Raw genomic sequence first — 56,726 nt, 5'->3', positions numbered from 1 at the left:
GGCCGAAGCCGAAGATCTCGCGTCCCTGCAATTCACGAAAGCCGTAGCTCCAGATCTTCATGCGGCTGTTGGTATCGACAGTGATGCCTGCAACGCCGATCTCGTCGGCATCGACCACGAACGTCGTCGAGACGAGATTGATGATCGGTATCGCGAACAGGAGACCGGTGAGCAGTGCTAGTCTCTGGAGGAGCTTTGGCAGTCTGGAAATCACAATCGATGCGACGCCCAGAACTGATATAAGCTGGCCGCCGCGCGATCCTGCCATATAGACCGCGAGCAAGGCGATCCCGACCATTGCGATACGACCGACAAGCGCGCCCCATTGCGCGAGCGGCGTGACGCGTTGGCGCAGGGGAAGACCAACGCCCGCGATCAGCGCGTAGGCCGCATATGCTGCGAGCCCGTTCTTTTGCCCGGCAATGCCGCGCCACTTTCCCGCATGCTCCCAGCTGCTGTCGACACCGATCGAAGGGACCAGCAGCGCGACCAGAACGCAGACGACAACGAAGGTGGAGAGGGCCGCGAACATGACCCGCAGCGACTGTTCGAGCGTAAGCGTGTTGGCGATCGCAAGCGACGTCACCAGCGCGTTGAAGATCAGGATTGCCTTGATGTAGCTGTCGGCACTTTGCACGCCCCACACCGCGGAAAAACTGACATAGAGAAGGAACGCTGCAAGCAGGGTGCATTCTATGCCGGAGGGGATCCTGAGCCCCACCTTGATAAACGCCACCACGACGATCCAGCCGGAGAGCATCAGGAAGACGAGATAACGGGCCTGCTCCGTCCAAGCGGGCAGGTTCAGCTCTTCGGCCGGCACCCACATGGAAAGAAGCAGAAGCAGGAACATGGCCGGTGCGATATAGCGATGCGCCATTTCAAAATCCGCCTCGTATCCGTTAATCCAAATGCCTCAAAGTCCCTACTCCTGAAACCCTTAAACCGGCATTAAGCAGCGGGTCGTCGTCAAGGTTATCCGTTTGATCGGTCAGGCTTGGCTTAAAACAATCTTAAGCACAGGCTGTGATAAATGCGGTGGAATGAGAGAGCCGGTGCTCTGCCATTAGCCGTGAGACGTGAACCGAATGCAGCCTCCATATCCAGCTCGGTCGAACAGCTCCGCACCTGAAGGGCTGACAAACTACCTTCAGATCGATCTGGGGCGGCTGGCCTATTGGCTGCGCCAAAAATTCCGCTGGATCGTCGCAGCGGCCCTCATCGGATTGGTGCTTGCAGTTTCCTACACGGTCATTTCCAAGCCGCGTTATACGGTGACGAGCGAACTCGTCATCGATCCCGCCGGTCTGCAGATCGTGGGCGAAGAGACGGGTTCGCGCAACGACATGCGCGAAACGCTGCTCCTCAATGCCGACAGCAAGCTTCAAACCCTGCTGTCGCGCAACGTGCTTCTCCGGGTGATCGAAAAGCTCGATCTTACCAACGACATCGAATTCGTTCCAGCTGGCGGTTTTAGCCTGTTCAGCTTCGGTGGACCCGCGACGCCGGTCGATCCGAGAATCATCGCGCTGGAATCTCTCAACAAGAGACTCGCAGCCCAGCGGGATGAGAAATCCTTCGTTCTGTTCATGTCGGTCTGGACATGGGATGCCGAGAAATCCATTCGGATTTCGCAAGCGCTGATCGAGGAATTCAAGGCCGAACTCAATGCCGGCGATGTCGACGGCGCGAAGAGAACGACAGACTCGCTTCTTGCACGGCTCACCGAGCTGAAGAAGGGTGTCATCGAGGCCGAAGAGGCCGTCGAAACATTTCGGCGCGAAAGCGGCCTTCGCTCTTCGCAAGGCGAGCTTTCCAGCAGCCGTTCCATGGTCCAGGTCGACACCCAGTTGCGCGAGGCTCGCGAACGTCTGATCGCCGCTGACTCGCGCTACAAGCAGATGCTTGCCGGTGGCAACGATTCCTTGGCGATGCAGTCCGCAACGCTTGCCGCGCTGCGGGCCCAGTATTCGACCCTCAAGCAGGAAGCCGACGAGCAGTTGCTGACGTTCGGTACAAGGCATCCGAGGAGGGCCGCGGTTCAGTCGCGGCTGCAGTCGCTCGACCAGGAAATCGCCCGGGAAATGTCCCGGCTGACGCTTGCTGCCCGCAACGAATACGATCAGGCAAAGGCCGTTGTCGAAAAGCTCGAAGGTGAATCGAAGACCGTTTCTACCAGTGTGTTCTCGGATAACGATGCGCAGGTGCGTCTGAGGGAATTGTCGAGAGAGGCATCTGCGAGAGCCGCAGTCTACGAAGCCTTTCTCGGACGGGCGCGAATGGCAGCCGAACGTCAACAGCTCGATACGACCAATCTTCGTGTGATCTCTGCGCCTATTGCTCCGAGAGAGCGCAGCTGGCCGCCGAGCATCGCGCAGGCGGCCGTTTTCGGCGCCGCAGTTGGACTGACCCTGGGTGCACTCGGCGTGCTCGCTTTCGGGATCGCGATGGATATCAACCATCCGCAGCGGGCGCCGGAACACGCCCGCACCGAGACGCTGGACGAAGACTATCGGAAAGAGATCGAGCGCAAGCCTGCACCGCGCACCGGTTCGTTGTTGTCGATGCTCCCGGACGAGCCATCGCCTGCGCCGCGCTCGTATCGGTGGAACCCGGACGCCTGATGGGGCGCAGTTCTGCCCGAGAGAATAGGGCGGATTTTAATGGTCGGCCTCACTCCATGTTAACCGATTTGGAAAGAACAAAGCCCGCGTTTACTCATCGCTGGCCGGAGTGCTGTATCTGAGAGCACGGTCAGCCCTTCGCTTCATCTGTTCCAGCGAAGATATCCTGAAAGTATCAAGACCGATTGTCGACCCTTGGTGACGAACGGATGTTAGGGAGTGGATTTCAATGAATTCTATGCTCATGAACAAGGACATCATTGCCAACTGGGAAGACCGCCACGCGCGTTTGTTCGGCAATGAGATCGTCAAGCTCAATCATCGCCTCCTTGAAACGGGTCTGTTTTCGAGGGAGGCTGTTGGCAAGTTGATCGAACGCTGCCCGGATAGCGAGTTCGGGCTGGAATCCATGTCCGACGACATCACCAACCCATCGCGACTTTATGGCGTCCGCAACGGCATTTCGGGCGCTGAGGCACTCGCTGCAGTCGAAAAGGGCCGCATGTGGATGAACATTCGCCGCGTGATGGACTGGGCGCCGGAATATGGCCGTTTGCTCGACACGATCTTTTCCGAATTCGCAGGCCGCATGCCCGGGTTCGAGACCTTCAAACGCAATCTCGGAGTGCTCGTCTCGTCTCCCAACGCTAACGTCTTTTACCACGCCGATATCCAGGGCCAGTCGCTTTGGCAGATCGAGGGCAGCAAGCGTGTCTATCTTTACCCGCGCTCGGAAGTGTTTCTGCGCCCGATGCAGGTGGAGAAGATCCTGCTGCGCGAGACCGATGAAAAAATGCCCTACGAGACGTGGTTCGACGAATACGCGACGGCTGTCGATCTGCATCCGGGAGAAATGGTGACATGGCCGCTTTATGCACCGCATCGCGTACAGAACCATGATTGCATGAACATCTCCGTGACGATGGAGCATTGGACGAAGCAGATCTGGAATTCCTACGCGGTCCATTATGGCAACGGCGTGTTTCGCCGCACGCTCGGCGTGAAGGGCCTGTCGACCGAAAATTCGGGCCTGCATGTCTATCCGAAGGCGGTGGCTGCTTTTGCCTGGAAGAAGGCTGGGAAGCAGAAAAAGGGTGATGTCGTCGTCAAGCGCGATTTCAAGCTTGATGCATCGGCCGAAGGCGGTCGGGTCGCATTGACCTGAGAACAGGACAAACTACCGAAGACCAACTCCCCGACAGAATACGATCGAGAAAAGCCCTGAATCCATGAAAGTCACCGTAGAAGAGACGTTCGATTTTTCAGGGCCGGAATATCGCCGCCTCTATTCGGAAGGGAAGGGCACTGCCTTTCAGGCGCCGATGTGGCTCGACATGCTGCACCGGCGCCTCGGTCCTTCCCTGGGCGCGAAGCAGCGGACGGTGACGTTCCGCAACGAAGCCGACGACAGTCTCCTTGCCGTGCTTCCCCTCGTGATGCAGCGCTCATCCGGGGTGATGATAATCCAGCCTGCGGATTTCGGTATCAGCGACTACAACACGATCGTCTGCGACGCGGAGCGTTTCGAGCAGATCGCCGCATCACCGGCCGTTTTAAAGGCGTTGCGCGAAACGCTTCGCGGTGCCGACCTGCTGATGTTCCGCAAGGTTCGTGCCGATGGCTTCGACATCCAGCGTCTGTTCAAGGGGGCTCGCGAAAGCCGGGGAGAGAACTCTGCCTACGCGTTCGATATCGGCGACGATTTCGACCATTGGCGCCTAAAGGTGATGAACCGCAACTTCACCAAGAACCTTGGCAGGTTGCACCGACAGACGGAAGCAGCCTACGGCCCCTACCTGCACAAAGCCATTACGGACGAGCAGGAAATCCGCGCGGTCTTCGACTTCCTTCGGGAGGCGCGACAGGACCGTTATTCGGAGAACCTGCTGGATCGCCATGAATATTTCGATCTCTATCGTGATTATGCCGTCGCAGCGGCGGCTTCAGGAGAAGCTGTGCTTTACGTCAGCTATCTCGCTGGAGAACCTGTCGCTGCCCTGTTCGGGCTGGCAGGCGACGGCGAGTTTCACGCAACGCTGCTTGCATCCGACATCAAGAAGCATCAGAAAATCTCCGCCGGAATGCAGATCCTTTACCGCGTCGCACAGCTGCGCCACCAGGACGGCCACAAAGTAATGGATCTCTGCCTCGGCGATCCCGGGTACAAAACGCATTTTCGCCCGACGGAAACGACGATGCGCAATATCACCGTAGCCCTGTCACTCAAGGGTGCTGCGGTCGCCGCCATTTATCACCATGCGAAGCCGCTCAAGAACTTCCTGAGAAAAGGGGTCGCCAATGTCCGGTGATGCATCCGACCACGTGGCGCCCGCTGCCCACCGCACCTTTGCCGGTCGGATCGGCGCGCTTATCCGCCGGCCGGATATCGGCGGGATGGCTGTCGTCGTCGGCGTCAAGATCGGCATGGTGTTGCTCAACTTCACGCTGATCACGCTTGCTGCTCGGCTTCTCGATCCCGAAGCGTTCGGACATTACTCGATCCTCTACTCCGCAGCGGGGCTGCTCTGCATCGTGGCAGCCGCCGGGCAGGAACCGTTTGTGCTGCGGATGTGGAACGAGATGACGGCCGCGGGCAATGCCGCAAAGCTGAAAGGCGCGCTCTACTTCACGCTGCTTCTGTCGCTCAGCGGCACCGTTATCGTCGCGATCGGTCTGTATTTCTGGGCTTCCGCATTGGTCGATGGCCAGACAGCGATAACCTGCGTCATCTATATGATGATCGTCTCCGTGCTGCAGATCTGTATGCATCTTGTGCGAACCGAGATCGGCGTTGCCTCGGGAGACGGCGCGGGCAACGCCATTGTCGGGAGCGTGCCCGTCCTCTATCTGCTCGCCTGTCTCTTCAGCGGGACACGCCCGGATACGGCCCATCTCTTCCTGGCCTTGGCGGTCGGAGCAGGTCTTGCTCTCCTTCTGCAGCTCTACCTGATCCGCGGACGCATCCTGCACCGGTTTCCAGACTTCCAGCGTATCCGTGCGGTTGCGGACTACCGGCTATGGCTTCCGCGATCGGTCCGCTTCTGGCTCGCGACGTCTCTCGAAGCTACTAATCAGTACATAGACGTGATCATCATCGGCTATCTGATGGACCCTGTAATCGCAGGGGCCTATTTCGTGACGGTTCGCCTCGCCAATCTGTTTGCGGCCGCTGCGGACTCCGTCAATCTGTTCGGAACGCGCCATCTCCCGGGGCTCTACTATCGCGGAGAACAGCGGGCGCTCAACAAGATGCTCGACAGCCTTGCCTGGATAACCCTTGCCTTCAGCGCGATCGGCCTGATCGGCATTCTGGTCGGCGGCTATTTCGCCCTTCTGCTGATCAACGAACCCTATGCTGCGTATTTCCCGGAACTGCTGGTCCTCTGCCTCGGCACTGCGGCGCTCGGAACGACGAGGCCCTCTGTGATCATGCTGCTTCTGGCAGGCCACGAAGGCCGCTATCTACAGATCATGGCCGTGTGCGTCGTGGTGCGGATTGCCGGCTTCTTCCTGTTCGTCCCGCATTTCGGGGTGATGGGCGCCGTTGCGACGACCGCTGCCGCTTTCGCACTTCAGTCGATCGTCTTGCGCATTGCGGACAAAGCCCTGACCGGGTTCGACTCGTCGATGTTCCGGCTTCTCTTGAGGCGGGCATGATAAAAGGGCTGCAACGAATTCTTTCCGCTGTGTCTCGCGGGTGTATTTCGGAGCCGGAGATCCTATCTAGAAGTCTTCCGCATCATGATTTTCCAGGACTTTTCCACAGATGACGAACTCTCCCGTTCCGGTTTTCGACGGTCATAACGACGTGCTCTTGCGTCTGCGCCTCAGCGACGCGAAGGATCCTGTCGGTGACTTTCTGGACGGGCGGAAGGATGGTCATATCGATCTGCCGCGAGCCCGCGAGGGTGGATTGGCCGGGGGTCTCTGCGCCATCTATGTGCCGTCGCCGTCCATGGCAAAGGACCAGAACGGCGATTTTCCGACCCCGGCTCAACCCGAGGCGCTGAACCAGACCATCGCCATGGCTCGGATCCTGTTGGATATCGAGCGCCGTTCCAACGGCGGGGTCACGGTCTGTCGGACTGCGGACGATCTCCGCCGCTCGATTGCAACGGGCAGCTTTGCCGCTGTGATGCATATCGAGGGCGCCGAAGCAATTGCCGGGGATCTCGATGCGCTTTACGTGCTTCACCAAGCGGGCTTGCGAACTCTTGGTCCCGTCTGGAGCCGTCCGAACATCTTTGCCTATGGCGTTCCGTTCAAGTTCCCGTCAACGCCGGATATCGGCCCGGGCCTGAGTGACGCCGGACGAGACCTGATTCGTGCGTGCAACGACCTCAGGATTATGGTCGATCTGTCGCATTTGAACGAGGCCGGTTTCTGGGACGTCGCAAAAATCTCGAAGGCGCCGCTTGTCGCATCCCATTCCAATGCGCACGCGCTCTCTGCGCACAGCCGAAACCTCACGGACCGCCAGCTCGACGCGATCCGCGATACAGGCGGGCTCGTCGGCATCAATTTCGGTGTCCTGTTCTTGCGCGACGACGGGCGCAGAGACGAAAGCACGAGCCTCGATGTGCTTGTGCGGCACATTGACTATATCGCCGAGCGGATCGGAATCAATCACGTCGCGCTAGGCTCGGATTTCGACGGTACGACCGTGCCTTCGGACTTAAAAGATGCAAGCGGCCTTCCGCGCCTGATCGAAGCCCTGCGTAACCAGGGCTTCTCGGACGAGGATATCGCGAAGATCTCATTCGAAAACTGGATCGACGTGCTGGACCGAAGCTGGGCTGCGTGAGCGGCACAAAGCGGCCGCCGGCAAATGTGCGAAACGTTGAAAGCGACCTGACCCGGCGTCAGACGCCAGCGCGAGTTTCTCAAACGCCTGAGAGATGCATTAGCGTGCCATCGCGTATTTGTAGGGTTGGCCGCGTTCCAGGGTGCTGCCCGACGGCAGGACGTAGGAAGCCGCGACGGCTAGGCTCACGACTGCGAACGATGCGGAAAGCAGAGCAATTTTCATGTGATAATCCCTCCCTCACATGTAGGGAGAAAGCTCTTGGCGCGAATTTGGTTCCCGGGGTCAGAAATGGTTTGCGGTGCCGATCGGCAGCCTCAGCATTCTTGCTTCTGTTCGCCGGGACAGATCCCAATTCCATTCTCGGTCACGACGAATGCAAGGCCCGCGCCTTCGAACGCCTGGCGCAGCTGAGCCTCGGTTGATCTGTGAATATCGTGTCGCTGGCCCTCGTAGTCGCGTACGGTGCTGCGCGACACGCCTGAGCGATCGGCAAGGTCCGACTGGGTCCAGTCGAGGAACCCTCGGGCCGCCCGGCAAAGCGCTGGAGACAATATACAAGTTTGCGCGGCTTGACCCATCGCTCTATTCTGCCCATATTGGTCAATACAAATCATATAGGTCAATTTTCGATAGATTGCTAGTGGCGCGTATTGTGCGCTCTCAGGCCATCGAAACGCACGAGGAACAGACACATTGGGATAACGCTGGGCCCATATTTCCTGCTTGTTCTTCTGGTTCTGCCGTTTGTCGGCAGTCTTGCTTCGGCATTTTTTCTGAAGACATCGTCGCGTGTACTCCCCTCCTGGACTGCCGGTGGGGTATCGCTTGCATGCCTTCTAATCGTCATTGCCTCCTACCCTTCGATCACGGAGGGCCAGGTTGTCCGCTTGACGTTCGAGTGGATCCCCCAGCTTGGGCTTGAGTTCAAGTTACGGCTTGATGGCTTTGCGTGGATGTTCGCGCTTCTGATCGCCGGCATCGGACTGCTGGTCGTCATCTATGCGCGATACTACATGTCCGAAGAGGACTCGGTTCCGCGCTTCTTCTCGTTCCTGCTGGCGTTCATGGGGGCCATGATGGGGATCGTGCTTTCCGGCAACGTCATCCTCCTCTCGATCTTCTGGGAACTGACGAGCATCTTCTCGTTCCTGTTGATCAGTTACTGGCACAACAGTTCCGCTGCCCGCGATGGTGCGCGTATGGCCCTGACGGTGACCGGCATCGGTGGGTTCTGCCTTCTCGTCGGCCTCCTGCTTCTCGGCAATATCGTCGGAAGCTACGACCTCGACAAGATCCTGGAGGCAGGCGACGTCATTCGTGCGCATTCCCTCTATGTCCCGGCACTCGTCTTCGTCCTGCTCGGCGCTCTGACAAAAAGCGCGCAGTTTCCGTTCCATTTCTGGCTGCCGAACGCGATGGCAGCGCCGACGCCGGTATCGGCCTATCTCCATTCTGCGACCATGGTAAAGGCCGGGGTCTTTCTCCTGGCGCGCATGTCTCCGGCGCTGTCCGGCAGTTACGAATGGTTCATTCTCGTCGGTGCGGCCGGCATGATCACGCTTCTGCTGGGCGCATACTTCGCGATGTTCCAGCAGGATCTGAAGGGTCTGCTCGCCTATTCCACGATCAGCCATCTCGGCCTGATCACCACGCTGCTCAGCCTCGGGAGCCCGCTGGCAACGGTCGCTGCGATCTTTCACATGCTGAACCATGCGACGTTCAAGGCGTCGCTGTTCATGGCAGCCGGTATCATCGACCACGAGACCGGTACGCGTGATATGCGAAAATTGAGCGGACTGTTCCGGTTCATGCCGATTACCGGCACACTTGCCATGGTCGCCAGTGCGGCGATGGCGGGCGTCCCGCTTCTGAACGGCTTCCTGTCGAAGGAGATGTTCTTCGCAGAAGCGGTCGAGACCCACGCGGACTCGTTCCTGGACCGCATCCTTCCTTACGTCGCCACTCTCGCCGGTGCGTTCAGCGTCGCCTATTCGCTTCGGTTCATCCACACGGTCTTTTTCGGGCCGAAGCCAGTTGGTCTTCCCAAGGAAAAGCCGCACGAGCCGCCGCACTGGATGCTGTTCCCGATCGAACTTCTGGTCGTCGCGTGTCTGGTCGTCGGCGTCATTCCGGCGATCGCCGTTGGACCGATCCTGCAGGCGGCCGCGATGGGCGTACTCGGGCCGGATACGCCTGAATACAGCCTTTCGATCTGGCACGGCTTCAACCTTCCGCTCGTTATGAGCATCGTTGCTCTTGTCGCCGGCGCGCTGATCTACATCCTCCTTCGAAATTATCTTGCGCAGTGCAAAGACGGTGCGCCTGTGTTCAGACGCTTCCGCGGACAGCGCATCTTCGAGCGTATCCTCGTCGAAGTCTCATGGCGCTGGGCAAGGCTCGCGGAGCGGCGGATCGGTACCCGCAAGCTGCAGCCGCAGTTGCGCTGGGTCGTGTTCACCGGCTTTGTCGCAGGTCTCCTGCCGCTCTGGCTCTCCGGGTTCGAGCCGCGGCCGTTCGTGTTCTCCGGGGTCGACAAGGCCTTCGCGGCCATCTGGCTGATTGGTATTTGTCTGGCGCTCGGCACCGCGTTTCTTGCGAAATATCACCGTTTGGCGGCGCTCGTCATGCTTGGCGGCGTCGGGCTGATCGTCTGCGTCACGTTCGTTTGGTTGTCGGCGCCTGATCTCGCGATCACGCAGCTTCTGGTCGAGATCATCACGACGGTACTGATCCTTCTCGGCCTACGCTGGTTGCCGAAGCGGAACGAAATCAATGATGCACCGATTACCGTCCGCGCCCGGCTGAGACGCTTCCGGGATCTTGCGCTCGCCGTTTTCTGCGGTGTCGGCATGACCTTCATATCCTATGCGGTGATGACGATGCCGGTGCCGGACGCTATCGCTACTTACTTCCTGGAAAACGCTTATTCGCAGGGCGGAGGCCGCAACGTCGTCAACGTGATCCTCGTGGACTTCCGCGGCTTCGATACGTTTGGCGAAATCGCAGTTCTCGGCGTGGTGGCGCTCACCGTCTATGCGCTGCTTCGCCGTTTCCGGCCGGCCGACGATACGATGGCGATGCCCGAACAGCAGCGGGCACAGAACCGCTTCGACGAAGAGCGGCCGGATCGGTCTGCGGGCGATACGGCTCGGGACTACATGCTGATCCCGTCGGTCATCATGCAGTGGCTCTTTCCTGTCATCATCATGTTCGCTGTCTATCTGTTCCTGCGTGGTCACGACATGCCGGGCGGCGGGTTCTCGGCAGGCCTGACGCTGTCGCTCGCCTTCCTGCTGCAGTATCTGGCCGGCGGAACACGCTGGGCAGAAGATCGGATCCGAATTCTGCCGCTGCGCTGGATGGGTGCTGGTCTTCTGACTGCCGCCTTAACGGGTATTGGAGCCTGGGCTTTCGGCTACCCGTTCCTCACCTCGCACTTCCAGTATATCGAGCTCCCGCTTGTCGGAAAAATGCCGGCGGCAACGGCATTGCTGTTTGATCTCGGCGTCTTCTCGCTCGTCGTTGGCTCGACGGTTCTGATCATGGTGGCGTTGGCGCACCAGTCGATCCGCATCAATCGCCTGCGGGCAATCGATGCAGCAAAGACGAAGGAAACCTGATGGAAATCATTCTCTCCATCGCCATCGGCGTCATGACCTTTTGCGGCGTGTGGCTCATCCTGCGCCCACGGACCTATCAGGTCATCGTCGGGCTTTCCCTTTTGGCCTATGCCGTCAACCTGTTCATCTTCAGTGTCGGCGGGGTGAAGACGAATGTGCCGCCGGTTCTCGTGGACGGCACGGCCACCGCAAGCCTTGCGGATCCGGTGCCCCAGGCACTTGTGCTGACGGCAATCGTTATCGGCTTTGCCACGACGGCACTGTTTCTGGTCGTGCTTCTCGCCTCCCGCGGCCTGACCGGCTCCGACCATGTTGACGGCAGGAGCGACCCGTCATGAACGGCTGGGCGCATCACCTCATCATAGCACCGATCCTGGTCCCGCTGCTTGCGGCGGCAGTGCTGTTGTTCATCGACGAACGACAGCGCGTTGCCAAGGCGATGGTCAGCCTGACGTCGGTGGTGATCCTCGTCTGCGTTTCGTTCGTGCTGTTTCGTATCGAGAGCGGTCCGAGCGATTTCGAAGGCGTCTATCTGCTGGGCAACTGGGCCGCTCCATTTGGGATCGTGCTGGTGCTCGACGGGCTGTCGGCGATGATGCTGCTTTTGACGGCGCTGGTGGCGCTTGCGTCGCTTGTCTATTCGATGGCCCGCTGGCACATTGTCGGAGCCCATTTCCATACCATGTTCCAGCTGCTGCTGATGGGGGTGGACGGCGCATTCCTCACCGGCGATCTTTTTAACCTCTTTGTTTTCTTCGAAGTGATGCTTGCTGCATCCTACGGTCTACTTCTGCACGGCTCTGGTCCGCTGCGGGTAAAGGCCGGCCTCCATTACATTGCCGTCAACCTTGCCGCAGCACTTCTCTTCCTGATCGGCGTCAGCCTGATTTACGGCACGGCCGGTACGCTGAACATGGCCGACCTTGCCGCGCGCATTCCGCAGATCGAGCCGGACCGACGCATGCTGATGGAAGCCGGCGCCGGCGTGCTCGGGATCGCATTTCTCATCAAGGCCGGCATGTGGCCCCTCTGCTTCTGGCTTCCGACCGCCTATAGCGCCGCTTCGGCACCCGTCGCCGGCGTTTTCGCGATCCTCAGCAAGCTCGGCATCTATGTCATCTTGCGTCTGATCATGCTGCTGTTCGAAACCGGGCCATCGGCCGGGTTCGGATCGACATTCCTGCTCATCGGCGGTATCGCGACAGTGGTGTTTGGAACGATCGGCGTGCTTGCTTCCCAGGCCTTGGGCCGGTTGGCCGGATATTCGGTTCTGGTGTCGTCCGGCACGCTTCTGATGGTGCTCGGCATCAACGATGGTGCGGTCTCGTCCGGCGCACTCCTCTATCTCGTGAGCTCGACCCTGACGATCAGCGCCTTCTTCATGCTGATCGAACTTGTCGAGCGTGGTCAGGATGCGGGCGCTAGCGTCCTCACCGTGACGATGGAAGCCTACGGCGACGCCGACGACGATGAGCCGCAAGAGGGCGACGGGGTCACGATGCCCGGGACGATGGCGATCCTCGGCATATGCTTTGCAGCCTGTGCAATCCTTCTGTCCGGTCTGCCGCCGCTGTCTGGCTTTATCGCCAAATTCGCAATGTTGTCCGCGATGATGGGTACCGGCGCCATTGGCGTGCCGCCGACTGCTGCTGTCTGGACGCTCATCGTTCTCGTCATCCTGTCAGGCGTCGCAGCGCTTATCGCGATGACGCGTGTTGGCATCAGGACGTTCTGGAGCTCGATCGAGGGCACCGTGCCGCGGGTGCTGGTCATCGAGATCGTACCAGTCATGTTCCTTCTGAGCCTTACCCTTGTGCTGACGGTTCAGGCTGGACCTGCGATGCAGTACATGGACACGACGATACGGACCCTTGCCAGCCCGGAAAATTACATCAACGCCGTCAGAAACGCGACAGTCCTGAAGGGCGTCGCCGACAGCAACGGACAGGGAGGCGATTGATGTTTCCCTTCCCGATCCTTGCCGTCTTCCTGGTCCTCATGTGGCTGCTGCTGAACGGGTTCACGCTCGGCCACCTGATTATCGGCACGATGGTCGCAGTCTTTGCATGCTGGGCTATGGCTTCGCTGAGACCGGAGAAGCCGAGACTCGGCAAATGGTACCTTCTGCCGAAGCTTTTGGGGATGGTGCTCTACGACGTTGCAAAGTCGAACGCGCAGGTTGCCGCAGTCATCCTGAGGAGCGGTTCGCGGCGGCATAATCCGGCCTTCCTGACGATCCAGCTGCAGACGCACAACCATTTCTCGCTGGCGGTGCTCGCGATCGTTCTGACGAGCACGCCCGGCTCAGCCTGGCTGGAATACGATTCCAATGACAATACCGTGCTGTTGCATGTCCTCGATCTCGACGACGAGGCGAAGTGGCGCGATATGGTCAAGAACCGCTATGAAAAGCTCTTGATGGAGATCTTCGTATGAGTGCCATCATCGTCTTCACAGCTGTGGCTGTCGCACAATTGATGCTGGCTGCGGCCATGGCTATCGCCTCTGTGCGCATGTTCGGCGGCCCGAGGGCGCAGGACAGGATCATTGCCTTGGACACGCTCTACATCAACGCGATGCTGATGCTCGTCACGTTCGGGATCGGCACGGGTCGGGTCATCTATTTCGAAGCGGCGCTGGTGATCGGCATGCTGGGTTTCGTGGCAACCGTGGCGCTCGCCAAATTTCTGATGCGGGGTGAGGTGATCGAATGAGTGAAGCCACTGATCTGCCGCTCTGGGCCGCGATCGCGGTCGCGGTATTCCTGCTTGTCGGTGCGGCGCTGGCGCTGATCGGCGCCATCGGCTTTCTCCGGCTGCCGACGTTTTACGAGCGCATCCATGCGCCAACCCTCGGCACCAGCTGGGGTGTGGGCGGCGTCATGGTCGCGTCGATGATCTTTTTCTCCGTGACATCAGGTCGACCAATGATGCACGAGATCCTCATCGGGATCTTCGTCACGGTTACGACGCCGGCCACCTTCCTTCTCCTCGCACGCGCCGCGCTGCATCGAGACAGAGTTGAGAAGACGAAAGGCGTGCCGGAGAAACACCGCGCCGATATCGTAAACAACGATTGAGACGGATCTGTCCTGCGGTCCGTTCCGGTTGCGGGACTAGTCCGGCAGAAGGCCGATATGGTCGAGTTTCGCGCTGCGTGCGGCTCGTCCACCCGGAAGTCGTAGCGGCTCTTCCTCAATACCGTACCGAACCGCCATCATCAGGACATGGGTCCCAAGCATGTCCAGTCCTTCGGTGATCCGATTGCTTTCCAGAAGCTCGACGATGGCGATATGTTCAGCACTCGCGTTTTTGCGCGTGGGCAGCGTGGAACGGTGCGATCGAAGTGCCGCGACCTTGCTCGACACGAGCTGGTAGGCGTTGAACAGATACGGATTGCCGCAATTCTCCAGTGATGCATCGTGGAAATGATCATCAGCGCGGGCGGATCGATGGTTGTCGCCCGCCTCGCACGCCGCCATCATGTCTTCGGCAGCTGCCCGCATCGCCTTTAACGTTTCATCGCGACGACGCGACATGGCGAGGCGAACTGCCTCGATCTCGATCGTCTTGCGGAATTCGCACAGGTTTTCCGTATCTTCGCGAGTCGGCAGAAAGACGAAACTTCCCCTTTGCGGACGCACATCGATGAGGCCCTGCTGTTCGAGCGTTGCGAAGGCTTCTTTCACCGGGCTCCGACTGACGCCGAGAGTGGTCGCCAGCTTGTCTTCCGAAAGTGCGTCACCCAACTCGAGCTCGCCATCGATGATGGCTCGTCTCAGCCTCTCGGTCACCCTTGCGCCCAACGAGGATCGTGGTTTTGCATCCATTCCTACGGTCCCTTCCTTCCCGGAGCGGATCATACGCTCCGACGCGGCATAACCGAATTCTGTACGCGCCCTCAGGGAGTGAGGCAACATTCCCTGAGGGTGCTTGTCAGGTGGAGATCTCGTCGAGGAAGCGCCGCGTGGCAGCCATTCCCCCTTCGGCCCGCTGCATGAAGCTGAGCGCCGCGTCTCCTTTATGCGGGGTCTCGACGCTGATTACGACATCTGCGGGCAGGGCGGCCATCAGATCCTTCAACCACAGGCCGCCGTCGCCTGGAAACATCCTGGCAGTGCGTGCCTCGGCAATGCAACCGGCGTTGTCTGCCGGTTGCTCGGCTGGCGCGTCGCAAAGCTGGAGATACAGCGCCTGGCCCTTCGGCAGGCGCACGACATCAGCGGGGCTTCCGCCGGAGCGTGACAGGTGCAGCGCGTCGATCAGAAGGCCGACATTGTTCCGGCCCGTCGCACTCGCCAGGCGGCTTGCATCATGGATGTTGGCAGTGGAACGCCAACGCATGAACTCGATCGACATTTTGATGCCGTATTGCGCCGCCGCGTCGGCAATGCGGCCGAGATTGTCTGCTGCTCGGGAAAGATCCGGGTCCTCGCAGGTGATCTGCATGATCGGCATTGCGAATTCACCGGCAGTCTCGATCACCGGAAGCCAGGTTTTGATGTCCGTCTCCGGCAGGAGGGTGAACACCTCGCCGTCGTAGAACGACATGCCCGTGTCCGACGCCGCGGCGTTGATTTCGCGGATCAGCTTCTGGTTCCCAACGATTGGATGGGCAAGCTCCAGCCCGTGTGGAGCAATCAGCCGCAGGCTGACGAGATCGTAACCGCAGGCGGCTGCGATCCTGACGTTCTCGACCGGAGGACAACCGAACACGGTCAGATAGGCGAGCGAAAGGGGATGTTGCTTATACATTGTGCGACCTCAATACGTCGCGCGGCCGCCGGAGACGTCGAACACGGCGCCGGTCGAGAACGAGCATTCCTCAGACGCCAGCCAGTTGACGAGCGATGCGACTTCCTCCGCTTCGCCGAGGCGACCGACAGGGATCTTCGCTGTTACATAGGCTTTGAATTCCGGTGTCAGCTGGTTCATCATTTCCGTTTCGATCGCAGCCGGCGTCACGCAGTTGACGCGGATCTGCGTCGTTGCCAGTTCCTTGCCGATCGATTTCGTCAGGCCGATAACGCCCGCCTTCGAAGCGGAGTAGGCGACCGCGTTGGGATTGCCTTCCTTGCCGGCGATCGAGGCGATATTGACGATGCGGCCATAGCCGGTCTTCAGCATTTGCCGAACCGCCGATTGGCAGCAGTAGAATACTGCATCGAGATTGAGCGACATGACGAAGCGCCAGCCGTCATGCGGGTAATCAACGAATTTTTCGAGCGGGCCATTGTGACCGGCGCAGGTCACGAGAATGCCGAGCGGCCCGAGATCCGCGACCGCTTGCTCCGTGGCGGCCTCGACCGCGGCGGGGTCCATGACGTTGACCACATAACCCTTGGCGCCCGGAAGCTTGGCAGCAGCCTCTTCGACCCGTTCCTTGTTGATGTCCCATAGCGCGACCTTGTGGCCCTTGGCCGCAAGTCTTGCTGCGATCGGAAATCCGAGCCCGCCGGCCCCCCCTGTGACGATCGCAACGCGAGGTGTTTCCTGGTTCGCCATGTGTATCTCCTCCCTGGCATTACGACCCGTTTCCCAAGAGCCGCTTTCTTTTCGTTCGTTGTCATCACGCATCCGTTTGGTTGGAACCTAGCGCTTGACATTTGTAGCATACTAACATTCTAGTGGCCTACATGAGTCGCAAATGACCGGCTTGTCAAGCGCTGAGGATGCAGGGCGAGTGAATGGGAGGAGAAGACGATGGGAATGAACGGCAACGCCTTTCTGGCGATCTGGCACGACATCGAAGAGGGCGGGCATGCCGAATATATCGAATGGCATACCCGCGAGCATATGCCCGAGCGCCTTTCGATCCCGGGCTTCAGAACCGGCAAGCGGCTGCATGCTCCCTCTGCCTCCCGCTATGTTTTCGGCACCGTCTATTCCGGCGAGACCCTGGAGACCTTCCGTTCTCCCGACTACCTCGAACGTTTGAACAACCCGACACCCTGGACGACGGCTGTTGCGCCGAGTTTCCGTAATTTTCTGCGCGTCGCCTGCGAACGCATTGCTGAGGCAGGCCATGGTGACGGTGGCAGCATGGCGACGATCCGCTTCGATCTTTCGGGCGACGATGGCGAGACCCGGCTGCGGGCAAATGCTCAGGCACTCGCGGACACGATGCTCGCGGTGCGTGGTGTCTCCTGCGTCCACGTCGGTGTTTCCCGCAACGAGGTTTCGAGCGTCCGCACCAAGGAAACCGAGCTGCGGGCTGTAATGAACGAGACTGTCTTCGACGTCGTCGTTCTGGTCGAGGGGTCGTCGAGCGCAGGACTGCGGGCGGCCTTGCCCGAGGTGGAGCGGCTGGCAGTTGAAAGCGGCATCCTTCAAGCGCCGGTCACTGATATCTATGAGACCGCCTTCTCGATTACCTCGGAAGATATGCGGGGCGCGCCATGACCCGGATTCTGATGACCGGCGGCGCCGGCTTTCTGGGCGGCTGGATCCTCAAGGCGTTGAAGGCCGAAGGCCATGACGTGCGGATTTTCGATCGCTCGACCGACCGCCGCATATTGCGGGACATCGCTGGCGACGAAGCGGATCACGTCGAGTGGTTTGAGGGCGATATTACCGATGGCGCCGCCGTCAAATCCGCCGCCAAAGATTGCGCATCCATTATTCATCTCGCCGCTCTGCTGACCCCAGCCTGCAAGAACGACCCGGTCCTAGGCGCGACGGTGAACCTGATCGGCACGCTGAATGCGTTCGAAGCGGCCAAGGCTAACGGCATTGCGCGGATTGCCTATGCCAGCAGCGCTGCCGTCTTTGGCCCCGATGACGGCTCGACGCCACATCCGGTCACGCATTACGGCGCCTTCAAGCTTGCCTGCGAAGGGAGCGCCCGCGCGTATTGGGCGGATGCTGGTATCTCAAGCATTGGCCTTCGCCCGACGGTTGTCTACGGGCCTGGGCGCGAAAGCGGGCTGACGGCGGGCCCAACGCTTGCCTGCCGCGAAGCGGTTCTCGGCAATGCCTACACGATCGGATATTCCGGCCCGCAGGATCTCGTTTTCGTCGCCGATGTTGCAGCGGCCTTCGCGGCGGCGGCAACAAGACCGTTCGAGGGCGCGCATGCGTTTTCGGTTGGCGGTGCCTGCGAGGACGTCCCGGACGTGATCGCAGCGATCAGGGCCGAGATCCCCGGCGCAAACATTGATTTTGGCGGCCCAGCCGTGCCGATGGCGCCGGATATCAAAGCCACCGACAATCAGGCTCTGCTGGGCCCGATCCCCGTTACGCTGCTCCGGCAGGGAATATCACAGACCATCGCCCATTACCGATCGATCGCGGGGAGGGGCTGATGACCGTCCGCAGCGACATATCGCAGGATCATGTCGGTCATGGTTTCCAGGCGTGCCTCGACCGCGTCTGCAGCCATGAGGTCGCGTCCGAACAGGACCTTCAGCGTGTGGCGATTGGAAACATAGGTAAAGCCGAGGGCGGAAATCGAGATGTAGAGATCGAGAGGGTCCACGCGTCGGAAAAGGCCCTTTGCGACCCCGATATCGAGGATCGTCGAGACCTTCGTCACGACCGAGCTGTTAAGCCCCTTCATGTCGCCGGCCGACTGCAGATGCGCTGCGCCGTGCAGGTTTTCGGTGTTGATCATTCGCACGAAGGCGGGGTTGTCGATATAATACCGGAAGGTAAAGCCGATCAGCGCCTTCATCGCACCGACGGGATCTTCCGGATCGAGCACGAGCGCGTCTTCGGCACTGCGGATGCCGGTGTAAAGATGCTCCATCGCGGCAAGGTAGAGATCCTCCTTGCTGCCGAAGTAGTGGTAGACCATGGCCTTGTTGGAATTCGCGCGCTGAGCGATGCGATCGACCCGTGCGCCACCGATACCGTAGGTCGAAAATTCCGTGATTGCCGATTCCAGCAAAAAGCGTCTGCGCCTTTCCGGCGATCTTTGGCCCGGGTCAAGACTCGTATCAGTGGACATGTTTTCGGTGGTCGTCATCTCAATTCCTCGGCCTCGCGGCCCCGTTACCACAGCAGGCAACAGGGAGCAGCGGCTTAAGTGTAAGCAATCAATCCGCGAGCAGGAATAGCACGTCGATTGACATCAACCAACTGGTTGGTTAATTGAAATACGGGTATTTTCGTCTGGGTTGCGAAGAGGAGTCGCGGCCCGGACATTAAAAGGCATCAACCCTGAGGAGGACATTTCATGCCAGGCAAATTTTCATTCCGCACACTCGCACTCACGCTCGTTGCAGGCGTCAGCATGGCGCTCGGCGCGTCAGCCGCCCATGCGCAGGCTCTTGAGAAGATCAAGAGCGCCGGCGTCATCCGGGTCGGCGTCATGGGCGAACAGGCACCATGGGGCTCGATCGACGCCAGCGGCCAGAACATCGGCTATGACGTCGACGTGGCCAAGCTGATCGGCGAGGAAATGGGCGTCAAGGTCGAGTTCGTACCGAACGCTGTCTCGGCCCGCATCCCGAACCTTCTGACCGGCAAGGTCGATCTGCAGATGGCCGTCATGGGCATGTATCCGGATCGCGCCAAGGCCGTGCAGTTCAGCAAGCCTTATGCAGGCCTGAAGATCATTCTTCTGTCGAGCGCCAAGAACAAGATCACCGCGATCGAGGACGCAAAGAGCCTGCGCATCGGCGTGCCGCGCGGCGCGGCACAGGACAAGGCGATCACCACCCTTCTGGGTGACGTTCCCAACATCCGCCGCTTCGACGACGACAGCTCCAACATCCAGGCGCTCGTCTCCGGCCAGGTCGATGCGATCGGTGGCAACACGACCTACAAGATCAATCTCGACCGCGCATCGCCAGGCAACGACTACGAACAGAAGCTGGTCTTCAACGAACAGTGGATGGGCGTTACCACCAAGCTCGGCGACAAGGAAATCAACGACTGGCTGAACAAGTTCATCGACAAGATCAAGGCCGATGGCCGTCTCGAAGCGATCAACAAGAAGTGGCTGGCAGCAGACGCGCTTCCGAACTTCCCGGAAAAGCTCGAGGGCATACCCTTCACCGTACAGTAAATAGTTAGCGTCAATTCCACGACCGCATGACGAAACGGGGCGCGCAGCCGCGACTGGACAAGCGCGCCCCGATCTGCAGCAAAAGGCATGGACATGCGCACGATCTTTATCCTGAACGGACCCAATCTTAATCTTCTCGGTCAGCGCGAGCCGGATATCTATGGCCGCACGACGCTCGACGAAATTCGTGGCTGGCTGGAAACGGACGCTGCCGAACTCGGCGTCGCGATCGATTTCCGTCAGTCGAATTTCGAAGGCGAGATCATCGAATCCATTCATGCGGCCCGCCATGATGCCGCCGGCATCATCATCAATCCGGCGGCCTATACGTTCACGTCGATCGCCATCCTCGACGCGTTGAAGACCTTCGACAAGCCGAAGATAGAGCTGCATATTTCCAACGTGCACCAGCGCGAGGAAATCTATCACAAATCGCTCGTCTCGAAGACGGCGACGGCAGTCATGGCGGGCTTCGGTGCCTACGGCTATCGCCTCGCTCTGCGGGCCATGGCGGAGATGACGCAATGACCCGCATCGGTCTGATGGGTGTCGGTCTGATCGGCCGCGAACATGCCGACCTCCTGGTGTCCAACCGCCGCGCCGAAATTGCTGCGATCTGCGATCCGTCGTCCGCTGCAGCCGAACTCGCCGCGCGCCTCTCCGTCCCGTACTTTGCCGACTACGACACCATGCTCGACGAGGCAAAGCCCGACGGCGCCATCATCGCGCTGCCGAACAATCTCCATACACCGGCCGCTCTCGCCTGCATCGAGCGCGGCGTACCCTGCATGATCGAAAAGCCGATCGCCGAAAGCATCGCCTCGGCTGCCCGCATTGTCGAGGCGTCGGAGCGAGGCGGGGTGCCCGTTCTTGTCGGTCATCAGCGCCGCCACAGCCCCGACATCCGTTCCGCCAAACGCGCCATCGACGCCGGAGAACTCGGACCGCTGGTCGCTGTCAGCGGCATGACCCTGTTCGACAAGCCGGACGACTATTTCAACACCGAATGGCGTCGCAAGCGCGGCGGCGGCGTGTTGTTGATCAACCTCATCCACGATATCGACGTCCTGCGCTATCTGGTCGGCGAGATCGAAAGCATCCGCGCCTTCACATCCTCGGCCCGCCGCGGTTTTGAGGTCGAAGACACCGCAAGCATTTCGATCCGCTTCGTCAACGGCGTGCTCGGCACATTCCTGATCTCGGACGCAGCCGTCAGCCCCTGGGCCTGGGAATATACGTCCGGGCAGGCGCTCTATCATCCGGCACAGCCCGGTCCCTGCCTTTTCCTCGCCGGACGAAAGGCAGCACTGTCTGTTTCCGACATGTACCTTTGGCGGCACGCGGAAGAAAACGATCACTGGCAGCATCCGCTGGTTCGCGAATACCGCCCCGGCGATGGCTCGCTCACCTATGTCAACCAGCTTGACCACTTCGTGGATGTGATCCGTGGCGATGCAACGCCGCTGATCAGCGCGCGCGACGGGATGTCGACGCTTGCCGCGACGCTTGCGGTCGATCTCGCCGGGCGCGAGGATCGCACCGTGACGCTCGCTGAAATGCTCTCACCGGCAAAGGTGGCCGCATGAAGAAGACATGGTCCCTCTCTTTTCTGACCGGGCTCGGCGTCGCACCGGAAGAAGCGGTGCGTGCGGCGGCAGACGCTGGATACGACTATCTCGGCTTACGCCTGATGCCGGCATTTCCCGGCGGCCTTGCCTATCCGCTGATGGATGACCCGGCGCGCGTGAAATCCCTGATAAGCCTGATGGGCGACAGCGGCGTTGCAGTGTTCGATATCGAGATGATCCGGATTTCGCCGGATTTCGATCCGGAGCCGCTGCTGCCGTTTCTCGAATGTGCCGGCCAGCTCGGCGCCCGCGCCATTCTTGTTGCCGGTGACGATGCCGACGAGGGTCGTCTGACAGCCTCCTTTGTCAAACTGTGCGAGGCAGCACGTCCGTTCGGCCTGTCGATGGATCTGGAGTTCATGCCGCAATCGGAGCTGCGGGATCTCAGCGCTGCGATCCGCGTCCTGAGCGCGGCCGACCAGCCGAATCAGGGCGTGATCATCGATACGCTGCATGTCTCGAGGGCCCGCACGACAATCGAAGAGATCACTGCTGTGCCGCGCAAGTGGCTGAACTATGCGCAGATCTGCGATGCTCCAGCCAAGATCCCGGAGACGCGGGAAGAACTGAACTACACGGCCCGCCACGCGCGGCTTCTGCCGGGCGAGGGGGAGCTCGACCTTGCCGGCATGTTTGCGGCGATGCCGGCGGATCTGCCGGTTGCCGTGGAAATCCCCAACGACGAGCAGTCCGCTGGCCTTTCCGCCGCCGAATGGGCGAAGCGAACGCTGATCGCGTCGCGCAGAATTCTCGAACCCGAATCCGAAGAGACCCAATGACCGGCTTGCAAATAAAGACCATCCAGGGCGTGGATATCCCGAGCCTCGGCCTCGGTACATTCGAACTGAAGGGACAGGAAGGCGAGGCGGCGATCCGTACCGCCATCGAACTCGGCTACCGCCAGATCGATACCGCAATACGCTATGGAAACGAAGTCGAAGTCGGCCACGCCATTCGTGAGAGCGGCGTGGCACGGGGAGAGCTCTTCGTCACCACCAAGATCTGGTTCAACGATCTCGACCCGGAAACGGTCGCGGCGCGCGTCGACGAGAGCCTGGAACGGCTGGGTTTCGACTATGTCGATCTGCTCCTCGTCCACTGGCCAACCAAAGACGTGCCCCTTGGCGAAACGCTTGACGCATTCGCTCAAGCCAAATCCAAGGGCAAGACAAGGCTGATGGGTGTCAGCAATTTCACCGTGGCACTGCTCGACGAGGCGCTCGACGTTCACAAGGCCGAGCTGTTCTGCAATCAGGTCGAATACCATCCCTTCCTGTCGCAGGAAAAACTGCTCGAGCGCATGCGCCGGGCCGACATGCTGCTCAATGCCTATCAGCCGATTGCGCGCGGCAAGGTGTTCAGCTCCAAGCTGCTGACCGAGCTCGGCGCGAAATATGGCAAATCGGCGGGCCAGATCACGTTGCGCTGGCATGTGCAGCAAGATCATGTCGGTGCCATTCCGCGCTCTGCAAAGGCTGAAAACATCAAGTCCAATATGGACATCTTCGATTTTGAACTGTCGTCGGAAGACATGGCTGCCATTCATGCGCTGGCGCGTGGCGAGCGCTATTCCCGTTTCGAGTGGGAACCCGATTGGGACTGAGACGCGGCGATGGTGAAGGCAATGAGGGAGGTAGAACATGACACTTGATTTCAGCGTCGTCACCGATGCTTGGCAATCGCTGGTCTATGGCACGTTGGGAACCCTGTTCCTGGCCGTAGCCGGCATGATGATTGCGACTGTTATCGGCGTGCTGGGCGTGGCGATCCTCAGAACGAACATGGTCATCCCGTCCTTTCTCGTCACGGCTTTCGTCGAGGTGATCCGCAACACGCCTTTCCTTGTGCAGATCTACTTCATCTTCTTCGCGCTGCCACTCGCCGGCGTCCGGCTTAATCCGACCATGACCGCGGTTCTGGCACTGGGGTTGAACGGTGGCGCCTATGCGATCGAGATTATTCGCGGTGGTGTAGAAAGCATTCCCAAGGGACAGACCGAAGCCGGGCTGGCGCTGGGTCTCCACAATCACGAAGTCTTCCGGATGATCGTGCTGAAGCCGGCGCTGCGGGCCATCTATCCCTCGCTGTCGAGCCAGTTCATCCTGCTGACGCTGACGACGGCGATCTGCACCTCGATTTCGGCCTACGAACTGACCTCGGTCGGCCAGCGTATCGAGGCTGAAACCTTCCGCAGTTTCGAGACCTATTTCACCCTGACCGGCATCTATCTCGTGATTTCGATGGTGACCATGTGGACGCTTGCCGCCATCGGCCGGCGTGCCTTCAACTATCCGCAGCGCTGAGGAGGACCAGGATATGGGATACCAAGAACTGACCTACCTGCTGCAAGGCCTCGGCTGGACCCTTGTCCTGACCGCGATGGCCTTTGTTGGCGGCATCATCTCGGGCGTCATCGTGGCGCTGATGCGGGTGTCGAGGATCGCCTTGGTCCGTTATATCGCGATCGGCTGGATCGGGCTCTTCCAGGGCACGCCGCTTCTGATGCAGCTCTTCGTCGCCTATTTCGGCCTGCCGCTTCTGGGCTTCGATCTGCCCGGTTGGGCCGCCGTCGGTATCGCGCTGACCGCGCATGCTTCGGCATTTCTCGGCGAAATCTGGCGCGGCGCGATCGAGGCCGTGCCGAAGGGCCAGACCGAAGCTGCCGATGCGCTCGGCCTCCACACCCGCAGCCTGATGTTCGACGTCATCATGCCGCAGGCGTTCAAGCTGTCGCTGCCGGCAACCGTCGGCTTCCTGGTCCAGCTTCTGAAAGGCACGTCGCTTGCTGCCATCGTCGGCTTCATCGAGCTGACGCGTGCCGGTTCGATCGTCTCCAACCAGATCTACCAGCCGCTTCTCGTGTTCGGCGTCGTCGGCGCCATGTATTTCGCAATGTGTTGGCCGCTGTCCCTGTGGGGACGACGCATCGAGCGGCGTATGTCCGCCGGTTTGGCAAGATAGAATAGGGAAAATGACCATGGCAATTGTGACCAACACCAACGCCCAGCCGACCGGCAAAGAGCCGATGATCATGATGCGCGACGTGGAGAAGTGGTACGGCGCATTCTACGCCCTCAAGAAAGTCAACCTGACAGTGGCGAAGGGTGAGAAGATTGTTCTCTGCGGTCCGTCGGGATCGGGCAAGTCGACGCTGATCCGCTGTATCAACCGGCTGGAAGCAAGCCAGGGTGGCAAGATCGTCGTATCGGGCCATACCGTGAAGGATGACCAGAAGGCGATCGATGCGGTGCGCCGCGAAGTCGGGATGGTCTTCCAGCAATTCAACCTGTTTCCGCACAAGACGGTGCTCGAAAATTGCATTCTCGCGCCCATGCGCGTGCGCAAACTGTCGCGTCCCGAGGCGGAGAAGACGGCCCGCAAATATCTGGAGCGGGTCCGCATCGGCGATCAGGCGGACAAATACCCGGCCCAACTTTCCGGTGGCCAGCAGCAGCGCGTCGCGATTGCGCGCGCGCTTTGCATGGAACCCAAGGCGATGCTGTTTGACGAACCAACCTCGGCGCTCGACCCTGAAATGGTCAAGGAAGTGCTCGATACGATGGTGTCGCTCGCCCGCGATGGCATGACGATGATCTGCGTCACGCACGAAATGGGTTTCGCCCGCCAGGTCGCCGACCGCGTCATCTTCATGGCTGATGGCGAGATCGTCGAGGAAAACGATCCCGAGAGTTTCTTCAGCGCTCCGGCTCATCCCCGTACCCGGGCATTCCTGGGCGAGATCCTGTCGCATCATTGAACCCGCGTACAAGGCGCGTATCTGAATGCGTAAGCGCTTAAGGCACATCGCAAACGAGGCTGAGTAAACGAGGGAAAAGTCATGAAGACGTCCATAGCGACCGTATCGATCAGCGGCGAACTCCCGGAAAAACTTGCAGCGATTGCGCAGGCGGGGTTCAGCGGTGTCGAGATCTTCGAAAACGACTTCTTGGCCTTCGACGGTACGCCTGCCGATGTCGGGCGCATGGTGCGCGATCATGGTCTGGAGATTACGCTTTTCCAGCCGTTCCGCGATTTCGAGGGCATGCCTGAACCGCACCGCTCGCGCCTGTTCGACCGGGCGGAGCGCAAGTTCGATATCATGCAGGAACTGGGCACCGATCTGGTTCTCGTCTGCTCGAACGTCTCGCCGCTGGCGCTCGGCGGTATCGACCGGGCGGTGGCAGATTTTCACGAACTGGGCGAACGTGCTGCCAAGCGTGGTCTGAAAGTCGGTTACGAGGCGCTCGCCTGGGGCAAGCACATTTCCGATCACCGCGATGCCTGGGAAGTTGTCCGGCGCACCAACCACCCGAATATCGGCATCATCCTCGACAGTTTCCACACGCTGTCGCGACAGATCGACATCAATTCGATCCGCTCTATCCCGAAGGAAAAGATCTTCATCGTCCAGCTGGCCGATGCGCCATTGATCGACATGGATCTGCTTTACTGGAGCCGACACTTCCGCAACATGCCGGGCGAGGGAGATCTGCCGGTCGAAGCATTTACCAGCGCCGTCGCCGAAACCGGCTATGATGGCTATTTCTCGCTGGAGATATTCAATGACCAGTTCCGCGGCGGCTCGGCAAAGGCTATCGCGGCAGATGGTCACCGATCACTGATCACGCTTGGAGATCGGGTGCGTCGCAATCCGAATGCGTCGGGCCTGACGCTCCCGGTCATGCCGGACCGCAGCGCCGTGCAAGGGGTCGGCTTCGTCGAATTTTCGGCAAGTGAGGCCGACGCCGGAGAACTGGCCGGCATCTTGCGCACGCTCGGTTTTTCCAAGACCGCACAACACCGCAGCAAGAAAGTCAGCGTGTTTTCGCAGGGCAATATCAAACTGCTTCTGAATACGGACGAGATGGGCTTTGCGAGTGCATCCTACGCCGTGCACGGCACCTCGGCCTATGCAATGGCTTTGAAGGTGGACGACGCGCGCGATGCGATGGATCGTGCGGTGGCATTGGGCGCCGAAGTGTTCAATCAACCCGTCGAGACGGGCGAGGTGACGATCCCCTCTATCCGCGGTGTCGGCGGAGGTCTGATCTACCTGCTCGATGACAAGACGGATCTTTCCCGCATCTGGGATATCGATTTCGCCCCAGTCGATGATGAGCATAAGAAGCAGGATGCCCACCTCCTGAGCGTCGATCATATCGCCCAGACGGTAGCGTATGAGGAGATGCTCACCTGGGTGCTTTTCTACACCTCGATCTTCGAGATGCAGAAGACGCCGATGGTCGATATCATCGACCCATCGGGCGTGGTGCGCAGCCAGGTTGTCGAAGCGCCGCAAGGCTACCTTCGCATTACCCTCAATGGTGCGGAAAACCGGCGAACGCTTGCTGGGCATTTTATTGCGGAGACATTCGGGTCCGGCATCCAGCATCTGGCATTCGAAACTGCGGATATCTTTGCGACGGCCGCGGCCCTGAAGGCGAACGGCTTCCGGCCCTTGCCGATCTCGCCAAACTATTATGGCGACGTGGAAACCCGCTTCGGTCTCGATCCGGACCTGACGGAGAGGCTAAAGGCGGAGAACATTCTCTACGACCGCGACGAGAACGGCGAATACTTCCAGCTCTATAGCGGCACGTTTGGGGAAGGCTTCTTCTTCGAGATCGTCCAGCGGCGCGATTATCGCGGTTATGGCGCTGCGAATGCGATCTTCCGTATCGCGGCCCTGAAGAAGCAGATCAGGCCGGAAGGTGTGCCACGGCTCTAGGGGTCGCGGGAGGCTTTGGTGATGAGGGGCCGGCCGGGTGGGCCGGCCCCTCATGCCATTTGTGTTAGCCGAACAGAACCAGGCTGCTTTTCAGCGTGACCCAGATGCCCCAGATCATGGGGATGCCGACGACGGCCCAGGCGAGAGCGGCCTGAGCGGAGAAGCCACCCTTGCCGATGCCGAATGAACCGGTCGGGCCAGCATTTGCAGCGGCAGTCTTTGCCTGCAGCGAGGCAACCTCTGCGTCGGACATAAACCACTTGTCGGCAAGCGGCCGCACCAGCGAGTTGGCGATGAGGCCAAGCACAAGCATGCCCGCAAGAATATACATCGTGCCGGTGTAGAGAGCCGGTCCCGGCGCAACGCCGGCAGCAATCTGCGCTTCACGAATGTAGTTCACCACGACCGGACCGACGATGCCGGCAGTCGCCCAGGCGGTCAGAAGACGACCGTGGATCGCGCCGACGAACTGGGTTCCGAAGATATCGGCAAGATAGGCCGGGATGGTTGCGAAGCCGCCGCCATACATGGACAGGATGATGCCGAATGCCAGAACGAACAGACCCTTGTTGCCGAGATTGGCAAGTGTCGGTGCGGTTGCATAGAGGATGATGCCGAGGATGAAGAACGTATAGTAGGTGTTCTTGCGGCCGAGCTTGTCGGAGAGCGAGGCCCAGACAAAGCGTCCGCCAATGTTGAAGAGCGACAGAAGGCCGGTGAAGCCTGCAGCGATTGCTGCGATCTGTGCCTTCTGTCCAGCGTCGAGCTGCGCGAACGCGACGTCCGGCAGACCGATCAGCGAACCGGCGAAGATTTCCTGCAGCATCGGCGATGCCATGCCGATAACGCCGATACCAGCTGAGACGTTCAGGCAAAGCACGGCCCAGATCAGCCAGAACTGCTTTGTCTTGTGGGCGTCACGCAGGTGAACGTGTTTCGTGGTGATCATCGTCGACTTGGAAGCAGGCGGTGTCCAGCCTTCAGGACGCCATCCTGCCGGCGGGATGCGGTAGCCGAAGGCGCCGCCCATCATGAAGCAGAAATAGATCGCAGCCATGGCGATGAAAGTCTGCCACACACCGACAGACACGTCGGTCTTGAAGAAGTTCATCAGAAGGTTTGCGAGCGGAGCGCCAATCATTGCGCCGCCGCCGAAGCCCATGATCGCCATGCCTGTCGCCATGCCGCGACGGTCCGGGAACCACTTGATCAGCGTTGACACCGGCGAGATATAGCCGAGACCGAGACCGATGCCGCCGATAACGCCGGCGCCGACCCACATCATCCACAGCTGATGGGTCATGACGCCCATGGCTGCGACGAGAATGCCACCGCACCAGCAGCAGGCGGAGACGAAACCAGCCTTGCGTGGACCGACCTTTTCAAGCCAGCCGCCCCAAATGGCAGCCGAGCAGCCCAGCAACACGAAGAACAGCGTGTAGATCCAGCCGAGATCGGCAACGCGCCAGTTGCAGCTTGTTGTAACCAGGGCCGTCAGCAGGCTCATTCCGGTGCATGACGGGTCGGCTGCACCTGGAATGGCGCGCGAAAGCGGCAGCCAGAAGACGCTGAAGCCGTAGGCCATGCCGATGCAAAGGTGGATAGCGAGGGCTGCCGGCGGCACAAGCCAACGGTTGAAGCCCGGTTTTGCGATAATACGTTCCTTCTCCAGGAGACCGGCGCTTTCGGCGCGGCCTCCTGCTGTTCCTGCAATTGCCATAAAAGAAGATCCCTCTCTGAGTAATGGCTTTCAACGTGAGCTCACCACCGCCCTCCAGCTGAAGGCGAGCTTACGCTTTGCTTTCCGGTGTGATCTCCCGGAAAGCGGTTTCATCTGGCCCCGTTCCCTAACGTCCGGAAACACCCCCGGTCGTTCCCTCTTTGGTTCCCATACCCGTCCCGCTCGGTTCTGCCGGTCGGCGGATCAGTGTCGAAGCCTCGACGACAAGCGGCAGCAATCCTGCGCCGCCGGCATCGAGATGCTCGAATAGGTGCCGGCGCATGCGCGGCTCCCAGAATTTGTTGATATGCGTCGCAACGCCATTGGTTCGCACGCTCTCCGGCTGGGATAAGAAAAACGTGGCGATCTGGTTTGCCATCCGGACCAGCTTTTCGTGGCCGTGGGTTTCATGTGGCACTGTGTCGTCCAACTGATCATGCACCATCGGAAAAAGCTCCGATGGCGATCAGGCGACCCGTCATTGCAGCAGCCGGATACGGTCCGGAGATCCGCGCAGTTGAAGCGCGGCTGCCGTGATAGCTGAAACCTATCGTACGATTGGCTTGTACCGAGATTGAGCGAGTTGCACTGTTTCCGTTACGACGGCTAGTTTCAAGAACTGCACTTGCGACGAACAGTGGCGTCATAGGACTCTGCGACAAATTGGCACTCCCCCTTAATCTGGTTCTTGACCTGTTTGCAAGAGCCCTGCGGCCTCACCGATTGCCTATTTGCAATTGATAATTCCGATTACTCCGCAGCCTCCATTCGACCTGCGATGCGTCGCGATCTGCGCGACAGGTCGCCGTAGTCCTGCTGCCACTCCGTCGGGCCATTCGACGGCGAAACCTGCACGGCCGTGACCTTGTATTCCGGGCAGTTGGTGGCCCAGTCCGAGTAATCGGTGGTGATGACGTTCGCCTGTGTATCGGGATGGTGGAAGGTGGTGTAGACGACACCCGGCGCCACGCGGTCGGTGATCAGAGTCCGCAGCGTCGTATCGCCGGCTCGGCTGGCAAGCTTGATCCAGTCGCCGTCCTTGATCCCGCGCTGCTCGGCATCGTGCGGGTGGATCTCGAGACGGTCCTCCGCATGCCAGACGACGTTTTCCGTCCGTCGCGTCTGCGCGCCGACATTATACTGCGACAGGATACGGCCGGTGGTGAGCAGAAGCGGGAACCGCGGCCCGGTGCGTTCGTCGGTCGCGACATATTCGGTGCGAATGAACTTGCCCTTGCCGCGCACGAAGCCGTCGACATGCATGATCGGCGAGCCGAGCGGATGCGCTTCGTTGCAGGGCCACTGCACCGACCCCATCTTTTCCAGATAGTCGTAGGAGACCTTGGCAAAGCTCGGGGTCGTTGCGGCGATCTCGTCCATTACCTGTGACGGATGGGTGTAGTTCCACGGCAGACCCATGGCCTGCGCCAGTTTCTGCGTCACTTCCCAGTCGGCCAAGCCGTTCTTCGGGCTCATCACCTTGCGAACCCGGTTGATGCGCCGCTCCGCATTGGTGAACGTGCCGTCCTTTTCGAGGAAGGTCGAGCCGGGCAGGAAGACATGCGCGTAATTGGCGGTTTCGTTGAGGAACAGGTCGTGCACGACGACGCATTCCATCGCTTCGAGACCGGCGGAGACATGCTTGGTATCCGGGTCGGACTGCAGGATATCCTCGCCCTGGATGTAGATGCCCCTGAATGTGCCCTCGACCGCCGCATCCAGCATGTTGGGAATGCGCAGCCCCGGTTCGTTGTTGAGCGTCACGCCCCACAGTTTCTCGAACGTGTCGCGCGTGGCATCGTCGGAGATATGGCGATAACCCGGCAGCTCGTGCGGGAAGGAGCCCATGTCGCAGGCGCCCTGGACATTGTTCTGGCCCCGCAGCGGATTGACGCCGACGCCGGGCCGGCCGAGATTTCCGGTGACCATGGCAAGGTTGGCGATCGCCATGACCGTCGTCGAACCCTGGCTGTGCTCGGTGACGCCGAGGCCGTAATAGATCGAGCCATTGCCGCCGGTCGCAAACAGCCGGGCTGCACCACGCAGCAGATCCGCCGGCACGCCGGTATAGTCCTCCGTCGCTTCCGGGCTGTGCGCGTCTTCGGAAACGAAGGCCGCCCAATCCTCGAATTCCGACCAGTCGCAGCGCTCGCGGATGAAGGCTTCGGCAAACAGGCCTTCGGTGACGATGACATGCGCCAGCGCGGTCAGAACAGCCACATTGGTGCCTGGCTTTAAGGGGAGGTGGAACGCCGCCTCGACATGGGCCGAGCGAACGATATCGGTTCGACGCGGATCGATGACGATCAGTTTTGCACCCTGCCGCAACCGCTTTTTCAGCCGCGAACCGAACACCGGATGGCCGTCGGTCGGATTGGCACCGATAATCATCACCACGTTGGTATGCTCGACGCTGTCGAAATTCTGCGTTCCGGCCGAGGTGCCGAAAGCCTGGCCGAGCCCGTAACCGGTCGGCGAATGGCAGACGCGGGCGCAGGTATCGACATTGTTGTTGCCGAAACCGGCGCGGATCAGCTTCTGGACGAGGAATGTCTCTTCGTTGGTGCAGCGCGACGAGGTGATGCCGCCGATAGATTCGCGGCCATACTGATACTGGATGCGCCGGAACTCGGAGGCGACATGGCTAAACGCTTCTTCCCAGCTGACTTCGCGCCACGGATCGGAGATCTTCTCGCGGATCATCGGATTGAGGATGCGGTCCTTGTGGCTCGCATACCCATAGGCGAACCGTCCCTTGACGCAGGAATGGCCGCGATTGGCCTGGCCGTCCTTCCACGGCACCATGCGCACCAGTTCCTCGCCGCGCATTTCAGCCTTGAACGAACAGCCGACGCCGCAATAGGCGCAGGTCGTGACCGTCGAATGCTCCGGCTGGCCGATTGCGATCACCGATTTCTCGGTCAGTGTCGCGGTCGGGCATGCCTGCACGCAGGCACCGCAGGAAACGCATTCGGACTCGAGGAAATGTTCGTGCGCGCCGGGAGAGACGCGGCTTTCGAAACCGCGGCCTTCGATTGTCAGCGCGAACGTGCCCTGCACTTCCTCGCAGGCGCGGACGCAGCGCGAACAGACGATGCATTTGGAAGGGTCATAGGTGAAGTAAGGGTTCGACTCGTCCTTCGGCATCCACTTGGCATTGATGGCGCCGTCGGTCCGGGCCCTCACATGGTTGTCGCCCTCGTAGCCATAGCGAACGTCGCGAAGGCCGACGGCACCCGCCATGTCCTGCAGCTCGCAGTCGCCATTGGCGGCGCAGGTGAGGCAATCGAGCGGGTGGTCGGAGATATAGAGCTCCATCACACCCTTGCGGATCTGTTTCAGCCGCTCCGTCTGCGTGTGGACGACGATCCCGGGCGCAACCGGCGTGGTGCAGGAGGCCGGCGTGCCGTTGCGGCCCTCGACCTCGATCAGACAGAGCCGGCAGGACCCGAAGGCATCCACCATGTCGGTCGCGCAGAGCTTGGGCACCTGGATGCCGGCCTCCATCGAGGCGCGCATAATCGAGGTGCCGGCGGGAACGGTGATCTGGCGACCATCGATAGTCAGCGTCACCGTCTCGGTGGATTTAGAAACGGGTGTGCCGTAGTCGATTTCATGAACGAGGGACATGATGCGTCTCCTGTTTGAAAATGGGGGTGTGGACTGGGCGGCGTGGAGAAAGATCCCCTCTGGCCTGCCGGCCATCTCCGCCACAAGGGGGGCGAACAGATGCCGGGGCGACAATGCCCAATAGGGAAGCAAGCCGCGCGGCAGGTTGAGCCCTCCCACCTGTGGGGAGGGCGGCGAGCACAGCGAGCGGGAGGGGTCTTGTTGCCCGCCCTTCGCTATAGCTGCGGGCATTCGTCATTCGAAAAGCCAAATCGTTGGCTTTTCGTCTGCTACGCAGAGCACTCCTCATCATTCCGCCGCCTCCACCATCGGTGCCGGCGCAAAATCCTCCGGAAAATGGTTCATCGCGCTCATCACAGGATAGGGCGTGAAGCCGCCGAGCGCGCAGAGCGAGCCGAACTTCATCGTGTTGCAGAGATCCTCCAGCAGCACCTTGTTCTTGTCAGGCTCGATGCCGGCCCGTATCTTGTCGACGGTTTCGACGCCGCGGGTAGAGCCGATCCGGCAGGGGGTGCACTTGCCGCAGCTTTCGATGGCGCAGAACTCCATCGCAAAACGTGCCTGCTTCAGCATGTCGGCGCTATCGTCGAATACGCTGATGCCAGCGTGGCCGATCAGCCCGCCCTTGGCGGTAAAAGCCTCGTAGTCGAAGGGCGTATCGAACAGCTCGCGCGGGAAGTAAGCGCCGAGCGGACCGCCCACCTGTACCGCCTTGACCGGACGCCCGGTCGCCGTGCCGCCACCGATATCATCGATGATCTGGCCGAGGGTCAGCCCGAAAGCCGTCTCGAACAGGCCGCCATGCTTGACGTTGCCGGCGATCTGGATCGGGATCGTGCCGCGCGAGCGGCCCATGCCGAAATCCCGGTAGAATTCTGCGCCGCGCTCCATGATCACAGGCACAGAGGCGAGAGAGATGACGTTGTTGACCACCGTCGGCCGGCCGAGAAATCCCTGCAAAGCCGGTAGCGGCGGTTTTGCCCGCACGGTACCGCGCTTGCCTTCCAGCGAGTTCAAGAGCGACGTCTCCTCGCCGCAGACGTAGGCGCCGGCACCGGAGCGGATCTCGATGTCGAAGGCATAGGCCGAGCCCATTACAGAAGGCCCGAGGATGCCAGCAGCGCGGGCGATCTCGACGGCCTCGGTCATCGCAGCAATGGCATGCGGATATTCGGAACGGGTATAGACATAACCCTTCGTGGCGCCGGTCGCGATGCCTGCGATCGCCATGCCCTCGATCAGCACGAAGGGATCACCCTCCATGATCATCCGGTCGGCAAACGTGCCGCTGTCGCCCTCGTCGGCATTGCAGACGATGTATTTCTGAGGGCCCGGCGCGCCCATCACCGTCTTCCACTTGATGCCGGTCGGAAAACCGGCACCGCCGCGGCCGCGAAGACCGCTGTCGGTAACCTTTGCGACGATCTCCGCCTGCGACATCGCGATGGCGTTCCGAAGACCCACAAGTCCGTTGTGCCGCTGGTAATCCTCGAGCGACAGGGGATCGGTGATGCCGCAGCGGGCAAAGGTCAGCCGGGTCTGCTGACGAAGGAAAGGAATTTCCTCCGTCAGCCCGAGACAGAGGTCGTGGCCTCCGCCATCCATCAACCCGGCATCGAACAGACCCGCCACGTCGCCGGTCTTGACCGGACCGTAGGCAACGCGCCCTCTGTCCGTCTCGACCTCGACCAGCGGCTCCAGCCAGACCATGCCGCGCGAGCCGTTGCGCACCAGTCTTGCATCCAGCCCGCGGCTGTCGATTTCCTGCGCGATGGCCTTTGCCACCCTGCCTGCGCCGAGCGCCAGAGCTGCGGCATCGCGCGGAACGAAGATCGTAACCGTCATCGCCTTGCCTCCCGTACCATGTCGCCGAGACACTGCTCGTCGACCCGACCATAGAGTTCGCCGTCCATCATTGCGGCCGGTGCGCAGGCGCAGAGACCGAGACAGTAGACCGGCTCCAGCGTCACCGAGCCATCGAGCGTCGTCTGGTGAAAGTCGATCCCGAGAACCTGCCGGGCGCGATCCGCGATATGGTCGCCGCCCATCGACTGGCAGGCCTCGGCCCGACAGAGCTTCAGCACATGACGGCCCGCCGGATGATCGCGGAATTCGTGATAGAAGGTGACGACGCCGTGCACCTCGGCGCGAGACAGGTTGAGTTCGGTCGCGATCAGCTGCTTGACCTCATCCGGCACGTAACCGAACTCCGCCTGAATGGCATGCAGGATGGGCAGCATCGGCCCTTCGAGATGCATCAGGCTTGCGATAATGCTCAGCGACCGCGCGGTGAACTCACCGGCGGAAATATGCATGTTCATATGAGCGGCCTCCCCGCTGATCCCGCAAGCCGCCCTCCACGACAGCCAACGGGGTCAAAACACGTGCAAGGTGGGCGAACCCAGCTTCACGATGGAGGAAAGTGTCTCATCTCATGATTTTTGTTCAATAGTGCAGAACGGTTACGCAATAGAACAAAGCTATCGCACAACCTGCCGCCATTCGGACGCGTCCGAGTCTTAACTGCAAGACCCGCAACTATAGCGATGCACGAAGTCTCAGCAGAAGCCGTTCAGCTTAAGGATCTTGTGCGCCTCGATCGATGCGCGAAGCTCGTCTTCCGATGTCCGGCTGCCCTGGTTTGCATCGGGATGGTGCATCTTGAGGCGCTCCTTGTAGCGGAGCCTGATCTGCGCGGGCGTTGCGTCTTGCGGAAGTCCGAGTGTCTCGAACGCCTTTGCTTCGAGAACCTTGAGCTTTCTTGCCTGCTGTTCCGCCTTTTGCGCCTTACGCTGCTCCGCGCTCTTTCGCGCGTTGAGCGCCTTTGCCGACCCGGAGCGGGTCGTCAGCGGCATCGGGATTTCGGTTGGCTGCTTGACACCGGTTCCCATCGTTGAGCGCTGGCCAGCGACCGCTTCCTTCTGGTAGCGGGCGACCACGGGATCCGACTGGGCGGGCGAAAAGTTATAGCCCTTGTTATAATCCTTGATGTGCTCGAGACAGAATAGAAGATACAGGCCTTCGCCGCCCTGGCCGACTGGCGCGCGGTGTGAACCCTTTTTTTCGCAGCCATCCCACTGGCATCTCGGCCCGGATGTGTCGCTTTGCGGCGCAGGCTTCTTGCGGATGGACTTCAGGCCCACAAATATCTTCGAATCGACTGTCATAGGCGTCTATATGGCGGCAAGCTGCGATCTCGGCAAGCGGCGAACCTGCGTTCCACATTTATCCGTGTTTTTCGGAAAACAACTGTGCTTTTGGCGGCGATATCCGGCCTGGGTTACCGAGCATCGCCGCAGCTATCTCGGGGTTACCTGATCAAAAACCGGTGAGACGGGGCAGCCAAGTCGACAGCGCCGGAATGAAGGTGATCACAAGCAGGATCACGACATAGGCGATGAGGAACGGTGTCATTTCCCGCGAGATCTCGCTGACCCTGATCCTGACCGCGGCCGACACGACATAGAGAAGCTGGCCGACGGGTGGGGTGATCAGGCCGATCGTCAGGTTGAGAATGACGATCATCGCGAAATGGATCGGATCGATCCCCAGGCTGAAGGCGATCGGCGCCAGGATCGGCACCAGGATCATGACGCCGGGAAGCGGATCCATGAATGTGCCGAAAAGCAGCAACAGTACGTTGACGGCGAGAAGGAACATGATCGGGCTGAGGTTCCACGATATGATCAGGTCCGCCATATATTGCGGCACGCCTTCAATGATCAGCACCCAGGCGAATGCGCGTGCGGCAGCAAGGATAAGCAGAATGCCGACGGTGATCATCGCCGAACGGAAGATGATATCAGGCAAATCCCGTACGTGCAGAGAGCGGTAGATGAACATGCCGCAGAACAGCGAGTAGAATACCGCGATGACGGATGCCTCGGTCGGGGTGAAATACCCGGCCCGGATGCCGCCGACGACGATGACGATCAGGGCAACCGCCGGTATCGCGTAGACCGTCGTCCTCACCATCTCAGCCAGCGTCGGCCGTAGATCCATCGAGCGGTAGTTGCGCTTGCGGGAAATGTAGAAGTTCACGAGGCACATCGCGGCGGAGATCAGGAGACCGGGAATGACGCCCGCAACGAACAGGCCGCCGACCGAAACGCGATTGTCCTGCAGGGCATAGATGATCATGGTGATCGACGGCGGGATGATCGGATCGACGATCGCCACAGCCGCAGCCAAAGCGGATGCGTAGCGCTTCTCGTAACCGCTTTTCTCCATCATCCGGATCGTCATCGCGCCCGGTCCGGCCGCTGCTGCAAGGGCCGAGCCGGAAATGCCGGCAAACAGCGTTGTCGAGATGATGCTGGCATAACCGAGCCCGCCGCGGGCACGGCCGACGAATTGCGCCGCAAGGCGCAGAAGGTGATGGGTAAGCGCACCGCCCGTCATCAGTTCGGCCGCCAGGATAAAGAACGGGACGGCGAGCAGAGGGAAGCTGTCCACCCCTGAGAACATTTCCTTGATCACGACGATCTGCGGATAGCGGCTGCCGAGAATGACGGCGAGCCAGGTCGAAATCGCCAGCGTGAAGGCTATCGGCACGCCGACGGCCATCAGGATGAAAAACGAAACGAAGAGAATGGAAATCATCATGGTCAGGCAGCAACCGGCGGGAGGTCGTCTTCGCCCTGCAGCGCGCTCATGCCGCCGACCACATAGGTCCGCAGAACCAGGAGAAGATGGATTGTCAAAAGGGCGAAGCCGATCGGGATCGCGAGATAAATATAGCCGAAGGGAATTTGCGTGGAGGGCGTTGTCTGCAGCATCGTGCGGCCGACATAGGTCTTGCCCGCCCAGATCATTACAGCAAAGAAAGCGAACATGATCAGCGCGGAGATGATCCGCAGGATGCGCGCCTTGCGATCTCCGACCGCGATCTGGACGTTGTCGATCGCCGTCAACGAACCGTGCCTGAGCGTGATACCGGCGCCGATGAAGGTCAGCCAGATCATCAGGTGGCGCGCCACTTCATCAGACCAGGTGATCGACTGATTGGTGAGAAACCGCAGGCAGACGTTGAGAAACACAAGGATCGCCATCGCAGACAGTATAGCGATCAGCAGCCAGCGATTGAGATCCACGAAAATACGTTCGAATTTCTGCATTGCATCCCCGGCGCTCGAAGCACCGCCCCTCGGATCGATCCGTGGACGGGCGTCCACCTGAAGCGGACGCCCATCACAGTCTGGTCGTGCTTATTTCGTCGCGATGATCTGGTCGACAAGTTCCTTGGTGTAGGTCTTGTAATATCCGTCATAGGCGGACTGGATCGACTTCTGGAACGCGGCCTTCTGCTCGTCACTGAGCACGTTGACCTGCATGCCTGAAGCCTTCGCCTTTTCCACGCCGTTCTTCTCTGAGGCGTCGACGAAGGCGCGCATGGCTTCCTTGCCCTTCAGCGCACCGTCCGCGAAGATCTTCTGTTCGTCCTCGGAGAGGCTTTCCCAGAACGACGGCGCCACGATCAGCATTGCCGGAGAATAGACGTGTCCGGACACCGTCAAATACTTCTGAACTTCCCAGAGCTTGGCGGAGACGATGACCGAAAGCGGGTTTTCCTGTCCGTCGATCGCGCCCTGCTGCAGGGCTGGAATGACTTCGGGCCAAGACATTGGCGTCGGTGCTGCACCCGCCGTCTTGAAGGCCGCGATATGGACCGGGTTTTCCATGGTGCGGATCTTCAGACCGGCCAGGTCTTCCGGCTTTTCGATCGGCTGGCGGTTGTTGGTGATGTGGCGAAAGCCCTGTTCGCCCCAGGCAAGAGCGATCAGCTCGCGGTCGCGGAACTTTTCAAGAATCCCTTCACCGATCGGTCCGTCCAGCACGGCGCGCGCATGCGTCAGGTCGCGGAACAGGAATGGGATATCGGTCACGCCGATTTCGGGCACGAAGTTGGAGAGAGCACCGGAGGAGACGACGACGGCCTGGACGCCGGTGCCGAGCTGCAGGCCTTCGATGACTTCGCGTTCGCCACCCTGTGCGGAGGACGGGAAATGCGTGAACTTGAATTTGCCCTGGCTGGTTTCGGTAACGTATTTGTCCCAGCCATCGGCGGCGGCACCGTAATGGGAATCGCGCGCCAGCGCGTAGGCGATCTTGACCTCGGTCGCCTGTGCCAAGGCACCGGTTGCCCAGGTTGCTGCAAGGGTGGCAGCCGCAACGGCGCCAGCGAACGTCCGTCTGTTCAACGCATGAAACACGTGTTTTCCTCCCGTAGAGCGCGTCGTCCTCATCCGCGCGTGTGGACGACCTCCATCCGCGAAAACCTGATAGACGTCAAGTTCATCCAAGGCCGATACAAGAGCCTCGCCGGGGGTATTTCGGTTGCAGTCTGATCGACGGCTGATGTCTGTGGTGGAAAAGACGCATCGCCTGCTTTCAGGCTCTGCAAGACGCAGGCTTTGGTCGAGGCGCACGACTTCGCCTCGACCCCTTCAAATCATGGTCCTTCGCAGATCGGCGCCTGGCCGGTGATCGTCTCGCCCACTTCCACGGCGTAGGCGCGCAGTCCATGTCCATCGAGGTTGATGATCCGGTAGCAGGGATTGCCGCCCGTCCAGAACGGCTTCGGATTGGCAAGGTCGGTGACGAACCGGTGCGCGCAGGCCTGCCCGGAGCTATAGGCGATGCCCTCGGCGCTCGTTCCCGACATCGGCACATGGATGTGGCCGAACACGATATGACGGATGCCCGCTTTGTGGCCGGCGAGCCGGCGCATGACCCGCCCGTCGTCATGCATGCCGATGTGATCGAAATGGGCAATGCCGCAGTCGATCGGCGGGTGATGGATAAAGACTGTCACCGGGTGCTGGCCGGCACCTTCAAGCGCCTCGTCCAGAAACGCCATCCGATCTTCGCCAAAGATACCGCCGATGACACCCGCCTCATGGCTGTCGAGAAAGACAAGCCGTCCGAACTCCGTATCGAGGAAGGACTGGACATATCCGTTTGCATCGAGGGGATGGGCAGGGAAGGCCGCCCTAAAATTCGGCCGGTCGTCATGATTGCCGAGCATCAGGCGAACTTCGAACGGCACGGGCGCCAGGATATCCTTGAGGATGTCGTATGCTCCGGGATCACCGTGATTGCAAAGGTCGCCGGTCATCACCAACAGGTCCGCATCGGCGTGCTTCTCGAGGACATCAGCCACGGCTGCGCGCAGCTGTTTCTCGGGGTCGACACCGTTCACGGACTGGCCTGACAGCATCAGGTGCGTATCGGTGATCTGCAGAATTTTCATCGTCGGTCTCTTAAAAAATGAGTTGGTCGCGGAGAGGCTCCCCGCGACCTTGGGCATGGTGTCCGCGATTACTTCATCAGGGCGTTGGTCTGCTCGACGATCTGCTTCAGACCGGCCTCGGGCGTGACTTCGCCGCGCATGACGGTGCCGATGATGTCGCGCTGGGTGCGCCAGATGCGCACTGAATCGCCGCCTGGATAACCGGCCCATGGCAGCGAGCGTTCAGCCTGCAGCGAAGCGGTTTTGACGTTCGGATGCTCGGCATAGTAGGGCGCGAGGAATTCCGGACCGGTGGCGAGCTTGTTGGTCGGCAAATATCCGGTGATGCGAACGATGACGTTCTGCGCTTCCGGGCCTGTCACCCACTTCATATACTTCCAGGCAGCGTCCTGCTTTTCCTTGTCCTGGGTCAGCATCACGGCCGAGTTTCCGCCGGTCGGCACGCCGCCCTTTTCAGGGTTATCCAGCGGGAAGGTCGAGGTCACCAGCTTGAAGCGGTCACCGACCAAGGCTTCGATCGTCTGCACATGGGCAGGCGTCGAGAAGATGAAACCGGTCAGGCCTGCACCGAACTGCTGACGCGACTGGTCCCAGTCAAGCAGGTTCTGGCCGCCTTCGGTGACGAAACGACGCGCCAGCTTCAGAGCATTGAGGCCGATCTCGTTGTCGAAGCCGACGGTCTTGGTGGTCTCGTCGACCAGCTTGCCGCCCTGATTGGTGATAAGCGCCTGCCACAACCAGTCATCCGGCCACAGGTTGATATCGTAGCCCATGCCGGACACCTTGGCGTCCTGCGCATGGATCTTGTTCGCAAGCTGGATCAGGCCGTCGAAGGTCTTCGGCATGTTGTCCGGATCGCCGCCGGCTTTGCGCACCAGTTCGGCGTTGACATAGATGATCGGCGAGGATGCGTTGACCGGCAGGCCGTACTGCTTGCCGTCGACCATGCCCAGCGCTGCCATCTTCGGCGAATAGTTCTTGTCGAGGAAAGTCTGGCCGCCGTCCTTTTCAATGAACGGTGCGAGATCGGTGATCTGCTTGCGCGGTGCCAGTGTGTGGACCAGTTCTGCCGTCAAATTGTAGCCCGAGAAATAGACGTCCGGCAGGTTGCCGGTGACGGCTGCGCGCAGAACCTGCTGCTGGCCGTCGTTATAGCCGGGCGCTGGCGCCAGGAAGTTGATCTTGACGTCCGGATTGTTCTTCATGAACTCATCGGCTAGCGGCTGATGGAATTTCGTGAAGCCCGGCAGGTTGTAGAGCACGTTCAAAGTGACATCCGCTGCAGATGCTTGCGTGGAAAAGCCTGTCAGCGCGAGGCCGAGAGCCACTCCGCCAAGCGCGGTCCGTCTGGTGATATGCATTTTGGTCTCCGAAGAGTTCGGTTGGGGGAGGGAGGAGGAGAGCAGTTACTTCACGCCGGTCATGGTGATGCCGGCGATGAAATGTTTTCTGGCAAGAAGAAAGCAGATGACCATGGGGGCTGTGATGATCGTCGCGCCCGCCATCAGTGCGCCGTAGTTCGCTCCGGATTCGACGTCCGCGAAGAACAGCATGCCGAGCGGCGGCGGCGCCAGATTGGTGTCGGTGACAACGATCATCGGCCAGTAGAGGTCGTTCCAGTGGGCAACCAGCGAGAACACCGAGAAGGCCGCAAGCGAAGGCAGCGAGCCGCGCAGCACCAGCCGGAAGCAGATTTCCAGTTCCGAAAAACCGTCCATGCGTGCGGCTTCGATGATCTCGTCGGGATAGCTGCGGAACGACTGATTGAAGAGGAAAATCGCAAAGACCGAGAGAAGAAACGGCATCATCATCGCGAAATAGGTGTTCAGCAGCTGCGCTTTTGCGAGCCCCACGAAGAGGGGCAATGCCAGCGCCTGGATCGGCACGGTGAGTGCGGCAATGACCAGCGTCAGCAGCAGTTTGCGGCCCGGAAAGCGAAGCTTTGCGAGCGCGTAGGCTGCAGGCACGGCTGTCAGCACCTGCACGAACAGGATGCCGAAGCAGACGATCACACCGTTCAGCATGAAGCGGAGCATCGGTACCTGACTGGCCGCGCGTGAATAGTTGTCGACGGCTGCAAATTTCTCCGGGATCGGCCAAAGCGAGACGCTGAAGATCTCGGCGGGCGAACGGATGGAGGTCAGAAACATCCAGTAGAACGGCAGCAGCATCACGAAGGCCCCGGCGGCCAGAACGACATGCGGCAAATATCTGCGGAGCGCGGCCATCAGTAATGTACCTTCCGGTCCATATGCACCGTCTGGCCGATCGAGAGCACCAGCACGATGGCAAGGAAAATCAGGGTGAGGGCGGCCGCATAGCCGGTGTTGGAATATTCGAAGCCTTCAAGGTAGAGCGCGAACAGAAGCACTTCCGAGCCCGAGCGACCCTTGGTCAGAACCGCGACGGTTTCGAAAACCTTGAATGCGGATATCGACGTGGTGACGATGACGAACATCATCGTCGGTCCGAGCATCGGCAATGTGACCGTCAGGAAGCGGTCGATCGGGTTCTTCGCGCCGTCGAGCCGGACAGCTTCGTGCAGATCCTTCGGGATCGCGGTCAGACCGGCCAGGAAGAGCACCATGTTGAAGCCCAGCACCTGCCAGATGCCAATGATCGCCATGGTCGGGATCAGCAGCGACGGGTTGGACAGAAAGCCGACCGGCTCGAAGCCGAACCACTTGATCGCGGCATTGACCGGGCCGAGCGAGGGGTGCAGCAGGAACTGGAACACGGTTGCCATCGCAACGAGCGTCGCCGTCACCGGCAGGAAATAGGCGATCTCCCAGAAGCCGCGGCTGCGCTTGCGGTTATAGACGAGAAGTGCCACCCCGAGCGCCAGGATGACACCCGCCGGAATGACGATGACCGCGTAAAGCACCGTGTTCCACAATGCCCGCAAGAATACCGGATCGCTGAACGCCTTGCGAAAGTTGTCGAGGCCAACGAAGCTGGTGGACATGGCGCCGAGCTGATAGTCCGTGACCGAGAAGACGGCGAGAACAAGCATCGGAATGATGTAGATGGCGAGCATCAGCAGCACAGCCGGAGCAACGAAGAAAAGCCCCCGCCGCGCCATGCGGCGTGCAGTCGACGATTTGCGTGGCCGGGCCTCTGAAATTGCCTCTACCGTTGAAGCCGCCATACTCACGCCGGCACCTGTTCGTGAACGGTGATCTCGCGGCGCTTCTCGTCGGACCCGAAAAGATGGACGCCTTCCTTTGAAAACGCCAACCGAACATTTCCATCCGCATCCGCGCCAAGATCGTCACCGACCCGCTGCCGCATGACGATAGAAATGGATGGGTCGCAGATGAGATTGAAGGTGACGAAACGGTCGGCACCCTGCGTTTCAGTCCGCACGAGGCTTGCCTCGATGCCATCAGCTGCGGGAAAAACGTCTTCGGCGCGGATGCCGAGTGTCGCAGGTCCCGGCCATGCGTTGCGCGCGGTGATACCGAGCTTTTGTCCGAACAGAACGATCTCTCCCGATGCGTCCAATTCGACGGGCAGGAGGTTGATCGATGGCGTTCCGATGAAACGTGCCACCGTCAGGGTCGAAGGGCGGCGGTAAAGTTCGTCCGGTGTGCCGAGCTGCTCGATGCGGCCTTCCGACATCAGGGCAATGCGGTCCGACATGGTCATCGCTTCGATCTGGTCATGGGTGACATAGATGAAGGTGGCGCCAAGGCGGCTGTGCAGGTTGGTCAGTTCGCCACGCATATGTGCGCGCAGTTTCGCGTCTAGATTGGACAGCGGCTCATCCATCAGGAAGGCGGAAGGCGAACGGACCAGGGCGCGGGCAAGCGCCACGCGCTGGCGCTGGCCGCCGGAAAGCTGTGCCGGCCTTCGATCGAGCAGATGGCCGATCTGCAGCACGTCGGCTGCTTCCTTTACCGAAGCATCGATCTCGCGGAGCATTTCGGCATTCGCGATCATGCGCCCGATCAGCGGCAACCTCGACCAGACCGAAAGGCGGCGCATGCGCAGCGGCGTCGCGATATTGTCGCGCACGGTCATATGAGGATAGAGCGCGTAGGACTGGAACACCATTGCCAGATTGCGGTCGGACGGATCCACATCGGTGACATCGCGGCTGCCGATCGACACCGTTCCGCGATCCGCGGTCTCAAGGCCTGCGATGATCCGGAGCAACGTGGATTTGCCGCAGCCGGACATGCCCACGAGCGATAGAAACTCGCCAGGACGAATGGAAAGGTCGATGCCCTTCAGGACGTCGTCGGCTCCGAAGCCTTTCCCGATGCCGGTGATGTTAAGCGATTGAGGCTGCATTCTGAGCTCCTTTTCGAAGGGGCTATGCAGCCGCGACATGACTGTGTTGCGACAGTTTTGAGAAGGTTATGTAACGGAGGAGGAGGGCGGGAGGTGGACTGGTGGGTGCCGGGCCTGACCCTCAGGCATCCGATCGGCGTATCGGGTAGCTCACGGAGATCCAGTAAAAATGATGCGAGACCGACTTTCTGGCGCATGTCACTGAGAATTCGCCATGGATTTACTTACGAAATCAAGAGGGCATCGGAGGGTCACTTCTGGTGCCGCATTGCGATACTTCGGTACATGGAGAGCGCGCATTAAGGACTGTAATCGCGTGAAAGGCGATGAAACACGCAAAATCGTTGGCGATGCCGAGCGTGTTCTGCCGGAAAGCGTGTAGATCGACAGGATCGGTGGCGGCTCTTGTCCATCAAACCCCCGTACTTCAATCACTCCAACCAAGGTAGCGTACCCTTCGGCATGCTTGAGCCAATCAATGTCGCTCCCCCGGCAAGGCTCAACACGAGGAGGGTTGAGAGAACTGCGACTGCCGCTGCGCCAGTCGAGTTTCCTTCATACTGAAGAGCAAAAATCATCACACCTATGGTTTCATTTCCCGACGACCAGAGCAGTGTCGAAAGCGTCAGCTCGTTGAGCGCCGTCATCACGACCAGAATCGCCCCGGCAGCCGCGGCCGGTAGCACGCCGGGCAAGAAGATGGACAGGATGCGGCGATTAAGACCGGCGCCGGTAATGCGAGCCGCCTCGTCCAGTGCGGGGTCGGCTGATTGCGCGGCGGCGGCCACGGGCCGGAGCACCAGCGGCAGGAAGCGCGAGAGATAGGCGATGACGAGGATCGCCATGGTCCCGTAGAGCGACAGCCCGATCAGCGGCAGCGGCTTGAGGAACGCGAGGATCATGCCGAGCGCGACAACAGTGCCGGGAACGACCCAGGGCCCCTCGATGACGAAATCAAGCAGCCGGAGCACAGGATTTGTACGGCGTTGAGAAAGAAAGGCCAGCGGTACGGCCACCAGCATCGAAATTGCGGCCGTGATCACGGCGAGCAGCAGCGAATTGGCAAAAGCCCTTCGCACGGTCGGATTGTCGAGCACGGCGCGGAACTGGTCGAGGCTTATCGTGTCGGGTCCGAAGGCCACCCCGATGGCCGGCAAGAGCGCAGTCATGGTCAGCGCCGCGAGCGGCACGAGCGACAGGATGAGCACCACGATCCACAGCAGGAACTCGATTACAGGCGCGCGGCGGGTAGGCACGAAGGGTGTCCCGGCCGGAAGCGGCACGGCGATGCGGGTCGTGACGATGTTGCGCAGGACGATGGCAAGCGCCGCCATGGCAGCGAGCATCAGCGCCAGTGTCGCCACTTGGCCGGCGGCGGCCGGGCCGAAGCCGTTCAGCCGTTGGTAGATCAACGTTGTCAGGACCGAGATGCGGCCCGGAATGCCAAGAAGTGCCGGCACGCCGAAATTGCCAATCGCCGCGGTGAACGCGATCAAGCTTCCAGCCAGCACCGAAGGCATGACGATGGGTAAGACGATTCCGAGGCCGATCCTGCCTGGCGAAATACCGAGGATGCGCGCGGCCTCGACAAGGTCGGCCGGCAGTGCCCGCAGCGCCGCCCGGACAGCAATGAAAACCAGCGGCATGTGTTCGATGCCCATCACAAGCGCGATCCCGCCAGTTGAATAAAGCGGGTTGGTGGAGCCCGGCGGTGGCGCAAGGCCGAGCGGTTTCAGGATCGGCGACTGCGCGCCAAAGAGTTCAATCCAGGCAAGCGCCATGGTTTGCGACGGCACGATCAGCGGGATCAGGATGAGAAAGGTCAGTGCGGCGCGGGTGCGGAGTTTCAAAAGGCTGACTGCAAAGGCGAGCGCCACGCCGATGACAGTCGACACGGCAACGGACAGAAGCGCGGTCTGCAGCGTTCCCGAGAGCGCCCTGAGTGCCGAGCGACTGGCGAGCGTGGTCAGCATCAGCCCGAGCGGCGTGCCGTCCTCGCCGGGTTGGAAGGCGGCGGAAAAGAGCCGCGCGAGCGGCCATAGCGTCGTGAAGGACACGTATAAAACGAGAAGGGAGACGAGCAGATGCTCGCCTCCCAAACGATGCGGCCGGCCCATAACGGGTCTGCGGATCGTAGGGTCAACCGCCAAACAGTTCCGCGAACTTTTCCTTGGTTTCCTTGTCGGCCTTGAGCATGGCATCGCTATCGGCGGGCAGGATCTTCAGTGTGGTAAGCGCCGGGTACCCTTCCGGCTGCGCGACACCGGGCAGGATCGGGAAATAGCCCTGGGCGGCGGCCTGTACCTGGGCTGCCTTGGAGAGCTGCCAGGCGACGAAGGTCTTGGCTGCCTCGACCTGATCGGACCCCTTGAGCACGGCGACTGGCTGGGTGATCGAGCTTACACCTTCTGCGGGAAAGACGAAGTCGACGGGTGAACCCTTCTTCTTGGCGTTGAGGGCCATGTATTCGATGATGATGCCGTAGGCCTTTTCGCCGCGCGCAACGGCTTCGACAACCGTGCCATTGCCCTGGCCGGCAACGGCGCCGGCCTCGGCCAGCTTTTCGTAATACGCCCAGCCGAATTCAGGCTGCTGCGTTACCGTGCCGACATGGATGACGGCCGCACCGGAATAGAGCGGGCTTGGCATGATAAGGCTCTTGGCCGCATCGGCGGCAAGCAGGTCGTTCCAGCTCTTCGGGGCGGTCTTCACGAGGTTCGTGTTGTAGATGATCCCTGTGGTGATCACCTTGGTGCCGAAAAAGGTCTTGTCGGCATCGATGAAGGCCGGGTTTATGCCCGCAACCGGAGCGTCGGTAAAGGCCAGAAGGCGGTCGTCGTTCTTCAACTGCGTCATCGCGACGGTATCAGCGATCAGGATGACGTCGGCCGGGCTGTTGCCAGCGGCATATTCAGCCTGCAGCTTGGCCATGACCTCGGTCGTGCCGGAACGGAAGAGTTCAACCTTGATCTCTGGATGGTCGGCGTTGAACGCCTCGATGACCTTGGTCATCTGATCCTGCGGCTGCGAGGTGTAAACGGTGATCGTGTCTGCGGCCGCGGCCTGGAAGGCGAGGCCGGCAAGAATGGTTGTGGCGACGAGCGTGCGGAAGAACATGAGAACCTCGTTGATAGGGCAGATTGTTTTGAACGCGGCCCCGCCCGGGCGATGGGGAGACGGCCACCGGTTCGGCAGGTGCTGTTTCGCCTAGCTCACAGAGATGACGGCAGAACGACAGGTTGACGATCGACCAGTGACACGGCCGGCCCAGGTTTGGCCTGTTCCGCCGTCGCCGATCACCCAGCCGCCCGTAAGGACGAGTTCGATCGATGTGCCGGGCGCTAACCGCTCCTCGAGCGGCAGGCTGACGACGTCGCCGTCAATCTCAGTCGGCAGACAGTGGCTGAGGAAGACGCCGTTCTGAAAGACCTGACCCAGGAGCTCGACCTCCAGGTGGCCGCCCTCAGGCACGCGCTTGAAATCGGAGGCATGACAGCACAGCCAGCCATAGCCTGTCGGGGCCTCGCCCGGCATGTCGAGGAGCTGCTGGCCGAGCATGACCTTCGTTCGACCCGCTCCGGACTCAACCACTTGGACCGGCAGCGTCCGTCCCCGACCGATGAAACGGGCAACCATGCTCGAAGACGGCTGGCGGTAAAGCTCTTCCGGCGTACCGAGCTGCTGTAGCCGGCCCCGGTCCAAGACGGCGACATGCGTCGCAACCGCCATCGCCTCGTCCTGATCATGGGTGACGAATACGAATGTGGCGCCGGTCAGACTATGGATACGGCGGAATTCCGCGAGCATGGCCTCACGCAAGTGAGAATCGAGATTGGCAAGCGGTTCATCGAGCAGGATGAGTTGCGGTCTGGTTGCGAGCGAGCGAGCAAGCGCTACCCTTTGCCGCTGTCCACCCGACAGTTCGTGCGGTCGGCGGCCATCCAGCCCCCGAAGCCCGACGACGTCCAGAACCTCATCGATGCGTTGGTTTCGCTCCTGAACCGTGAGCCCGGCGACTTTCAAGCCGAACTCGATATTTTTTCGTACGGTCATCGTCGGCCAGAGCGCATACGACTGAAAGACCATGCCAACGCGACGCTTTTCCGGTGGGACAAAGACGGCATCACCGGCGACTAACTGATCGTCGAAACGGATCTCTCCTTGATCGGGATGCTCAAGCCCGGCGATCAGGCGCAGAAGAGTGGTCTTGCCGCAGCCTGAAGGTCCAAGCAAGGCGAGAAACGCTCCGTCGGGTATCGCGAGCGAGACGCTATCCAGCGCTGTGAACTGGTCGAAGTGCTTCGATATCGCGTTGAGGCATAGATACGGCACGTAATCGCCCTCCGATCGTCAAGATCAGATTCCACGAATATGTGACGTGTGGATGACGGTCAGGTGCGAGGCATAGCCAGTTCCGACTGGGTAGGGCAGTAGAACGAGGTCGATATTCTCGCTATCGAATTCGTACTGAAGGCCATCAAGCCCTTGGAAATTGCTGTGACGGACGTGCCCGATGGACGCTGAGTGCGTCGGATTGAGCGGTGCCTATCTGCACTCAATGGATGCCTTTAGACGGTTCCGGTAATGTCGCGTCCTCTCGAATGGCCGGAATAATCGAGACCGTGCTTTCGAGCCGGTTTCTCAGCTCCTGTGAAACAAGTGGAGCCGGACTGTTTTCCTCATCTGCGTCCTGAGTTTCTTCATCGACCCCCAGCGAGGACAGGCGATAGTCGATAGCAAGCGCGTAGATCGCTTCCAGCAGACCCCTCTCCTTGATGTCCGGGTCGGACAACGCAAACAGGGAGGCTTTGACAATGCGTTTGCTCGATGTCTTCGGGCATTCGTCTACGACATGAGCATAGAGTTCTTTGCCGGTTAGACCGTCGGCTGCGCCACTGACGAGCGCCTCGTAGACCTTGTTCAGTTTCTTGCCCATGAGGACGATTCCTTTTTCGGATGAAAGTTCGGTTCCGATGACGACGGTGTGCGAATGTCGTTCAGGGCAAATTGATCCTGACGACTGCCCGGCCTGGTGTCAAACTGGATCGGACAGACCTCGTGTCAGGATCGCACACAGGGCAGCCATCATGGCTCTCAAGTCCATCAGGGGACGCCCGGCCAGGATTACGCAGACGACTGCTTGGGCAAGGCCATCTTATTCCTCAAGCCGCGTCACAAAACTGAAATAGACCAGGGATAGCTGGAGACAGCATTGTCGCTTCGGCGCGTGTTGCGTTGATCGAGAGTGTTACCTGGAGACCCGGTCGTTGAGAACCCATCTCGAAGTTGTGCATGCTCTATCGGATCTATTGCGACGATTGCGGCTGAGGCCGCCGTCGCAGATCCGGTTTCGCACGATCGCAAACACGCCGACGGAAGTGAAGTTTTCCAGGCACGAGCTACTCAACGCTCTCTATGCCCTTGAATACGAGGGTGTTATCGCACTCCACAATGATCACAGCTTCAGTGTGCTGAAGCCCTCTTCCGCAATCTAGCCGAGGGGGCAAGTGAGCTGCGCCGCACCGGCACGCACGCGGTTATGTCACAGTAAATTCACACTCCGTAGACATTTGCTTAAGAGCCGAAGGGCATTGATGCCGCTGTTTTCTTGCCTTTGAGGTCTAAGCCTTTGCTCTTCGCCAATCTTCGAATCTCGCAGCGCGTCATGCTCCTGGCGGCGATGGCGCTCGTCGGTATCATCACGATCTGCGCCATCTTTATCGGTCAGCGCCACGTCGAGCACGGATATCGTGCCGCTGCAGATGCGCTTGCCGAGAGCAAAGCCGACGTTGCAAGCCTGTCGGCCAGCGTGAGCGCCAGCTACATGTTCCAGCAGGCATTCCTGCTCGAAAAAGAGATGGCCAGCACGGACAAGTTCAAGGCAGCCGTTTCCGAAGGTCGTGGCGTGCTGGCGAGCCTTCGTCGTTCCGCCACTCCTGAACTCGCAGCCCAACTCGACCAACTGAGCATTGGCCTGACTGCCTACGAAGCAGCGTTTGATACGCTTGTGAAGAACAATCAGGACCTTGGTCTCGATCAGGACAATGGCTTGCAGGGCGCCATGCGCTCGGCGGTTCATTCGATCGAGGGACGTCTGGACTCCGTCGACGATACCGCTATTCGCGCCAGCATGTTGATGCTGCGGCGTCATGAGAAAGACTTCATACTGCGTGGCGATGCCTCATATCTGCAAAAACACACAGAGGAGGCTGAGACATTCGCGACGCTTGTGAAAAACGCCTTCCGCCCAGGCGCGCAGCGCAGCCGGGTGCTCGATGGCCTGGAAATTTACCGATCGGCATTTCGCTTTTACGCCGAAGCCAGCATTGGGGAAGCAGAGACCCGCAAGGATGTTGCAGCTGCCTACCTTGCGTTAGAGCCGCAGGTGCAGGCTGTCAGCACAGCTTACGAAACGGAGCGCGAGACTATCCTCGTGGAAAATGAAAGAGTCGCGTCTCGCAACCTTACCGTCGTCGCCGGCCTGGTTCTGCTGGCGATCGTCGGGCTTGGTGGCGGCGTCTGGATTATCGGCCGGTCCATTACGCGGCCAGTCGCGGCGATGACCGGTGCCATGGGTAAACTCGCCGAGGGACAGACGGATCTTGCGATCCCGTCGTTTGGATCTCGCAGCGAATTCGGTGCCATGGCTGGCGCGCTGGACACGTTTCGGGAGGCGGCGATCGCCAACCGTCGTTTGGAAGAAGAAGCAGCGACCGCACGGGCCAACGCGGAAGGTGAACGCGTCCGCCTGCAACGGGAAGCAGAGATCGAGGCAAGGGCACGCTTGAGCCATGCAACCGGAGGTCTCGCCGAAGGGCTGCGGCGTTTGGCAAGCGGCGATCTCGCTTTCGAACTGACCGAGCCATTTGCGCCGGACTTCGAAAATCTGCGCCGCGATCTCAATGCAACAGTCGCCCAGTTGGCCGATGTCATGAGCTCGATCGCCCATGCAAGCATTTCCATCGAGGGGGGAAGCCGCGAGATCGCCTCGAGCGCCGACGATCTGTCCCGCCGCACCGAGCACCAGGCCGCATCGCTCGAAGAGACCGCGGCAGCGCTCGAACAGATCACTGCCAATGTCGGCAACGCGTCGCGCCGATCGCAAGACGCCCATCGTATTGCCAGCGACACCAATGCCGCGAGTGAAAGCACAGCAGTGCTCGTTTCAAATGCGTTGAAAGCCATGGCTCGCATCGAGATCTCGTCGACCAAAATCGGCGGAATCATCAGCGTGATCGACGAGATCGCCTTCCAGACCAATCTTCTGGCTCTCAACGCCGGGGTCGAGGCGGCAAGAGCGGGGGAGGCAGGACGAGGATTTGCGGTGGTTGCCCAGGAGGTCCGCGCTCTGGCAGGACGGTCGGCGGAAGCCGCACGAGAAATTAAGCAACTGATCCAGACGTCTGACCGCGAGGTTCTAGACGGCGTTCGCTGCGTCCGTGAGACCGGCGAAGGACTGACCGAAATCACCGGCCGCGTGGAAGCGATCACCACGCAAGTCGAAGCGATTGCCCTTTCGGCTCGCGAACAATCCGTCGGCCTCAACGAAATCAACATGGCCGTCAACATGCTCGATCACGGAACACAGCAAAATGCCGCGATGGTCGAGGAAAACAATGCGGCAAGCGCACTGCTCATGAACGAGGCGCAACGCCTACGCGGTCTTGTGGGCATGTTCCAGCTCGCGGTGGAAACGTCTTCGCGTGACACTCACGCGCGTGGGGTAGACCGCGCTGCGTGATTGAAACGAGGTTCGCGGAAGCTAGTAAAACATCCGCCGAAAGGGCAGGATCGCTGCTCCCATGGCGGCTGCGTCGCTCGGTATCTCCGACACAATGAGCTTCGGTCCACCCCGATGGGCGCCGTAACGGGGCCGATCGAAGATCTTTGTCCGTTCGATCAGCATCAATGCCAGCTGGGCCGGGATCTCGCCGCCGAAGACGATTGCTTGAGGGTCCAGTGTGGCGCGAATGGCATTGACGAGGCGGATATAGGCCGGCGTTACGTCTTCCACCCAGTCCGACACGCCAGGCCAGTCACGATCGAAATGGCGGCGCATAAAGTGGATGGATGGTACATGGACTCCATTCCGATTGATCCTGTCGATCAGATGTTGCAACGCCGGCCGGCGGTCCGTCTCGACTTCGTCATAGAGGCCGGAAAACTCGCCGGCATTGCCCCTTCCTCCTTGCAGCAACTCTCCGTCGATAATCACGCCGCCGCCGAAGCCATAGTTGAAGCTCAGATAGGCGAAATGCCGGATGAAACGGCCGATCCCGAACATCGATTCGGCGATGGCACCGGATTTGCCGCCGTTGATCACCCAGGCAGGCCGATCGAATAGATCGGTGATGATGGGGCCAAGCTCGATCATCGACCATTCGTGCAGCGGCAGCGGTGCATTGTGACGCGTGCCATCGACATGATAGCCGGCAATCGCAAAGCCGACGCCGAATAGGTCGTCCTCAGCCAGGCTGTTCTGGCGCTGCAGATCGATGACCTGCTGTTTCACCAGTTGAAGCGCCTGCTCCATCGTGGTCTCGCGCAGCGGCACTTCCCGCTCGCCAAGAATCGCGCCGGCCAGATCGATCAGGCAGATGCCGATGATGTCGGTATTGACCGAGATGCCGCAGGCATAGGCATGGGCACCATTCAGGTGCAGCATCGGGCTGGGTTGGCCGCGCCCCAGGCCGGGCCTTGCCGAACCGAGGCGGATGATGTTGCGCGCAGCCAGGTGATCGAGGATCCGGTGAACGGACTGCTGGGTAAGATCGATATGGGCGGTGATTTCGGAGCGGGAGATGCCGGGATTTCGCCAGATCAGTTGCAGCAGACGGCGCTCGTTTGAGGAAACGACCGCTGTCTCGTTTGCTCGAAGAAAGCGAGAGGCGATCAAGGCCTCGGGGATGTATTTGCCTAGCACGCGCCAATCCACTGAACGGGTGTAATAATCGCGATGTCTCCATCTGCAACACGGCTTATTTTAGAAGCCGCGGAATGAGATTTCAAGCCCGGACCGTCGTCACGTAGTTGTTACACTCAAAGCGTAATAAACCGCCACGAAGACCGGGCGGGGCTCGGTTACGCAAGGGGCAAGGGCGATGATGAACAAGTTCACTCTGGCGGCTGTGGCTGCCGTTATGGCGGGTGCCGGGTCCGCTCAGGCAACCAATTTCGAATTCTGGTATGGCAATACCGGCCCGGTCGAAACTGCGATCAAGGCTCAGTGCGAGGCCTTCAACAGCTCGCAGAGTGAGCATAAGGTCACCTGCGTCGGCCAGGGCTCCTACGAAGTCTCCATGCAGAAGGCGATCGCCGCTTACCGCGCCAAGAACCATCCGGTTCTCATCCAGTTCTTCGATGCCGGTACGCTCGACCTGATGCTCTCGGATGCCGTCGAGCCTATCCAGGATCTGATGCCCGAGGTGAAGTGGGACAGCTATATCGCCGGTGCCCGCACCTATTACGAAACCTCCACCGGCAAGCTTTTCGCCCAGCCCTACAACGCTTCGACGCTGTTGTTCTACACGAACAAGACCGAGCTGGAGAAAGCCGGCATCACCGAGACGCCGACGACCTGGGAAGGCATTATTGAAGCCGCTCGCAAGCTGAAGGCTGCGGGCCACGCGTGCCCGTTCGTCACCGATGGCGACACCTGGCGTGTCCTCGAGCAGTTCTCCGCCCGCCATGGCCTGCCGATTGCGACCAAGCACAACGGGTATGACGGGCTTGATGCGGAATACCTCATCAACACGACGTTTGCCGCCAAGCATCTCGCCAACCTGGTCGAGTGGCGCAAGGAAGGCCTCGTCCGTCTGGCTGCCGACACCAAGGCCGGCAATTACACCGCAGCCTTCAATGCCGGTGAATGCGCGATGATGGAACAGTCCTCCGGTTCCTATGCTGCGGCTTCCAAGGCCTTCGACGGCAAGTACCAGCTGACCGTTTCGATGGCCCCGATGTACGAAGGCTTTCAGCGCCACAACACCTTCGTCGGCGGTGCATCCATCTATGTCATGAAGGGCCACGACAAGGCCGAGATCGAGGCCGCCAAGGCTTTCCTCGACTTCCTCCGCATGCCCGAACAGCAGATGTTCTTCACGGCCAACACGGGCTACGTGCCTGTCACGACCGACGTTCTTGATGCAATTGCCAAAAGCGACGAGGCGAACTCGCCCAAATACGCGACCGCCAAGCTCGGTGTCGAATCCATGAACCAGCCCGGGACGCCGGATACCCGCGGCATCCGCCTCGGCTTCTACGTGCAGTTCCGTGAAGTCTTCATGGAAGAAACCCAGAAGGCGTTTTCCGGTCAGCAGACCATGCAGGTCGCTCTCGACAACACCAAGAAGCGCGGCGACCAGCTCCTCCGCCGTTTCGAGCAGACCTACAAGGGCAAGAAGCTTCCCTGAGCTCTCTTCATCTTTCACAGCATGGGGCGGCTCGCGCCCCATGCCATCCCTCTGTTCCGGAGCTTACGCCATGAAGTCGGAATCGTCCCTGTTTGGCCATCGCTGGCTGCCGCTTCTGTTCGTGGCGCCGCTGATGCTCCTGATCGTGCTGTTCTTTTACGTGCCCGTCTTCCAGGCCTTCTACTGGTCGTTTTTCCTGGAGCAGCCCTTTGGCGGCACTTCCGAATTTGTCGGCCTGCAGAACTTTCAGCGCGTGCTGAGCGATCCCGAATTTTGGGCCGCCACCGGCCGTACGGTCGTCTTCATGCTGACGGCGTCGTCGCTTGCGGTCGTCGTGCCGCTGATGCTGGCGATTGCGGCCGATCGCAAGATCGGGCTTTCCTATACCGCGCGCAACATTCTCGTCTGGCCGAAGGGCGTTGCCGGGGCCTCGATCGGTGTCGTCTTCGCCTTCATCTTCAATCCCTTCGTCGGGCTGATGGCGCCTCTCAATGCGCTGTTTCCGGGCCTCTGGAACCCGGGCATTGATGGCACGGATGCCTTCATCACGCTCGTCGGCGCGCATGTCTGGAGCGGCATACCGTTCAACTTCGTCATCCTTCTGGCCGGCCTGCGCTCGATCCCCCATACCATGTACCAAGCAGCCGCGATGGACGGTGCCGGCCCGTGGCGGCGTATCATCGACGTGCAGCTGCCGCTGATCATGCCGCATCTGTTCCTGACCTTCGTCCTCGAATTTACCGAGAGCATCACCTCCGTCTTTGCCCTGATCGACACTATCACAGGCGGCGGTCCTGGCGGTGCAACCACGCTGCTGGTCTACAAGATCTATGTCGACGGCTTCCGCGGCTTCGATCTCTCCGGCGCCTCCACCCAGACGGCCATCCTGATGGTCTTCGTCCTTCTTCTCGCAGCCTGCCAGTTCTTCTTCCTCGGCCGGCGCATCAACTACGAGCGCTGAGCCATGGTCGAGAACGCCCGCTCCATCAATATCGCGGCCAGCATCCTGCTCGCCATCGGCATCCTCGATATCGTCGGCCCGCTATATCTGACGCTGTCGACAGCCTCGCAATCCTACGAATACATGCTGCGCAGCGGGCTGGCCTGGCTTCCGGGCACAGAGCTCATCGCCAATATGAGCAAGGTCATCCACGAGACGAACATCCCGATCCAGATGCTCAACAGCGTGATCGTGGCCTTTTCCAATGGGCTCGCGACCTGCGTGCTGTCGTTCCTGTCGGCCTATGCGATTGTCTATTTCCGCATCCGCTGGGCAGGTGTCGCCTTCGCACTGATCCTCGCAACGATCATGCTGCCACTCGATATCCGCGTCATCACCACCTATCAGGTCGCATCGAACATCTTCTCGCCGCTCAATGCTATTCTGGATGTCACAGGCCTCAACGGCTTGATTGAAACCGCTTTCGGCTCGCCGGTCCATCTCGAACTGAGCATCCTCGATACGCATTTCGGCCTGACCGCGCCCCTGGTTGCACACGGCACCGGCACATTCCTGTTCCGCCAGTTTTTCATGACGCTGCCGAAGGATCTGTTCAAGGCGGCGCGCATGGATGGGGCAGGGCCGATCCGGTTCCTGTTTGATATCCTTCTGCCGCTTGCGCGCACCAGCTTTGCCTCGCTGTTCGTGCTGACCTTTCTCAGCGGCTGGACCCAATATCTCTGGCCGCTGGTCGGCGCTTCGACGCCGGATATGCAGACCGCCGTGGTCGGCCTTGCCCGCCTCGTGCCTGATGCAGACGGCTGGGTGCCTGATTTTCCGATGATCATGGCCGGCGCCGTGCTCGTCTCCCTTGTCCCCCTCACGATGATCGCTCTTTTGCAGCGCTTTCTCGTCCAGGGCCTCGTTCTCTCGGAGAAATGATCCCATGATCGCTATCGACACAGCCATTCGCGCCGCGGCAGCCGAGATCGAGCTCATCGGCGTCACCAAGTCGTATGATGCCAAGAACGTCATCATCCCGCCCATCGACGTCTCGCTG

Annotated in this window: 54 protein-coding genes (2 of these 54 only partly in view); 27 read left to right on the top strand and 27 right to left on the bottom strand. The window is 60.3% G+C overall.

Annotated elements, in window-relative coordinates; genetic code table 11:
- On the bottom strand, positions 1-880 hold the 5' portion of the coding sequence (locus tag ACQY1P_RS03090; protein WP_430252826.1) for an O-antigen ligase family protein. Its footprint begins 416 nt before the window's first position; the window shows 880 of its 1,296 coding nt (coding positions 1-880); its start codon is at positions 878-880; its stop codon lies beyond the left edge, outside the window.
- A 208-nt stretch (positions 881-1,088) separates the two neighbouring features.
- Between ACQY1P_RS03090 and ACQY1P_RS03085 the strand changes: the two genes are divergently transcribed.
- The 5 genes from ACQY1P_RS03085 (at position 1,089) to ACQY1P_RS03065 (ending at position 7,428) form a co-directional block, all read left to right on the top strand.
- Positions 1,089-2,624, top strand: a complete 1,536-nt coding sequence (locus tag ACQY1P_RS03085; RefSeq protein WP_430252824.1) for a GumC family protein — start codon at positions 1,089-1,091, stop codon at positions 2,622-2,624.
- 229 nt (positions 2,625-2,853) lie between these two features.
- Positions 2,854-3,789 (top strand): hypothetical protein, encoded by a 936-nt coding sequence (locus ACQY1P_RS03080; protein ID WP_092664204.1) that lies wholly within the window; start codon positions 2,854-2,856, stop codon positions 3,787-3,789.
- A 64-nt stretch (positions 3,790-3,853) separates the two neighbouring features.
- Positions 3,854-4,933, top strand: a complete 1,080-nt coding sequence (locus ACQY1P_RS03075) for a GNAT family N-acetyltransferase (RefSeq protein ID WP_430252822.1) — start codon at positions 3,854-3,856, stop codon at positions 4,931-4,933.
- On the top strand, positions 4,923-6,281 hold the full coding sequence (locus tag ACQY1P_RS03070) for a lipopolysaccharide biosynthesis protein (protein WP_209898277.1): 1,359 nt from the start codon (positions 4,923-4,925) through the stop codon (positions 6,279-6,281). The genes ACQY1P_RS03075 and ACQY1P_RS03070 overlap by 11 nt, the downstream gene beginning before the upstream one ends.
- Before the next feature lie 109 nt (positions 6,282-6,390).
- On the top strand, positions 6,391-7,428 hold the full coding sequence (locus tag ACQY1P_RS03065) for a dipeptidase (protein ID WP_430252820.1): 1,038 nt from the start codon (positions 6,391-6,393) through the stop codon (positions 7,426-7,428).
- Positions 7,429-7,527: 99 nt separating this feature from the next.
- On the opposite strand, the gene ACQY1P_RS03060 is transcribed toward ACQY1P_RS03065, so the two are convergent.
- Both ACQY1P_RS03060 and ACQY1P_RS03055 read right to left on the bottom strand, forming a co-directional pair.
- On the bottom strand, positions 7,528-7,653 hold the full coding sequence (locus ACQY1P_RS03060; protein ID WP_256413830.1) for a hypothetical protein: 126 nt from the start codon (positions 7,651-7,653) through the stop codon (positions 7,528-7,530).
- A gap of 92 nt (positions 7,654-7,745) precedes the next feature.
- The gene (locus ACQY1P_RS03055; protein WP_062458994.1) at positions 7,746-8,054 is read right to left on the bottom strand and encodes a helix-turn-helix domain-containing protein; all 309 of its coding nucleotides are present in this window, start codon (positions 8,052-8,054) and stop codon (positions 7,746-7,748) included.
- A 75-nt stretch (positions 8,055-8,129) separates the two neighbouring features.
- Between ACQY1P_RS03055 and ACQY1P_RS03050 the strand changes: the two genes are divergently transcribed.
- Genes ACQY1P_RS03050 through mnhG form a run of 6 tightly spaced genes read left to right on the top strand, consistent with a single transcriptional unit; the run spans position 8,130 to position 14,130 of the window.
- Positions 8,130-11,051, top strand: a complete 2,922-nt coding sequence (locus ACQY1P_RS03050) for a monovalent cation/H+ antiporter subunit A (protein ID WP_113110280.1) — start codon at positions 8,130-8,132, stop codon at positions 11,049-11,051.
- On the top strand, positions 11,051-11,389 hold the full coding sequence (locus ACQY1P_RS03045; RefSeq protein ID WP_062458996.1) for a Na+/H+ antiporter subunit C: 339 nt from the start codon (positions 11,051-11,053) through the stop codon (positions 11,387-11,389). The genes ACQY1P_RS03050 and ACQY1P_RS03045 overlap by 1 nt, the downstream gene beginning before the upstream one ends.
- On the top strand, positions 11,386-13,011 hold the full coding sequence (locus tag ACQY1P_RS03040; protein ID WP_192078608.1) for a monovalent cation/H+ antiporter subunit D: 1,626 nt from the start codon (positions 11,386-11,388) through the stop codon (positions 13,009-13,011). Before ACQY1P_RS03045 ends, ACQY1P_RS03040 begins: the two co-directional genes overlap by 4 nt.
- A complete protein-coding gene (locus tag ACQY1P_RS03035) occupies positions 13,011-13,487 on the top strand; it encodes a Na+/H+ antiporter subunit E (protein WP_062459002.1) in 477 nt (158 codons plus the stop codon). Before ACQY1P_RS03040 ends, ACQY1P_RS03035 begins: the two co-directional genes overlap by 1 nt.
- Positions 13,484-13,765, top strand: coding sequence for a K+/H+ antiporter subunit F (locus ACQY1P_RS03030; RefSeq protein ID WP_062459005.1), 282 nt, complete (start codon positions 13,484-13,486; stop codon positions 13,763-13,765). The genes ACQY1P_RS03035 and ACQY1P_RS03030 overlap by 4 nt, the downstream gene beginning before the upstream one ends.
- The gene (mnhG, locus tag ACQY1P_RS03025; protein WP_062459008.1) at positions 13,762-14,130 is read left to right on the top strand and encodes a monovalent cation/H(+) antiporter subunit G; all 369 of its coding nucleotides are present in this window, start codon (positions 13,762-13,764) and stop codon (positions 14,128-14,130) included. The genes ACQY1P_RS03030 and mnhG overlap by 4 nt, the downstream gene beginning before the upstream one ends.
- A 36-nt stretch (positions 14,131-14,166) precedes the next feature.
- Here the strand turns inward: mnhG and ACQY1P_RS03020 are convergent, their stop codons facing one another.
- The 3 genes from ACQY1P_RS03020 to ACQY1P_RS03010 form a co-directional block, all read right to left on the bottom strand.
- Complete coding sequence (locus tag ACQY1P_RS03020; RefSeq protein WP_062576427.1) at positions 14,167-14,880, bottom strand: GntR family transcriptional regulator; 714 nt, start codon at positions 14,878-14,880, stop codon at positions 14,167-14,169.
- A gap of 106 nt (positions 14,881-14,986) precedes the next feature.
- The gene (locus ACQY1P_RS03015; RefSeq protein ID WP_430252818.1) at positions 14,987-15,805 is read right to left on the bottom strand and encodes a sugar phosphate isomerase/epimerase family protein; all 819 of its coding nucleotides are present in this window, start codon (positions 15,803-15,805) and stop codon (positions 14,987-14,989) included.
- A gap of 9 nt (positions 15,806-15,814) precedes the next feature.
- The gene (locus ACQY1P_RS03010; RefSeq protein ID WP_174197515.1) at positions 15,815-16,555 is read right to left on the bottom strand and encodes an SDR family NAD(P)-dependent oxidoreductase; all 741 of its coding nucleotides are present in this window, start codon (positions 16,553-16,555) and stop codon (positions 15,815-15,817) included.
- A gap of 198 nt (positions 16,556-16,753) precedes the next feature.
- Between ACQY1P_RS03010 and ACQY1P_RS03005 the strand changes: the two genes are divergently transcribed.
- Positions 16,754-17,452 (top strand): hypothetical protein, encoded by a 699-nt coding sequence (locus ACQY1P_RS03005; RefSeq protein ID WP_062576421.1) that lies wholly within the window; start codon positions 16,754-16,756, stop codon positions 17,450-17,452.
- A complete protein-coding gene (locus ACQY1P_RS03000) occupies positions 17,449-18,354 on the top strand; it encodes an NAD-dependent epimerase/dehydratase family protein (protein ID WP_113110038.1) in 906 nt (301 codons plus the stop codon). Before ACQY1P_RS03005 ends, ACQY1P_RS03000 begins: the two co-directional genes overlap by 4 nt.
- Here the strand turns inward: ACQY1P_RS03000 and ACQY1P_RS02995 are convergent.
- Positions 18,327-18,938, bottom strand: coding sequence for a TetR family transcriptional regulator (locus ACQY1P_RS02995; protein ID WP_162237931.1), 612 nt, complete (start codon positions 18,936-18,938; stop codon positions 18,327-18,329). The genes ACQY1P_RS03000 and ACQY1P_RS02995 overlap by 28 nt on opposite strands.
- A gap of 288 nt (positions 18,939-19,226) precedes the next feature.
- On the opposite strand from ACQY1P_RS02995, the gene ACQY1P_RS02990 reads away from it, so the two are divergent.
- The 9 genes from ACQY1P_RS02990 (at position 19,227) to ACQY1P_RS02950 (ending at position 27,416) form a co-directional block, all read left to right on the top strand.
- Positions 19,227-20,060 carry a transporter substrate-binding domain-containing protein gene (locus ACQY1P_RS02990; RefSeq protein ID WP_082471667.1) on the top strand — a complete coding sequence of 278 codons (834 nt, stop codon included), beginning with the start codon at positions 19,227-19,229 and terminating at the stop codon, positions 20,058-20,060.
- 87 nt (positions 20,061-20,147) lie between these two features.
- Complete coding sequence (aroQ, locus tag ACQY1P_RS02985; RefSeq protein ID WP_244508889.1) at positions 20,148-20,588, top strand: type II 3-dehydroquinate dehydratase; 441 nt, start codon at positions 20,148-20,150, stop codon at positions 20,586-20,588.
- Entirely contained in the window at positions 20,585-21,646 is a 1,062-nt protein-coding gene (locus ACQY1P_RS02980; RefSeq protein ID WP_430252815.1) for a Gfo/Idh/MocA family protein, read from the top strand. The genes aroQ and ACQY1P_RS02980 overlap by 4 nt, the downstream gene beginning before the upstream one ends.
- Positions 21,643-22,467 (top strand): sugar phosphate isomerase/epimerase family protein, encoded by an 825-nt coding sequence (locus ACQY1P_RS02975; RefSeq protein WP_430252813.1) that lies wholly within the window; start codon positions 21,643-21,645, stop codon positions 22,465-22,467. The genes ACQY1P_RS02980 and ACQY1P_RS02975 overlap by 4 nt, the downstream gene beginning before the upstream one ends.
- On the top strand, positions 22,464-23,291 hold the full coding sequence (locus ACQY1P_RS02970; protein ID WP_430252811.1) for an aldo/keto reductase: 828 nt from the start codon (positions 22,464-22,466) through the stop codon (positions 23,289-23,291). Before ACQY1P_RS02975 ends, ACQY1P_RS02970 begins: the two co-directional genes overlap by 4 nt.
- 37 nt (positions 23,292-23,328) lie before the next feature.
- Positions 23,329-23,991 carry an amino acid ABC transporter permease gene (locus ACQY1P_RS02965; protein ID WP_092664176.1) on the top strand — a complete coding sequence of 221 codons (663 nt, stop codon included), beginning with the start codon at positions 23,329-23,331 and terminating at the stop codon, positions 23,989-23,991.
- Between the two features lie 13 nt (positions 23,992-24,004).
- Complete coding sequence (locus tag ACQY1P_RS02960; RefSeq protein WP_062459043.1) at positions 24,005-24,649, top strand: amino acid ABC transporter permease; 645 nt, start codon at positions 24,005-24,007, stop codon at positions 24,647-24,649.
- 73 nt (positions 24,650-24,722) lie between these two features.
- Positions 24,723-25,445, top strand: coding sequence for an amino acid ABC transporter ATP-binding protein (locus tag ACQY1P_RS02955; protein WP_430250009.1), 723 nt, complete (start codon positions 24,723-24,725; stop codon positions 25,443-25,445).
- Positions 25,446-25,526: 81 nt separating this feature from the next.
- A complete protein-coding gene (locus ACQY1P_RS02950; RefSeq protein ID WP_062576410.1) occupies positions 25,527-27,416 on the top strand; it encodes a bifunctional sugar phosphate isomerase/epimerase/4-hydroxyphenylpyruvate dioxygenase family protein in 1,890 nt (629 codons plus the stop codon).
- A gap of 64 nt (positions 27,417-27,480) precedes the next feature.
- Here ACQY1P_RS02950 and ACQY1P_RS02945 read toward each other — a convergent pair whose 3' ends face one another.
- The 19 genes from ACQY1P_RS02945 to ACQY1P_RS02855 form a co-directional block, all read right to left on the bottom strand.
- Positions 27,481-29,136: an OFA family MFS transporter gene (locus ACQY1P_RS02945; protein WP_062576409.1), complete on the bottom strand. Its 1,656-nt coding sequence runs from the start codon at positions 29,134-29,136 to the stop codon at positions 27,481-27,483.
- 127 nt (positions 29,137-29,263) lie between these two features.
- Positions 29,264-29,581: a formate dehydrogenase subunit delta gene (locus tag ACQY1P_RS02940; protein ID WP_062459053.1), complete on the bottom strand. Its 318-nt coding sequence runs from the start codon at positions 29,579-29,581 to the stop codon at positions 29,264-29,266.
- The gene (locus tag ACQY1P_RS02935; protein WP_156461707.1) at positions 29,571-29,783 is read right to left on the bottom strand and encodes a hypothetical protein; all 213 of its coding nucleotides are present in this window, start codon (positions 29,781-29,783) and stop codon (positions 29,571-29,573) included. Before ACQY1P_RS02935 ends, ACQY1P_RS02940 begins: the two co-directional genes overlap by 11 nt.
- Before the next feature lie 103 nt (positions 29,784-29,886).
- Complete coding sequence (gene fdhF / locus ACQY1P_RS02930; protein ID WP_430252809.1) at positions 29,887-32,766, bottom strand: formate dehydrogenase subunit alpha; 2,880 nt, start codon at positions 32,764-32,766, stop codon at positions 29,887-29,889.
- Positions 32,767-33,054: 288 nt separating this feature from the next.
- Positions 33,055-34,611, bottom strand: a complete 1,557-nt coding sequence (locus tag ACQY1P_RS02925; RefSeq protein ID WP_325264584.1) for an NADH-quinone oxidoreductase subunit NuoF — start codon at positions 34,609-34,611, stop codon at positions 33,055-33,057.
- The gene (locus tag ACQY1P_RS02920; RefSeq protein ID WP_325264586.1) at positions 34,608-35,087 is read right to left on the bottom strand and encodes a formate dehydrogenase subunit gamma; all 480 of its coding nucleotides are present in this window, start codon (positions 35,085-35,087) and stop codon (positions 34,608-34,610) included. Before ACQY1P_RS02920 ends, ACQY1P_RS02925 begins: the two co-directional genes overlap by 4 nt.
- 237 nt (positions 35,088-35,324) lie before the next feature.
- On the bottom strand, positions 35,325-35,933 hold the full coding sequence (locus ACQY1P_RS02915; protein ID WP_113110025.1) for a J domain-containing protein: 609 nt from the start codon (positions 35,931-35,933) through the stop codon (positions 35,325-35,327).
- A gap of 151 nt (positions 35,934-36,084) precedes the next feature.
- Positions 36,085-37,371, bottom strand: a complete 1,287-nt coding sequence (locus ACQY1P_RS02910; RefSeq protein WP_325264588.1) for a TRAP transporter large permease — start codon at positions 37,369-37,371, stop codon at positions 36,085-36,087.
- A 2-nt stretch (positions 37,372-37,373) separates the two neighbouring features.
- Positions 37,374-37,883: a TRAP transporter small permease gene (locus ACQY1P_RS02905; RefSeq protein WP_174197529.1), complete on the bottom strand. Its 510-nt coding sequence runs from the start codon at positions 37,881-37,883 to the stop codon at positions 37,374-37,376.
- Between the two features lie 90 nt (positions 37,884-37,973).
- Entirely contained in the window at positions 37,974-38,978 is a 1,005-nt protein-coding gene (locus ACQY1P_RS02900) for a TRAP transporter substrate-binding protein (RefSeq protein ID WP_244508887.1), read from the bottom strand.
- Positions 38,979-39,217: 239 nt separating this feature from the next.
- On the bottom strand, positions 39,218-40,018 hold the full coding sequence (locus ACQY1P_RS02895; RefSeq protein ID WP_325264592.1) for a phosphodiesterase: 801 nt from the start codon (positions 40,016-40,018) through the stop codon (positions 39,218-39,220).
- 68 nt (positions 40,019-40,086) lie between these two features.
- Positions 40,087-41,379, bottom strand: coding sequence for an ABC transporter substrate-binding protein (locus ACQY1P_RS02890; RefSeq protein WP_325264594.1), 1,293 nt, complete (start codon positions 41,377-41,379; stop codon positions 40,087-40,089).
- 45 nt (positions 41,380-41,424) lie between these two features.
- Positions 41,425-42,246 (bottom strand): carbohydrate ABC transporter permease, encoded by an 822-nt coding sequence (locus ACQY1P_RS02885; RefSeq protein ID WP_325264596.1) that lies wholly within the window; start codon positions 42,244-42,246, stop codon positions 41,425-41,427.
- Positions 42,246-43,166, bottom strand: a complete 921-nt coding sequence (locus tag ACQY1P_RS02880) for a carbohydrate ABC transporter permease (RefSeq protein WP_062459086.1) — start codon at positions 43,164-43,166, stop codon at positions 42,246-42,248. Before ACQY1P_RS02880 ends, ACQY1P_RS02885 begins: the two co-directional genes overlap by 1 nt.
- Positions 43,167-43,168: 2 nt before the next feature.
- Positions 43,169-44,314 (bottom strand): ABC transporter ATP-binding protein, encoded by a 1,146-nt coding sequence (locus ACQY1P_RS02875; RefSeq protein ID WP_325264598.1) that lies wholly within the window; start codon positions 44,312-44,314, stop codon positions 43,169-43,171.
- Between the two features lie 431 nt (positions 44,315-44,745).
- Entirely contained in the window at positions 44,746-46,431 is a 1,686-nt protein-coding gene (locus ACQY1P_RS02870; RefSeq protein ID WP_430252806.1) for an ABC transporter permease, read from the bottom strand.
- Positions 46,432-46,453: 22 nt separating this feature from the next.
- Complete coding sequence (locus ACQY1P_RS02865) at positions 46,454-47,431, bottom strand: ABC transporter substrate-binding protein (RefSeq protein WP_062459092.1); 978 nt, start codon at positions 47,429-47,431, stop codon at positions 46,454-46,456.
- 90 nt (positions 47,432-47,521) lie between these two features.
- On the bottom strand, positions 47,522-48,646 hold the full coding sequence (locus ACQY1P_RS02860; RefSeq protein WP_430252804.1) for an ABC transporter ATP-binding protein: 1,125 nt from the start codon (positions 48,644-48,646) through the stop codon (positions 47,522-47,524).
- A 223-nt stretch (positions 48,647-48,869) separates the two neighbouring features.
- The gene (locus ACQY1P_RS02855; protein WP_184655869.1) at positions 48,870-49,250 is read right to left on the bottom strand and encodes a hypothetical protein; all 381 of its coding nucleotides are present in this window, start codon (positions 49,248-49,250) and stop codon (positions 48,870-48,872) included.
- A 729-nt stretch (positions 49,251-49,979) separates the two neighbouring features.
- Here ACQY1P_RS02855 and ACQY1P_RS02850 point away from each other — a divergent pair.
- Positions 49,980-52,055, top strand: coding sequence for a methyl-accepting chemotaxis protein (locus ACQY1P_RS02850; RefSeq protein WP_430252802.1), 2,076 nt, complete (start codon positions 49,980-49,982; stop codon positions 52,053-52,055).
- Positions 52,056-52,076: 21 nt separating this feature from the next.
- Here ACQY1P_RS02850 and ACQY1P_RS02845 read toward each other — a convergent pair whose 3' ends face one another.
- Complete coding sequence (locus ACQY1P_RS02845) at positions 52,077-53,237, bottom strand: ROK family transcriptional regulator (RefSeq protein ID WP_430252800.1); 1,161 nt, start codon at positions 53,235-53,237, stop codon at positions 52,077-52,079.
- 178 nt (positions 53,238-53,415) lie between these two features.
- Between ACQY1P_RS02845 and ACQY1P_RS02840 the strand changes: the two genes are divergently transcribed.
- From ACQY1P_RS02840 to ACQY1P_RS02825, 4 genes are all read left to right on the top strand, one after another.
- Positions 53,416-54,726: an extracellular solute-binding protein gene (locus ACQY1P_RS02840; RefSeq protein ID WP_430252798.1), complete on the top strand. Its 1,311-nt coding sequence runs from the start codon at positions 53,416-53,418 to the stop codon at positions 54,724-54,726.
- A gap of 70 nt (positions 54,727-54,796) precedes the next feature.
- On the top strand, positions 54,797-55,687 hold the full coding sequence (locus ACQY1P_RS02835) for a carbohydrate ABC transporter permease (RefSeq protein WP_062459096.1): 891 nt from the start codon (positions 54,797-54,799) through the stop codon (positions 55,685-55,687).
- Between the two features lie 3 nt (positions 55,688-55,690).
- Positions 55,691-56,608, top strand: a complete 918-nt coding sequence (locus ACQY1P_RS02830) for an ABC transporter permease subunit (protein WP_430252796.1) — start codon at positions 55,691-55,693, stop codon at positions 56,606-56,608.
- A gap of 4 nt (positions 56,609-56,612) precedes the next feature.
- Positions 56,613-56,726, top strand: partial view of an ABC transporter ATP-binding protein gene (locus tag ACQY1P_RS02825; protein WP_430252794.1) — the 5' end (the start) only. The gene runs 1,011 nt beyond the window's last position; the window shows 114 of its 1,125 coding nt (coding positions 1-114); its start codon is at positions 56,613-56,615; its stop codon lies beyond the right edge, outside the window.

The organism is Neorhizobium sp. DAR64872/K0K18 (assembly GCF_050500175.1).
In the GTDB taxonomy this organism is placed as follows: Bacteria; Pseudomonadota; Alphaproteobacteria; order Rhizobiales; family Rhizobiaceae; genus Neorhizobium; species Neorhizobium soli.
Note: the sequence above shows the minus strand (reverse complement) of the source record. Positions and strands in the feature narration are given on the sequence as shown.

Excerpts from the sequence above, each read along its gene's own strand:
- ACQY1P_RS03085 (WP_430252824.1), top strand. The coding sequence starts at position 1,089 with ATGCAGCCTCCATATCCAGCTCGGTCGAACAGCTCCGCACCTGAAGGG.
- ACQY1P_RS03080 (WP_092664204.1), top strand. The coding sequence starts at position 2,854 with ATGAATTCTATGCTCATGAACAAGGACATCATTGCCAACTGGGAAGAC.
- ACQY1P_RS03075 (WP_430252822.1), top strand. The coding sequence starts at position 3,854 with ATGAAAGTCACCGTAGAAGAGACGTTCGATTTTTCAGGGCCGGAATAT.
- ACQY1P_RS03070 (WP_209898277.1), top strand. The coding sequence starts at position 4,923 with ATGTCCGGTGATGCATCCGACCACGTGGCGCCCGCTGCCCACCGCACC.
- ACQY1P_RS03065 (WP_430252820.1), top strand. The coding sequence starts at position 6,391 with ATGACGAACTCTCCCGTTCCGGTTTTCGACGGTCATAACGACGTGCTC.
- ACQY1P_RS03060 (WP_256413830.1), bottom strand. The coding sequence starts at position 7,653 with ATGAAAATTGCTCTGCTTTCCGCATCGTTCGCAGTCGTGAGCCTAGCC.
- ACQY1P_RS03045 (WP_062458996.1), top strand. The coding sequence starts at position 11,051 with ATGGAAATCATTCTCTCCATCGCCATCGGCGTCATGACCTTTTGCGGC.
- ACQY1P_RS03040 (WP_192078608.1), top strand. The coding sequence starts at position 11,386 with ATGAACGGCTGGGCGCATCACCTCATCATAGCACCGATCCTGGTCCCG.
- ACQY1P_RS03035 (WP_062459002.1), top strand. The coding sequence starts at position 13,011 with ATGTTTCCCTTCCCGATCCTTGCCGTCTTCCTGGTCCTCATGTGGCTG.
- ACQY1P_RS03030 (WP_062459005.1), top strand. The coding sequence starts at position 13,484 with ATGAGTGCCATCATCGTCTTCACAGCTGTGGCTGTCGCACAATTGATG.
- mnhG (WP_062459008.1), top strand. The coding sequence starts at position 13,762 with ATGAGTGAAGCCACTGATCTGCCGCTCTGGGCCGCGATCGCGGTCGCG.
- ACQY1P_RS03020 (WP_062576427.1), bottom strand. The coding sequence starts at position 14,880 with ATGGATGCAAAACCACGATCCTCGTTGGGCGCAAGGGTGACCGAGAGG.
- ACQY1P_RS03015 (WP_430252818.1), bottom strand. The coding sequence starts at position 15,805 with ATGTATAAGCAACATCCCCTTTCGCTCGCCTATCTGACCGTGTTCGGT.
- ACQY1P_RS03010 (WP_174197515.1), bottom strand. The coding sequence starts at position 16,555 with ATGGCGAACCAGGAAACACCTCGCGTTGCGATCGTCACAGGGGGGGCC.
- ACQY1P_RS03005 (WP_062576421.1), top strand. The coding sequence starts at position 16,754 with ATGGGAATGAACGGCAACGCCTTTCTGGCGATCTGGCACGACATCGAA.
- ACQY1P_RS03000 (WP_113110038.1), top strand. The coding sequence starts at position 17,449 with ATGACCCGGATTCTGATGACCGGCGGCGCCGGCTTTCTGGGCGGCTGG.
- ACQY1P_RS02990 (WP_082471667.1), top strand. The coding sequence starts at position 19,227 with ATGCCAGGCAAATTTTCATTCCGCACACTCGCACTCACGCTCGTTGCA.
- aroQ (WP_244508889.1), top strand. The coding sequence starts at position 20,148 with ATGGACATGCGCACGATCTTTATCCTGAACGGACCCAATCTTAATCTT.
- ACQY1P_RS02980 (WP_430252815.1), top strand. The coding sequence starts at position 20,585 with ATGACCCGCATCGGTCTGATGGGTGTCGGTCTGATCGGCCGCGAACAT.
- ACQY1P_RS02975 (WP_430252813.1), top strand. The coding sequence starts at position 21,643 with ATGAAGAAGACATGGTCCCTCTCTTTTCTGACCGGGCTCGGCGTCGCA.
- ACQY1P_RS02970 (WP_430252811.1), top strand. The coding sequence starts at position 22,464 with ATGACCGGCTTGCAAATAAAGACCATCCAGGGCGTGGATATCCCGAGC.
- ACQY1P_RS02965 (WP_092664176.1), top strand. The coding sequence starts at position 23,329 with ATGACACTTGATTTCAGCGTCGTCACCGATGCTTGGCAATCGCTGGTC.
- ACQY1P_RS02960 (WP_062459043.1), top strand. The coding sequence starts at position 24,005 with ATGGGATACCAAGAACTGACCTACCTGCTGCAAGGCCTCGGCTGGACC.
- ACQY1P_RS02955 (WP_430250009.1), top strand. The coding sequence starts at position 24,723 with ATGCGCGACGTGGAGAAGTGGTACGGCGCATTCTACGCCCTCAAGAAA.
- ACQY1P_RS02950 (WP_062576410.1), top strand. The coding sequence starts at position 25,527 with ATGAAGACGTCCATAGCGACCGTATCGATCAGCGGCGAACTCCCGGAA.
- ACQY1P_RS02945 (WP_062576409.1), bottom strand. The coding sequence starts at position 29,136 with ATGGCAATTGCAGGAACAGCAGGAGGCCGCGCCGAAAGCGCCGGTCTC.
- ACQY1P_RS02940 (WP_062459053.1), bottom strand. The coding sequence starts at position 29,581 with ATGGTGCATGATCAGTTGGACGACACAGTGCCACATGAAACCCACGGC.
- ACQY1P_RS02935 (WP_156461707.1), bottom strand. The coding sequence starts at position 29,783 with ATGACGCCACTGTTCGTCGCAAGTGCAGTTCTTGAAACTAGCCGTCGT.
- fdhF (WP_430252809.1), bottom strand. The coding sequence starts at position 32,766 with ATGTCCCTCGTTCATGAAATCGACTACGGCACACCCGTTTCTAAATCC.
- ACQY1P_RS02925 (WP_325264584.1), bottom strand. The coding sequence starts at position 34,611 with ATGACGGTTACGATCTTCGTTCCGCGCGATGCCGCAGCTCTGGCGCTC.
- ACQY1P_RS02920 (WP_325264586.1), bottom strand. The coding sequence starts at position 35,087 with ATGAACATGCATATTTCCGCCGGTGAGTTCACCGCGCGGTCGCTGAGC.
- ACQY1P_RS02915 (WP_113110025.1), bottom strand. The coding sequence starts at position 35,933 with ATGACAGTCGATTCGAAGATATTTGTGGGCCTGAAGTCCATCCGCAAG.
- ACQY1P_RS02910 (WP_325264588.1), bottom strand. The coding sequence starts at position 37,371 with ATGATGATTTCCATTCTCTTCGTTTCGTTTTTCATCCTGATGGCCGTC.
- ACQY1P_RS02905 (WP_174197529.1), bottom strand. The coding sequence starts at position 37,883 with ATGCAGAAATTCGAACGTATTTTCGTGGATCTCAATCGCTGGCTGCTG.
- ACQY1P_RS02895 (WP_325264592.1), bottom strand. The coding sequence starts at position 40,018 with ATGAAAATTCTGCAGATCACCGATACGCACCTGATGCTGTCAGGCCAG.
- ACQY1P_RS02890 (WP_325264594.1), bottom strand. The coding sequence starts at position 41,379 with ATGCATATCACCAGACGGACCGCGCTTGGCGGAGTGGCTCTCGGCCTC.
- ACQY1P_RS02885 (WP_325264596.1), bottom strand. The coding sequence starts at position 42,246 with ATGGCCGCGCTCCGCAGATATTTGCCGCATGTCGTTCTGGCCGCCGGG.
- ACQY1P_RS02880 (WP_062459086.1), bottom strand. The coding sequence starts at position 43,166 with ATGGCGGCTTCAACGGTAGAGGCAATTTCAGAGGCCCGGCCACGCAAA.
- ACQY1P_RS02875 (WP_325264598.1), bottom strand. The coding sequence starts at position 44,314 with ATGCAGCCTCAATCGCTTAACATCACCGGCATCGGGAAAGGCTTCGGA.
- ACQY1P_RS02870 (WP_430252806.1), bottom strand. The coding sequence starts at position 46,431 with ATGGGCCGGCCGCATCGTTTGGGAGGCGAGCATCTGCTCGTCTCCCTT.
- ACQY1P_RS02865 (WP_062459092.1), bottom strand. The coding sequence starts at position 47,431 with ATGTTCTTCCGCACGCTCGTCGCCACAACCATTCTTGCCGGCCTCGCC.
- ACQY1P_RS02855 (WP_184655869.1), bottom strand. The coding sequence starts at position 49,250 with ATGGGCAAGAAACTGAACAAGGTCTACGAGGCGCTCGTCAGTGGCGCA.
- ACQY1P_RS02850 (WP_430252802.1), top strand. The coding sequence starts at position 49,980 with ATGCTCCTGGCGGCGATGGCGCTCGTCGGTATCATCACGATCTGCGCC.
- ACQY1P_RS02840 (WP_430252798.1), top strand. The coding sequence starts at position 53,416 with ATGATGAACAAGTTCACTCTGGCGGCTGTGGCTGCCGTTATGGCGGGT.
- ACQY1P_RS02835 (WP_062459096.1), top strand. The coding sequence starts at position 54,797 with ATGAAGTCGGAATCGTCCCTGTTTGGCCATCGCTGGCTGCCGCTTCTG.
- ACQY1P_RS02830 (WP_430252796.1), top strand. The coding sequence starts at position 55,691 with ATGGTCGAGAACGCCCGCTCCATCAATATCGCGGCCAGCATCCTGCTC.